Origin of the sequence: Actinomyces sp. 2119, from assembly GCF_003591215.1 — a bacterium.
In the GTDB taxonomy this organism is placed as follows: Bacteria; Actinomycetota; Actinomycetes; order Actinomycetales; family Actinomycetaceae; genus Actinomyces; species Actinomyces lilanjuaniae.
Genome location: NZ_QYRR01000002.1, coordinates 1 through 57,671 on the forward strand (window position 1 = coordinate 1; position 57,671 = coordinate 57,671).

The 57,671-nt window shown below is 68.9% G+C and carries 40 protein-coding genes and 2 pseudogenes (1 of these 42 running past the window's edge); 24 read left to right on the top strand and 18 right to left on the bottom strand.

All coding sequences use genetic code 11. The features are described 5' to 3' along the window. Nucleotides 1-442 precede the first annotated feature (442 nt). The gene (locus D4740_RS01890; RefSeq protein ID WP_259390598.1) at nt 443-2,929 is read left to right on the top strand and encodes a hypothetical protein; all 2,487 of its coding nucleotides are present in this window, start codon (nt 443-445) and stop codon (nt 2,927-2,929) included. A gap of 125 nt (nt 2,930-3,054) precedes the next feature. Here the strand turns inward: D4740_RS01890 and D4740_RS01895 are convergent, their stop codons facing one another. The 4 genes from D4740_RS01895 to D4740_RS01910 form a co-directional block, all read right to left on the bottom strand. Then, the gene (locus D4740_RS01895) at nt 3,055-3,942 is read right to left on the bottom strand and encodes a glycosyltransferase (RefSeq protein ID WP_119835271.1); all 888 of its coding nucleotides are present in this window, start codon (nt 3,940-3,942) and stop codon (nt 3,055-3,057) included. Between the two features lie 421 nt (nt 3,943-4,363). Beyond that, nucleotides 4,364-6,151: a DUF885 domain-containing protein gene (locus D4740_RS01900; RefSeq protein WP_119835272.1), complete on the bottom strand. Its 1,788-nt coding sequence runs from the start codon at nt 6,149-6,151 to the stop codon at nt 4,364-4,366. 249 nt (nt 6,152-6,400) lie between these two features. After that, on the bottom strand, nt 6,401-7,822 hold the full coding sequence (locus D4740_RS01905) for an amidohydrolase family protein (RefSeq protein WP_119835273.1): 1,422 nt from the start codon (nt 7,820-7,822) through the stop codon (nt 6,401-6,403). A 66-nt stretch (nt 7,823-7,888) separates the two neighbouring features. Continuing rightward, nucleotides 7,889-8,680 (bottom strand): sugar O-acetyltransferase, encoded by a 792-nt coding sequence (locus D4740_RS01910; RefSeq protein ID WP_119835274.1) that lies wholly within the window; start codon nt 8,678-8,680, stop codon nt 7,889-7,891. Between the two features lie 419 nt (nt 8,681-9,099). On the opposite strand from D4740_RS01910, the gene dcm reads away from it, so the two are divergent. Further along, the gene (gene dcm, locus D4740_RS01915) at nt 9,100-10,605 is read left to right on the top strand and encodes a DNA (cytosine-5-)-methyltransferase (protein ID WP_147392816.1); all 1,506 of its coding nucleotides are present in this window, start codon (nt 9,100-9,102) and stop codon (nt 10,603-10,605) included. Between the two features lie 124 nt (nt 10,606-10,729). Further along, entirely contained in the window at nt 10,730-11,236 is a 507-nt protein-coding gene (locus tag D4740_RS01920; protein WP_119835276.1) for a very short patch repair endonuclease, read from the top strand. Between the two features lie 68 nt (nt 11,237-11,304). Here the strand turns inward: D4740_RS01920 and D4740_RS01925 are convergent, their stop codons facing one another. Continuing rightward, nucleotides 11,305-12,342, bottom strand: a complete 1,038-nt coding sequence (locus D4740_RS01925) for a LacI family DNA-binding transcriptional regulator (protein ID WP_119835277.1) — start codon at nt 12,340-12,342, stop codon at nt 11,305-11,307. Between the two features lie 228 nt (nt 12,343-12,570). Here D4740_RS01925 and D4740_RS01930 point away from each other — a divergent pair, with 228 nt between their 5' ends. The 4 genes from D4740_RS01930 to D4740_RS01945 all read left to right on the top strand — a co-directional run bounded on the left by D4740_RS01930 (nt 12,571) and on the right by D4740_RS01945 (nt 18,842). Beyond that, nucleotides 12,571-16,008, top strand: coding sequence for a glycoside hydrolase family 2 TIM barrel-domain containing protein (locus D4740_RS01930; protein ID WP_119835278.1), 3,438 nt, complete (start codon nt 12,571-12,573; stop codon nt 16,006-16,008). 102 nt (nt 16,009-16,110) lie between these two features. After that, nucleotides 16,111-17,619 carry an MFS transporter gene (locus tag D4740_RS01935; protein ID WP_119835279.1) on the top strand — a complete coding sequence of 503 codons (1,509 nt, stop codon included), beginning with the start codon at nt 16,111-16,113 and terminating at the stop codon, nt 17,617-17,619. A gap of 63 nt (nt 17,620-17,682) precedes the next feature. After that, nucleotides 17,683-18,252: a TetR/AcrR family transcriptional regulator gene (locus D4740_RS01940; protein WP_119835280.1), complete on the top strand. Its 570-nt coding sequence runs from the start codon at nt 17,683-17,685 to the stop codon at nt 18,250-18,252. Further along, on the top strand, nt 18,249-18,842 hold the full coding sequence (locus D4740_RS01945; RefSeq protein ID WP_119835281.1) for an NAD(P)H-dependent oxidoreductase: 594 nt from the start codon (nt 18,249-18,251) through the stop codon (nt 18,840-18,842). The genes D4740_RS01940 and D4740_RS01945 overlap by 4 nt, the downstream gene beginning before the upstream one ends. A 208-nt stretch (nt 18,843-19,050) precedes the next feature. On the opposite strand, the gene D4740_RS01950 is transcribed toward D4740_RS01945, so the two are convergent. Then, nucleotides 19,051-19,962, bottom strand: a complete 912-nt coding sequence (locus D4740_RS01950) for a DUF5926 family protein (RefSeq protein WP_119835282.1) — start codon at nt 19,960-19,962, stop codon at nt 19,051-19,053. A gap of 233 nt (nt 19,963-20,195) precedes the next feature. Here D4740_RS01950 and D4740_RS01955 point away from each other — a divergent pair. From D4740_RS01955 to D4740_RS01965, 3 genes and pseudogenes are all read left to right on the top strand, one after another. Continuing rightward, nucleotides 20,196-20,991 (top strand): annotated as a pseudogene (locus D4740_RS01955) (DUF4956 domain-containing protein). Further along, the gene (locus tag D4740_RS01960; RefSeq protein WP_310732060.1) at nt 20,988-22,031 is read left to right on the top strand and encodes a polyphosphate polymerase domain-containing protein; all 1,044 of its coding nucleotides are present in this window, start codon (nt 20,988-20,990) and stop codon (nt 22,029-22,031) included. The pseudogene D4740_RS01955 and the gene D4740_RS01960 overlap by 4 nt, the downstream one beginning before the upstream one ends. Before the next feature lie 27 nt (nt 22,032-22,058). Next, nucleotides 22,059-23,972 (top strand): carbohydrate-binding domain-containing protein, encoded by a 1,914-nt coding sequence (locus tag D4740_RS01965; RefSeq protein ID WP_259390599.1) that lies wholly within the window; start codon nt 22,059-22,061, stop codon nt 23,970-23,972. 216 nt (nt 23,973-24,188) lie between these two features. On the opposite strand, the gene D4740_RS01970 is transcribed toward D4740_RS01965, so the two are convergent. From D4740_RS01970 to hisC, 3 genes and pseudogenes are all read right to left on the bottom strand, one after another. Then, nucleotides 24,189-25,982 carry a proteasome accessory factor PafA2 family protein gene (locus tag D4740_RS01970; RefSeq protein WP_119835284.1) on the bottom strand — a complete coding sequence of 598 codons (1,794 nt, stop codon included), beginning with the start codon at nt 25,980-25,982 and terminating at the stop codon, nt 24,189-24,191. 690 nt (nt 25,983-26,672) lie between these two features. After that, nucleotides 26,673-26,858 (bottom strand): annotated as a pseudogene (locus D4740_RS13095) (alpha-amylase family glycosyl hydrolase); the annotation flags it as partial. Next, nucleotides 26,843-27,925, bottom strand: coding sequence for a histidinol-phosphate transaminase (gene hisC / locus D4740_RS01980; protein WP_259390600.1), 1,083 nt, complete (start codon nt 27,923-27,925; stop codon nt 26,843-26,845). The pseudogene D4740_RS13095 and the gene hisC, both read right to left, overlap by 16 nt. A gap of 46 nt (nt 27,926-27,971) precedes the next feature. On the opposite strand from hisC, the gene D4740_RS01985 reads away from it, so the two are divergent. Beyond that, a complete protein-coding gene (locus tag D4740_RS01985) occupies nt 27,972-28,379 on the top strand; it encodes a phage holin family protein (RefSeq protein ID WP_119835286.1) in 408 nt (135 codons plus the stop codon). 48 nt (nt 28,380-28,427) lie between these two features. Here the strand turns inward: D4740_RS01985 and D4740_RS01990 are convergent, their stop codons facing one another. From D4740_RS01990 to D4740_RS02010, 5 genes are all read right to left on the bottom strand, one after another. After that, nucleotides 28,428-30,203: a hypothetical protein gene (locus tag D4740_RS01990; RefSeq protein ID WP_119835287.1), complete on the bottom strand. Its 1,776-nt coding sequence runs from the start codon at nt 30,201-30,203 to the stop codon at nt 28,428-28,430. Nucleotides 30,204-30,289: 86 nt separating this feature from the next. After that, nucleotides 30,290-30,553, bottom strand: coding sequence for a hypothetical protein (locus tag D4740_RS01995; protein WP_119835288.1), 264 nt, complete (start codon nt 30,551-30,553; stop codon nt 30,290-30,292). 607 nt (nt 30,554-31,160) lie between these two features. Beyond that, on the bottom strand, nt 31,161-31,886 hold the full coding sequence (locus D4740_RS02000; protein WP_120203119.1) for a hypothetical protein: 726 nt from the start codon (nt 31,884-31,886) through the stop codon (nt 31,161-31,163). A gap of 9 nt (nt 31,887-31,895) precedes the next feature. Then, entirely contained in the window at nt 31,896-32,354 is a 459-nt protein-coding gene (locus D4740_RS02005) for a GNAT family N-acetyltransferase (protein WP_119835290.1), read from the bottom strand. A gap of 202 nt (nt 32,355-32,556) precedes the next feature. After that, nucleotides 32,557-33,519, bottom strand: a complete 963-nt coding sequence (locus tag D4740_RS02010) for a zinc-binding dehydrogenase (RefSeq protein WP_119835291.1) — start codon at nt 33,517-33,519, stop codon at nt 32,557-32,559. Between the two features lie 358 nt (nt 33,520-33,877). Between D4740_RS02010 and D4740_RS02015 the strand changes: the two genes are divergently transcribed. The 3 genes from D4740_RS02015 (at nt 33,878) to purB (ending at nt 37,883) form a co-directional block, all read left to right on the top strand. Then, nucleotides 33,878-34,312 carry a MerR family transcriptional regulator gene (locus D4740_RS02015; RefSeq protein ID WP_243106841.1) on the top strand — a complete coding sequence of 145 codons (435 nt, stop codon included), beginning with the start codon at nt 33,878-33,880 and terminating at the stop codon, nt 34,310-34,312. Nucleotides 34,313-34,517: 205 nt separating this feature from the next. After that, nucleotides 34,518-36,263: an ATP-binding protein gene (locus D4740_RS02020; RefSeq protein ID WP_119835293.1), complete on the top strand. Its 1,746-nt coding sequence runs from the start codon at nt 34,518-34,520 to the stop codon at nt 36,261-36,263. Between the two features lie 105 nt (nt 36,264-36,368). After that, the gene (gene purB / locus D4740_RS02025) at nt 36,369-37,883 is read left to right on the top strand and encodes an adenylosuccinate lyase (RefSeq protein ID WP_119835294.1); all 1,515 of its coding nucleotides are present in this window, start codon (nt 36,369-36,371) and stop codon (nt 37,881-37,883) included. Between the two features lie 20 nt (nt 37,884-37,903). On the opposite strand, the gene D4740_RS02030 is transcribed toward purB, so the two are convergent. After that, entirely contained in the window at nt 37,904-38,557 is a 654-nt protein-coding gene (locus D4740_RS02030; protein WP_147392817.1) for a cyclodehydratase, read from the bottom strand. Nucleotides 38,558-38,851: 294 nt separating this feature from the next. Here D4740_RS02030 and D4740_RS02035 point away from each other — a divergent pair, with 294 nt between their 5' ends. Beyond that, on the top strand, nt 38,852-39,541 hold the full coding sequence (locus D4740_RS02035; RefSeq protein ID WP_119835296.1) for a response regulator transcription factor: 690 nt from the start codon (nt 38,852-38,854) through the stop codon (nt 39,539-39,541). Nucleotides 39,542-39,554: 13 nt separating this feature from the next. On the opposite strand, the gene D4740_RS02040 is transcribed toward D4740_RS02035, so the two are convergent. Beyond that, nucleotides 39,555-40,088 (bottom strand): hypothetical protein, encoded by a 534-nt coding sequence (locus D4740_RS02040; protein WP_119835297.1) that lies wholly within the window; start codon nt 40,086-40,088, stop codon nt 39,555-39,557. 204 nt (nt 40,089-40,292) lie between these two features. On the opposite strand from D4740_RS02040, the gene D4740_RS02045 reads away from it, so the two are divergent. From D4740_RS02045 to D4740_RS02055, 3 genes are all read left to right on the top strand, one after another. Further along, the gene (locus tag D4740_RS02045) at nt 40,293-40,574 is read left to right on the top strand and encodes a metal-sensitive transcriptional regulator (RefSeq protein WP_119835298.1); all 282 of its coding nucleotides are present in this window, start codon (nt 40,293-40,295) and stop codon (nt 40,572-40,574) included. Between the two features lie 199 nt (nt 40,575-40,773). Beyond that, nucleotides 40,774-41,043: a heavy-metal-associated domain-containing protein gene (locus D4740_RS02050; RefSeq protein ID WP_119835299.1), complete on the top strand. Its 270-nt coding sequence runs from the start codon at nt 40,774-40,776 to the stop codon at nt 41,041-41,043. Beyond that, nucleotides 41,040-43,589: a cation-translocating P-type ATPase gene (locus D4740_RS02055; RefSeq protein WP_119835300.1), complete on the top strand. Its 2,550-nt coding sequence runs from the start codon at nt 41,040-41,042 to the stop codon at nt 43,587-43,589. The genes D4740_RS02050 and D4740_RS02055 overlap by 4 nt, the downstream gene beginning before the upstream one ends. A 48-nt stretch (nt 43,590-43,637) precedes the next feature. Here the strand turns inward: D4740_RS02055 and D4740_RS02060 are convergent, their stop codons facing one another. Then, nucleotides 43,638-43,943: a transcriptional regulator gene (locus D4740_RS02060; RefSeq protein ID WP_119835301.1), complete on the bottom strand. Its 306-nt coding sequence runs from the start codon at nt 43,941-43,943 to the stop codon at nt 43,638-43,640. Next, nucleotides 43,930-44,700: a hypothetical protein gene (locus D4740_RS02065; RefSeq protein WP_243106840.1), complete on the bottom strand. Its 771-nt coding sequence runs from the start codon at nt 44,698-44,700 to the stop codon at nt 43,930-43,932. Before D4740_RS02065 ends, D4740_RS02060 begins: the two co-directional genes overlap by 14 nt. A gap of 346 nt (nt 44,701-45,046) precedes the next feature. Between D4740_RS02065 and D4740_RS02070 the strand changes: the two genes are divergently transcribed. The 6 genes in view from D4740_RS02070 to D4740_RS02095 are tightly spaced (each overlapping or abutting the next) and all read left to right on the top strand, a layout consistent with a single transcriptional unit that may run on beyond the window. Next, nucleotides 45,047-47,815 (top strand): lysylphosphatidylglycerol synthase transmembrane domain-containing protein, encoded by a 2,769-nt coding sequence (locus D4740_RS02070; protein WP_119835302.1) that lies wholly within the window; start codon nt 45,047-45,049, stop codon nt 47,813-47,815. Then, the gene (locus D4740_RS02075) at nt 47,812-48,504 is read left to right on the top strand and encodes a DUF1819 family protein (RefSeq protein WP_182911317.1); all 693 of its coding nucleotides are present in this window, start codon (nt 47,812-47,814) and stop codon (nt 48,502-48,504) included. Before D4740_RS02070 ends, D4740_RS02075 begins: the two co-directional genes overlap by 4 nt. Next, nucleotides 48,501-49,115 carry a DUF1788 domain-containing protein gene (locus tag D4740_RS02080; protein WP_119835303.1) on the top strand — a complete coding sequence of 205 codons (615 nt, stop codon included), beginning with the start codon at nt 48,501-48,503 and terminating at the stop codon, nt 49,113-49,115. The genes D4740_RS02075 and D4740_RS02080 overlap by 4 nt, the downstream gene beginning before the upstream one ends. After that, nucleotides 49,112-52,636: a BREX system P-loop protein BrxC gene (brxC, locus tag D4740_RS02085; RefSeq protein ID WP_259390601.1), complete on the top strand. Its 3,525-nt coding sequence runs from the start codon at nt 49,112-49,114 to the stop codon at nt 52,634-52,636. The genes D4740_RS02080 and brxC overlap by 4 nt, the downstream gene beginning before the upstream one ends. Next, nucleotides 52,633-56,205 carry a BREX-1 system adenine-specific DNA-methyltransferase PglX gene (gene pglX / locus D4740_RS02090; RefSeq protein WP_220475008.1) on the top strand — a complete coding sequence of 1,191 codons (3,573 nt, stop codon included), beginning with the start codon at nt 52,633-52,635 and terminating at the stop codon, nt 56,203-56,205. Before brxC ends, pglX begins: the two co-directional genes overlap by 4 nt. Next, nucleotides 56,202-57,671, top strand: partial view of an AAA family ATPase gene (locus D4740_RS02095; RefSeq protein WP_119835304.1) — the 5' portion only. 945 nt of this gene lie beyond the right edge of the window; the window shows 1,470 of its 2,415 coding nt (coding positions 1-1,470); its start codon is at nt 56,202-56,204; its stop codon lies beyond the right edge, outside the window. Before pglX ends, D4740_RS02095 begins: the two co-directional genes overlap by 4 nt.

A 57,671-nucleotide genomic window follows, 5' to 3' on the forward strand; every position in this document is an offset into this window, starting at 1 on the left:
GCGTTCTGCTGCTTGAGACCACCGCCCTAGATGTACTCCGGACCGTCGGGCGTGATGTGGAGCGCCCCAAACTGCCTCCTCCCGGCACCAGGGGCATCCCGCCCATCCCAGCTCACCTCATGACCCTACGCCTTTCAGCATCGTCCGCCATGGCGTCGATCCGGGCGGCTGCCCCGTGGGCCGCCTCCTGCAGGTCACGTCCCCCGTAGCCTCGGTGCTCAGACATGGCATCTCCCTCCTGTGGTGCCCTACCTCACGTCCTCTCTTGGCAGGCTACCACTGGTTCCGGCTGGCATCCGCTGATCAGACTGCGGGATCGCGAGAACTCAGGACCCGGGGCGCCCGTGGGGTACCCACAGGGCCAGGACGCTGAGGCCGCCCGCCCTACACAGCAGGGAGTCGGACCAGCCGATCCCGTCCGTGCCCCACGTAGGCTGGGACCGTGAGACCACGAAGCCGCCAGCAACGCTGGGTGCGTGTCGTCGTCTACGTTCTCATCCTGCTGGTGGTGGTCGGCATGGTGCTGTCCGCCGTCGGCACCGCCTTCGCGACCGAGCGGGCCGCACCGGGTGCCTCCAGGGCCCCGGTGGTCGTGCTGGGCACCAGCAACCTCACCTGGTCGGACCTGACGACCTTGGCAGGCTCCCAGGACGCCACCACCGCCGAGGCCGCCAGCACCGTCCTGGGCTTCGCGACCTCCAATGAGCCGCTGAACCTGGCCGTGCGCACCCCCGCCGACCGCACCTGCCCCGCCGACGGCTGGCTCACCCTGACCGCAGGAACACGGGTGCGCGCCGTGGAGGGCTCCAGGGCCTGCACCTGGGAGCCCACCGCCTCCGGCAGCGGGACCGCCGCCTCCCGCCAGCTGGCCGACCACCTCAGCACCCAGGGAGTCCGCACCTCAGCCGTCGGCCAGGGCGCGCGCTACGCCCTGGGCACGCAGGCCAGCACCACGCTGGAGGAGGCACTGGCAGGACTCACAGGCGCCGACCCGACCGGGCTGGTCCTGGTAGACACCACCCCGCAGGGCTCGGCGGAGCCCGGCTCACCAGCCTCCCAGCCCGCCACCACGACGCCCGGCAGCACCCACGACACCACAGACGACACCACTGCCACGACCGGAGGCGACGCTCCCGATGACGCCGCCCGCCTGCGCTCCCTGGCCCAGGCCCTGTCCACCACGCTGGCCACCGCGCCTGCGGGCACCCGGGTCGTCATCGCCTCCCTGGCTGACAACGAGGACCCCGGGCCACAAGTCAGCGTCCTCCCGGCAGGTACCACCTCGCCCCGGGGGACCAGCGGCTCCCTGCTGGTGGGAGCCTCCACCCACCAGCCCGGCCTCATCCAGCTCACCGACCTGGCCCCGACCCTGGCCCAGGCGCTCACAGACACCACGGCGCCCGACTTCGACGGCCAGGCCCTGACCCTGCCCGCCACCGCCCACCTCACTGACGTCCAGGAGGAGCCCACCACGGCCAGGGCCGCAGCCGGGAGCGCCGCCGAGGGCACCACCAGGGACACAGACGACCCCCGCCTGTCCGCCCTGGCTGACGACGCCCTCCACGCACGCGCCTCCCAGCGCACCGTCATCCCCACCAGCCTGCTGCTGGTTGGAGTCGCAGCCCTGCTGCTGGCCTGGGCCGCCCTCGCCCTGCGGGCTCCCCGGGACCGCCCCGGGAGCCGGCCGCGACGCCGGGTCGGCAGGCTCTCCCAGGTCGCCGCCGTGGCTGCGGCCGGGCCGCTGGGCGTGCTGCTGGCCAACGCGGTCCCCTGGTGGCGCTGGGGCTCGCAGGGCGGCATCCCCGCCCCGTGGGTGGCGGCCCCCACCCTGGGCCTGGTCCTGGCCACCTCCGCCGTGCTGGCTGGCTGCCTCTCCGGCCTGGTTGCTGTAGCCCACACCTCCCGGGGTCCGGCCCTGCCTCCTCCCGCCGCGTCCGCACCCGGTGCGACCGCCTACCTGCTGGCCACCGCCACGGTGACGGCATGGCTGACTGACGCCGCCCTGGGCGCCCGCCTGGCCTTCAACAGCCCCCTGGGGATGAACGCGGTCGTGGCCGGGCGGTTCTACGGGGTCTCCAACACTGCCTTCGCCCTGACAGCCGGCGCACTAATAGTCGCTCTTGCCGTCACCTGGCAGGTCCTGGGCGGCGGACGTCGCAGAGCCTTCATGGTCGTAGGCCTCCTGGGCGGGGCAGCCCTGGTCGTCGATGCCGCACCCCAGCTGGGTGCCGACGTCGGCGGCGCCCTCGCGCTGCTGCCCGCGCTAGCCGCCCTGGCTGCGGGCCTGTGCCAGCTCCGGCTGGGAGCCCTGCGCTGGGCGGGTGTCGCCGTCGCCTCCGGGTGCCTCGTCGCCGCACTCGCCGCGGCGGACTACCTGCGTCCACAGGAGCAGCGCACCCACCTGGGGCGCTTTGCCGCCCAGGTCCTGGACGGCACCGCCCTGACAGCCCTGGCGCGCAGGCTCGGTGCGCTCGTCACCCCCTTCACCACGAGCACCACCGCCCTGGCAGCCCTGGTCGCAGGCGCTGTCGGTGCTGCCGCGCTGCTGGCCTGGGCGCGTCACGAGCGGCGTCGCTGGCTGGCAGGTCGTAGCCGTTACGCCTGGCTCGCCCAGATCCAGCTGGCACAGCCCCGGACCGCACAGACCCGAGCCGAGCCGACCCAGACCACACAGGCTCCGTCAGCACACGACCAAGGCACACAGCCTCAGGTCGGACAGCCCGGCGTCTCCTGCAACCAGTGGTTGCGCCCCGCACTGACCTCCCTCACCGTCCTGACGGCAGTCGCCGTCGTGGTCAACGACTCGGGTATCACGATAGCGGGCTTTGTCCTGGCTAGCTCCGTCCCCGCTCTCCTGGCTCTTGCTCTGGGGAGCATCAACGTGGCGGAAGCGGCCACCAGCGACGCACCAGAAGCCAACAGCACCTAGCGGCACGGGCTCCCCGCCAAGGATCAGCAGCGTCAACGCCGTCAGCGGCATCGACAGCATCAGCCGCACAGCATGATGTCACCAGCGACCAGGCACCGGCAGCCGCGGCCTACCCGCACCGCCGGTCAGGCTCCTGCGGAGCGCGACGAGCCCGCAGGGGCATCCGTGGAGGCACCGCCTCCCTGGCCCCCGTCCTGCCCGGCACCGGGCTCGGACGTCCTCACGCTGTGTGCCCGGTAGACGTGGAAGGCGTTCTGCTCCTGCGCAGCCTTCTCATAACGCGCCGCAGGCACGCGGTGACGCCGCAGGGTCCGGGCAGCCACAGCCCTGACCACGTCCTTGTACTGTGCGGCGCGGTGAAGGACCCCCGCACGGTCGTTCCCGGTGACCCGGTGGGTGATGTCGCAGGGCACCTCGATCACCGCCATCCCGGCGACGAGGACGTCAATGGTCAGCCCGACCTCGACTCCCCACCCCTCAGCCAGGGGAGCAGCCTTCTCGTAGGCCTTCCGGCTCAGACAGCGCTGCCCCGACAGGGGAGCGACAGGCTCCCACCCGGTGGCTCGGGCAATGGCCCGGCGAGCAGCGTGGACCACCCGTCCCCGCCCGCCGGCCCCGTGCTGCCTGGGCGGCACGGCTACGGACATGTCGCAGACCCCGTCAACGACAGGGGGCACAAGATCGGCACAGGCCGCTGCGGAGTCCCCCAGGTCAGCGTCGATGAACAGCAGGAGGCGGGCAGGGCCGTGCACGTAGTCACGCATACCGACGACACTGGCACCGGTCTCCAGGGCGGAGGCCTTACCCCGGGTCACCGAGTGGCGCACAGTCACGGCTCCTGCAGCCCGAGCGTGGTCCTGGGTACCGTCCACGGAGCCGTCGTCAACGACGACGACCAGGTCAACCCGTGGGATGGAGCGGCAAGCACGAACAGTGGCGGCGATGCGCTGCGCCTCGTCCTTGGCAGGGACGATGACCGCGACGCGCTGGTCAGGACACTTAGTCGAGCTCACGGCCCCAGCCTAGCCAGAGAAAAGAGGCGCGTCCTCCTAGAACCACCGGACAGTGATATAACACGGCTGTGTGACTTTCGCGGTGCCAGGTAGTTCCCAGCATACCAGCCCTGAACCACCCAGCCTTCCTCCAGGCACTCTTGCGCCTAGCCAGGCTGGCATCTCGTCGCGCGTCAGGCTCGACACCAGAGTACCCAGAGACCACCCAGGCGCACCCTCCCCAAAGCAGGTCGCCCGGCCCACGGCCACCCTGTCCACCACCAGGACCTCTGTCCCCGTATAAATAGAGGGACAACAGGTGCCGACAGACCTCGCTACGACTCCAGATACATTGCCTACCCCATTCACAAGAAGACCTTATTATGGCATCCTGACCAGGGGGCCCGTCAACGGCGCCGGGCTCCCCCAGCCATGCCCTGGCTCAGGACAGCTCACGCTCCAGTAGCCCCAGCCCGACCGATCCCAGGCTGATCGCCCTGTTATGGAAGGAACGCATCTGGCCAGGCCCCCATCTGCCTCCCTGGGAGCGCACCCGCGCCTCAGCAGCACGCCGACCCGCACGCCACACCCGCTCCCCCAGCACGTGGGACAGGGACTGGGCGGGCCACCCCAGACGTCTGCTGGTCTCAAAGCGCAGGAACTCCTCGGGGAAGATCGTGTGTGCACGCAGCACGGCCATCACAGTCGCCCTGCTCCACACGGTGTCAGCCCCAGGCAGGGCCAGCACCTCCGGCGGCACCGGCAGCCGGGAATGCACCCCCAAGTCGACCAGGACACGGGCCAGGCGCCACCGGCGCGCGGCCAGCAGCCCAAAGCGGTCCTGCGGCTCCTCCACCAGCCCCAGCTCCTCACCCAGCGACTCGGCATACAGCGCCCAGCCCTCGTTGCACCCGGGCACCCTGCCCAGGTAGCGCTGCCACAGTGTCAGCCTCATGTCAGCGGTGTGCCCCCCGGAGTGCACGTGGTGGCCGGGCACAGACTCGTGCAGCATGGTGGTGCGCTCCACCCAGGGCCACAGCACCTCCTCCCCCTTTGCCAGGGATCGGACCACAGTGCCGGGGTGCACCCCGCCGGTGCCATAGGGCTCCTCATAGTGGCACGGGTCCCCGGCGTGACCCTGCCTGCCGAACCGGTCCAGGACAACCCTGGGACGCCCCAGGCCCTGAGGCAGGTCCAGGACCTTGCCCACCACGACGTCCCACGCCTGGTCCACTACTGACTGCGCCCAGGGCAGGTACTCCTGGGGACTCAGACCGAGTGCCGGGTCCGAGCGCAGGTGGATGTTCATCGCAGCATAGTCCGCCCCTGGTCCCAGCACCTCGGCAGCGAGGCGGTCCTGCTCGGCCGCTACCAGGCGCAGCTCCTCCTGGGCCCAGGCAAAGGTCTGCGCCGGGTCCACCCGCGTACCCAGGTGGCGACGCATCCATAGCTGGTGGCGCTGCGGTCCCACCCCCTCCGCCAGCGGCGCCTGCGGCCCCAGGGTAGAGATCAAGTACTCGGCGAAGTCCAGGCAGGCCTGGCGCGCCACCCGGTCTGCCCGCTCCACCTCACCGGTCAGGGAGGAGGGAAGCCCCCCGGCCGGGGCCAGGGGCGGCCGGTCGGCAAAGTCCCGCGCCTGGCCGGCAACAAACTCGACCTGGCTGGCCGGGGAGACGACCCCTCGCGCCGCAGAGTCTTCCAGGGACGCCCTCAGGCCTGCCAGGGTCTGCGGCAGCATCTCCAGGCGGGCGCTGAGCAGCTGCCAGTCCGACTCCCAGCGGGAGTCCCCCTCCGCCGCGTCAGCCTCATCCCCCGCAGGGCCGAGGTCACGCGCCCCCGCAGGAGAACGGAGCAGTCGCAGGACCCGCTGGAAGGGGGACTCGGGAAAGCCCAGGTACGCTCCGCCCTCGCCGGAGTCGATCAGGTCGGCGTCGGTCTCCATCCGTTCCAGCAGGTGCTCGCGCAGACGACTGTCCACCTCAGCCATCTCGCCGGAGACCTTCTCCACCCGTGCCCTCAGGGAACGAGTAGCACGGACGTGGTCAGCCAAGGCATCCGGGGAGTAGTCGGGCAGGGCGGTCTGGCCGAGCAGGCCGGTACGAGCGGCGATCTCTGGGTCGTGGGCGGCAAGGACCCGGCTGTACTGCTCAGCCAGGTCCCGTAGGTCAGCACCCGCCGTCTGGGGGACAGGCAGGCGTCCAGGTACGAAACGGGGCGGCACGTCACGCATGGGGTCAGCATGCCTGCCCCTGGTACCCCCAGGCAACGACCCTGTCACGTCCGGACATTACTTACGGCGACCTGCCCCCCGGTGACCTCGCCCCTGCGACTCAACCTCCGTAATCATGCGGTTCCTCGTCGTGTCGCCGTGACTGCCCAGGAACCGTGCAACCTCATTCCCTGAGGCAGGAGATCCGTACGGCCCTGACTGCCGCGCCTGCACCCGGGACAGCACTCGCCCCTGGGCCGCCCCTTCCTGCTATACCTGGGGGTGAGCGGCAGCCCGGCGTGCCCTGTCACGGTAGGCGCCCAGGATCTCGTCGGGCCACAAAGGCGCCGCCTGGCTGTCCCTACCTTCCTGCTGCCCCCGACGCTCTGCCCGCCGCGCCAGCCCTGGAACCGGGTCCGCAACGAACTCCCTCCCCTTGGTGGCCACCAGCTTCAGGCAGCGCAGAACGGCCAGGTCCTGCGTCGGGTCGCCCTCGACAGCGATCAGGTCGGCGTCGTAGCCGACGGCGAGGACGCCGGTAACCCCGGCTAGACCGATCGCGGCCGCGGCACGGGAGGTCGCCGCTAGGATGACCTCGGAGCGCGGCAGGCCCATCTGCTCCAGGGCCTCCAGGCCACCGACGTAGGAACGGTGCGGGATAGCGGGGATACCGGCGTCATGCCCGGTCACCACCCGTACACCGTGCTCCCACAGGAGACGGACAGGAGGGGCGAAGGAGTCGTCGTAGGCGACTAGCGCAGGCAGTTCCGCCGTCACGGTGCAGTCCACGTAGATGCCCGCCTCAGCCATGCGGTCCGCCAGGCCCGGGTCGAACTCGCTGCGTCCCGCGGTAGACACGAAGGAGGCGTGGGCGAGGTAGTCCACCCCTGCCACCGTGGCCCGATCAATACCCTGGGTCCCGTGGGCGTGGGCGGCGCAGAGGTGGCCCAGGCGGTGGCTCTCTGACACGATGAGCGCCATCTCCTCGGTGGTGAACTGGGCGTTCCAGGGAGCTGAGCCCCCGGTCGTGAAGCCTCCGGTCGCCATGAACTTGACCGTGTCCACGTCACGCTTGTGGTGGTAGCGCACCGCGTGGCGGATGGAGTCGAGCCCGTCCACCTCCGACCCCGCCTGCCAGGAGTGGCCGCTGGTGGTCGTGATCTGGGGGCCGGCAGCACGCACCTGAGGACCGCGCAGGCTGCCTGCGGCGATCGCGTCCCGCAGCGCGACGTCGACGTAGTGGCGCGCCCCCAGACTCTGCACGGCAGTGACGCCGACACTGAGAAGCTCACGGGCAGAGCGGGCGGCGTTGAGAGTCAGGTGCTGGATCTCCAGGTCACCGTAGTCCGGGTACTCCACGTCCGTCCCGGAGGTCGCCAGGTGCACGTGGGTGTCGATAAGGCCTGGCATGAGGGTGGCACCCTCCAGGTCCAGGTGCCGGGGCGGGGTGCGGCCAGGCAGGCTCGCCGCCGCAGCCTGGAGCGCGGGCAGGGCACCGACCGCTGCGATACGGGACCCGTCCAGCAGCACGCCGACCCGGTGCCCGGGGTCGGTCAGGACCTCCAGGCTGGCCTCGGTGCTCCCACGACGACCCGTGAGCAGGCGGTCCGCAGTGACAATGGCGGCCTCGGTCCCGTCGAGACGCTCTGAGCCGGCAGTGGGTGGGGTGATCCAGGTCGAGGATGTCGTCATAGCACGCAGCCTGTCAGGTCCGCCTGCGCATCGCCAGCCCGGTCTCGGCTCTCGTCGGGACCGCCCTCAGCCCTCCTCCCCCAGGGTAGGGGGCGGCCGGAAGCCGACCTCGCGGTCGGTCTCGGTGATGGAGCGGACGATCCGCGCAGGCACACCGGCCACCACCGTCATGGGCGGCACGTTGGCGGTGACGACGGCCCCTGCAGCCACCACGCTGCCCCGCCCGACCGTCACACCGGGCAGGACGGTGACGTTGGCGCCCAGCCACGCCTCGTCCTCGATCGTGACCACCGCGGAGAACTGCGCCCCGGTACTGCGCAGCCCCGGGTCGACGGGGTGGCCCGCGGTGGTGATCGTGACATAAGGACCAAAGAGCACACGGTCACCGATGCGGATCTCGGCGTCGTCGATGAGGGTGGTCCCGGTGTTGAACCAGCAGCCCGCGCCGATCGAGGTGTGGGAGCCGTAGGCACAGTAGATGGGGGCCTCCAGCCAGGTTCCCTGGCCGAGGGAGGCGAAGAGCTCGGTGGCGATGGCCACCCGGCACTGCGGGTCACGCACCGAGGTGGCGTTGTAGCGCTCGACCAGCTCCTTGCCTCGGTCACGCTCCTCCTCCAGTGCCTCCAGGCCGGGGCCGAAGTCCGTGTAAAGCTCACCGGTGCTGAGCCTGCGCCGGGTCTCGGCCTCGTCAAAGACGTAGGGGTTGTGGGGGCTGCCGGGAGTGGAGGTCGTAGCGGGCGTAGGGTCCGTAGCAGGCGCAAAGGTGGAAGAGCCCGGGGCAGTCCCAGGAGCCTCGGGAGGTGCAGGGCTCCTGCCGGGTGCCCCTGGCGTGCTCGCAGGGTTCGTGGGTGTGCTCATGGGCACATTGTGGCAGCACGGTGAGGACTGTTCTGGTCCGTGTCGCACACGATCCAGAGTCCCTCTCCCGACTTTCCTTCCACACAGAAGACGACGATCGTCCTCGGCTGGCGGGTCCCTCTGCCTCGCGCCCCCGTTGACGTCTTGGCCTGGTCCGTCGCTGTACCACGGCTCTCCTCAGGTCCTCCGAACCCCGCCGCTCATAGAGAACCTCCTCAGAACCTCCTCGCCCCGGGAGCGCAACCGGACACGAGACTCGGCGTGCACGGAGCCGTGGTCGGCGGACAGCTCACCGGCTGTACGCTCGTCCCACAAGGTCCTCCCCCTGCAGCCGGAACGCCGTTGCGGTGACCCAGCTCACCGCGGACCACGCCCTGCCGAACTCGCCCCGAGCTCGAACATGTGTTTAGCTTGTGCCCGTGCCGCAGCCCTTTACCTACGTCGACCTGTTCGCCGGTATCGGCGGCTTCCACGCCGCCCTGTCCGCCATGGGGGGGCGGTGCGCCTACGCCGTGGAGATCGACCCCCAGGCGGCACTCGTCTACCAGCGCAACTGGGGCCTAGATCCCCTGGGGGACATCACCGAGGACACGGGGGACCAGGGGGCCAGCCAGGAAGTCAGCTCCGCAGTCCCGTCCCACGACCTGCTCGCCGCCGGGTTCCCCTGCCAGCCCTTCTCCAAGTCAGGTGCCCAGCGGGGCATGGAGGAGGTGCGCGGCACGCTCTTCTTCAACATCATGCAGGTGGTACGGGCGCACCACCCCGCGGTGCTGCTCCTGGAGAACGTCCGCAACCTTGCCGGCCCGCGCCACCGCCACGAGTGGGAGGTCATTATCCGCATGCTGCGCGAGGAGGGCTACCGGGTCTCAGCCACCCCGGCGGTCCTCTCCCCCCACCAGATCCCGCCCCGCCTGGGCGGGCGCCCCCAGGTGCGCGAGCGCGTGTTCATCACCGCCACCTACGACCCCCACCGCGACCCCACCGCCGACGACCTCATCGAGCCCATCGCCACGCCCAGGACCGTCTTCCCAACGCCCTTCCCAGAACCCTTCCCAGACCCAACCAGCCACCCGGCCCCGCCTGACGTCGCCTCAGGCACCCGCCTGGGCGCCACCACCTCAGCGGCCAGCCAGGAGACCGGGGCAGGCACCTTCTCCCCCTCGCGGTGGCGCATCGAGGACATCCTCCTGGAGGAGGGCGACCCGCGCCTGGCCGGGACCGCACTGAGCGCCGAGGAGGCTCAGTGGATCGACGCCTGGGACGCCTGGGTCCAGGAGTACCGGCACCGCCACCCTGGCACCCGGCTCCCAGGCTTCCCGATCTGGGTGGACGCCTGGGTCACCAGCGAGGAGCTCGAGGCCCGGATCGACGCGGGTGAGCACGACGCCACCCCCCGCTGGAAGATGACCTTCCTGCGCAAGAACGCCGACCTCTACACGGCCAACGAGCAGTGGTGCCGCCAGTGGCTGCGCGACCTCGGCGTGCAGCAGTTCCCGCCCACCCGCCGCAAGCTGGAGTGGCAGGCCCAGGACACAGGCTGCCTGTGGGACTGCCTCGTCCACCTGCGTCCCTCCGGCCTGCGCGCCAAGGCCCCCACCTATGTGCCCGCGCTGGTGGCCATCACCCAGACCAGCATCGTCGGCCCCCGACGGCGACGCCTGGCCCCTCGAGAGACCGCCCGCCTCCAAGGGCTGCCGGACGCCTTCTCCTTCGGGGACCAGCCCCAGGCCGTCACCTACCGCCAGCTGGGCAACGCGGTCAACGTCGGCGCCGCCTGGAACGCCCTGAGGCTGCACTGCCAGCGCGACCGGGAGGTGCTGCTTGGCACGGACGCGGGCCGCCGGGTCCTGGCCGCCGTCGAGGCGGCCCCGCCCAGCCCCGACGACGCCGTCGCCAGCCTTCTGGGGGCACCCGCAGCCGCCTGAGCCCGTGCAGCCGAGCCCGTGCAGCCGAGACCGCGCAGCAGCCTGACAGCCCGGTGAGGTCTCACCGCCCAAGACAGCCACCACACGGGCACCACACGAGGCAGCGGAAGACTAGCCTCGTGCCATGGACCCTGCGGACACAGCGGACGCCCTCCACGCACCCGAGCCGGACCGCACCGCGCTCCACGCACCCGAGCCGGACCGCACCGCGCCGCAGGAGGCGGCGGTCAGTGCCCGCTACGCGGCCCTGCCCCGCTCGGCCACGGCTCCGGAGACAGCCCTGCGCCGGGCGCTGCACGCCACAGGGCTGCGCTTCCGGGTCCAGTACGCCGTGCCCGGCCTGCCCCGGCGTAAGGTGGACATCGCGTTCACCCGCTGGAAGGTGGCGGTCCAGGTAGACGGCTGCTTCTGGCACGGCTGCCCTGCCCACGGGAGCAGTCCGCGCCGCAACAGCGAGTGGTGGAGGTGGAAGATCGCCCGTAACCAGGCCCGCGACGCCGACACCGACACCCGCCTGGCCGAGCTGGGCTGGCAGGTCGTCCACGTCTGGGAGCACGAGGACACTGCCGAGGCGTGCGCACGGGTCGCCGCCGCCCTGCAGGAGCGTCAGGCCACCCAGAGCCACCCCTGACCGGCGCACTGGCCACGAGACTGTGTCCCAGCCTGTCTGCCGGTCGTCTGCCAGTCATCTTCCGTCGGCTACGTCGGCGGCGGAGCGGTGCTGCCGCGCACCACGAGCTCAGTAGGGACAACCACCCGGTGCTCCTCTCGCAGCACCTCCCCCGACACCCCGGAATCCACCTGCTCCAGAACCAGGCGCACCATCTCTGTCCCGTGCCTGCGGAAGTCCTGGCGCACCGTCGTCAGCGGGGGGAAGCTGTACTCTCCCAGCGCGATCCCGTCAAAGCCCACCACGGAGACGTCCTGGGGCACGCGCCTGCCGTGCTCGTGCAGGGCCCGGACCAGCCCCAGGGCGATCTCGTCGTTGCCGCAGAAGACCGCTGTCACCTCAGGGTCGGCTGCCAGACGCTGCCCAGCCGCATAGCCCGAGGCCGCGTCCCAGTCCCCCGGTACCGCCTCCGGGGGCCTCAGACCCGCCTCCTGGAGGCACTTGGACCAGGTCGCCTCCCGGATCACCGTCGAGTGCGAGTCCTGCGGCCCGGTGATGTGGTGGACGGTGCGGTGGCCAAGCCCGAGGAGGTGGTTCACGGCGTCGCGCACCCCCTGGACCTGGTCGGCAGAGGCGGAGGGGTAGTAGCCGACCAGGGCGGAGTCGGACACGGCCAGCGGCAGCCCGGGAGGCAGGGACAGGTGCTGCGGCTGGGCGCGGCCCACCTGGACCAGCACCAGACCGTCTACCGCCTGGTTGGACAGCCGGTAGACGGCGCTCCTCAGCGCCTGGGAGGTGGGGTCCTCGACCTGGGCGAGGGAGACCGTGTAGTCAGCAGCGGTGGCTGCCTCCAGGACACCCGCCGTCGTGAGGGCCTCACCGGTGCGCTGGACGCTCTGGGTCAGCACACCGATAGCCCGGAAAGACCCCCGGCGCAGGGCCTGCGCCACCCGGTTAGGGGAGTATCCCAGCTGGGTCATGGCCTGCTGCACCTTCTCACGCGTCTGGGCGCGCACATTGGGTGCACCGGTAGAGACCCGCGAGACCGTCGGGACCGACACCCCGGCCAGGCGGGCCACGTCGGCCAGTGACGGCGACCCTGTGCGGTCCCTACGTGCCTGGCCCATGCCTCGAAGGCTATCAGGCGTGGCAATGACCCTGACGTCACCATGATGATGACGTTATCATTGACTAAGTCAGCCAGGTGACTTGGGGTCAGTTGACAACTGTGATTTCAGTTCAGACAAAGCCCTCCCACCCGCCCTCCTGACTATGGTAACGTTACCATCAGTGGACTTCGTGCGGCTCCGGCCTCCGCAGTCCTGTGCTCGACCACCTCGACGGAGGCGCCAACGATGCCTGTTCCCAGTCACCACGAGGACCTGTCTGTCCTCCACGAGAACACCCTGCCCCCACGTGCCTACTACGTCCCGGCCTCCGGCCCGCTGCTGGACGCCGCGGAGGAGCGCGAGGCCTCAGACCGCTTCCACCTCCTCAACGGGCACTGGTTCTTCCACTACCTGCCCACTATCCACGACCTCCAGGGCGCGATCGAGGGCTTCGCCTCCAGGGACTTTCCGCTGCACGGACTCACTCAGGTCCCCGTGCCCAGCACGTGGCAGCACCAGGGCTACGACTCCCACCAGTACACCAACGTGCGCTACCCCATCCCGCTGGACCCGCCCTTCGTCCCTCGGGACAACCCGTGCGCGATCTACCTGCGCGACATCGAGCACGTACCAACACCACAGGCCCCCAGGACCTACCTGTGCTTCGAGGGCGTGGACTCCTGCTTCTACGTCTGGCTCAACGGCCGCTACATCGGCTACAGCCAGGTCTCCCACGCCACCAGCGAGTTCGACCTCACCGAGGTTATCGAACCCGGCGCCAACCGGCTGGCGGTCCTGGTCCTCAAGTGGTGCGACGGCACCTACCTGGAGGACCAGGACAAGTTCCGCACCTCCGGCATCTTCCGGGACGTCTACCTGCTCTCGCGCCCGCAGTCGGTCCTCTTTGACTACGCGACCACGACCAGGCTCGGTTCGCAGACCGCCACAGTAGAGGTGCGGGGACGCTTCCACGGTGGCCCCGTACCCACCACACTGGAGCTGCTCGACGCCTCCGGCGCCCTCGTCTCCTCCGCGCCCCTGGCCCGGATCGTGCCCCTGGGTACCGCCCCGGCCCCGACAGACTCCGCAGCCGCCAACACCGCCGATACTGCCAGCACTGCCAACGAGATGGATGGCACGGTCGGCCCCGCGGTGGCAGGCGGCGCAGGGGCTGCCAGCACCGCCAGCGCTACTGACCCCGACCCAGCGGAGGAGCCAGCCCCCTACACCCACCGCGCCGTGCTGGAGGTCGCCTCACCCCATCTGTGGAACCCGGAGGACCCCTATCTCTACACCCTGGTCATCACCACCGACCAGGAGGTCATCACCGACCGGGTCGGCCTGCGCGAGGTCACGGTCCACGACGCCGTCGTCCACCTCAACGGCCAGCCCGTGACCCTGCGGGGAGTCAACCGTCACGACTCGGACCCCACGACGGGGCCAGCCGTGGACCTAGAGCACATGAGGCGCGACCTAGTGCTGATGAAGCAGCACAACATCAACGCCGTGCGCACCTCTCACTACCCCAGTGACCCGCGCTTCTACCAGCTGTGCGACCGCTACGGGTTCTACGTCATGTCCGAGGCCGACCTGGAGAGCCACGGCACCCAGGCCCGGTTCCTGGAGGACCCCGGCTGGGACAACCAGGTGGAGCACTGGAACGAGCTGATCGCTGACAACCCGGAGTGGACCCGGGCCACGGTGGACCGGGTCAGGCTGTGCGTCCACCGGGAGAAGAACCGTCCCTGCGTCATATCCTGGTCGGTGGGCAACGAGTGCGCCTACGGATGCACCCTGGAGACGGCGCTGGCCTGGGTCAAGCGCACCGACCCCACCCGGCTCACCCACTACGAGGGCGCCTACTACCGCGACTCCAAGCGCCGCTACGACTACTCCTGCATCGACCTGTACAGCCGGATGTACCCCTCCCTGGAGGAGATCACCGACTACCTGCACAGCGACGGCTCCAAGCCCTTCCTCCTCGTGGAGTACTGCCACGCCATGGGAAACAGCCCCGGGGACCTGGAGGACTACTGGCGCATGATCCTCGCCGACCCCCGCATGTGCGGTGGATTCGTGTGGGAGTGGTGCGACCACGCCGTGCGCTCCGGCACCAGCGCCGACGGACGCCCCGTCTACCTCTACGGCGGGGACCACGGCGAGGACCTCCACGACGGCAACTTCTGCGTCGACGGCCTTGTCAGCCCCGACCGCAGGCCCCACACCGGGCTCCTTGAGCTCAAGAACGTCCAGCGCCCAGTCCGGGTGGTCCGCTTCCACCAGGACCTGGGCAGGCTTACCCTGCGCAACAACCTGGGCTTCACCGACCTGTCGGACTATGTCGAGGTCTCCTACGAGGTGCGGTGCGACGGCGTCGTCGTCGACCAGGGCGCCCTCCCACTGACCGGACCCGTTGCCCCGGGAGCGACAACAGACCTCACCTGCCGCCCCACCGTGCCAGCCTCGGGGCGCTGCTTCCTGGTGGTGCGGTACCACCTTGCGCAGGACCAGTACGCGCTGGAGCGCGGCCACGAGCTGGGCTTCGACGAGATCCCGCTGGACAACGCCGACCCACGCCACCACATGGTGGCCTCCGTCTACGGGCCTGCCCGGGAGCCGGCACCCGCCGAGCCTCCCGCTGCCGGCCCGGACACGACCCCAGCCAGGACCCTGAACCCAGCCGGGGCCTCCGGGACCTCACGGTCAGCCAGGACCTCGAAGTCGGTCGGCAGCCAGTCTGCCGCTGTGCATGCCGAACGCAGCCGCAACCGGGTGACGGTGAGCGGGGAAGGCTTCTGCTACCAGCTCGACACCCGCACCGGCCTCCTCTGCCAGCTCTGCGTAGGCGGGACCGAGCTGCTGGCGCGACCCGCAGAGCTCAACATATGGCGCGCCCCTACCGACAACGACCGCCACGTGCGCAAGGAGTGGGAACGCGCCCACTATCACCAGGCTGTGAGCCGCGCCTACGGCACAACCGTGCAGGACAGCCGCGACCAGGTCTCGGTAACCTCCACCATCGCCGTGGTGGCCCCCTCTGTCCAGCCGGTCCTGCGCCTGGTCGTCTCCTGGACGATCAGCCCCTCGGGCGCGCTCCGCCTGAGCGTCCAGGGGGTCCGGGACCCGCAGATGCCCCCCCTGCCACGTTTCGGCCTACGCCTGTTCCTGCCGGAGCAGATGCGTCAGGTCACCTACCACGGCCTAGGGCCTGTGGAGAGCTACCCGGACAAGTGCCGCGCCAGCTTCCACGGGGAGTTCACCACCGATATCGCCTCGCTCCACGAGGACTACATCCGCCCCCAGGAGAACGGCAGCCACGCCGACTGCGACTACGTCACCGTCTACGGGGACAGGGGGAGCCTGACCGCCGTGGCTGCCACGCCGCTATCCTTCAACGCCTCCCCCTTCACCCAGGAGGAGCTGACCAGGCGCGGCCACAACACCGACCTGGTGCCCAGCGGGCACACCGTCCTGTGCCTGGACGCCGCGATGGCCGGCATCGGCTCCCACAGCTGCGGACCGGCCCTGTCGCGGAAGTACCGCGTCGACGAGGCGGAGGTGGGGCTGCACCTGACCCTCCTGCCTACCACCACGGCCACCACCACGGCCACCACCACGGACACAGCCCCCGGTTCCGACCTCCCGGCGGTATCACAGCGCGCCCCTCGCGCCTCACTGTCCTGACACAGCCCGGACCGGGCCACCAGCGCACGTCCACGACGTGCGTGTGGACCAGCACGCCCAGAAAACCGACCAGATCAAACCCGCTCACAACGAGGTGACGTGATGACACTGAACACGGAGACACCACAGACACAAGACGCGGCGACGCAGAAGCAGTACCTCACCTGGCCCAACAAGATCGGCTACGGCTCGGGGGACGTCGCTGGAAACGTGGTCTACGCGCTCCTGTCGGCATTCGTCATGATCTACCTGACCGACACCACCGGGCTCAACCCCGGCATTATCGGCACCCTGATGATGGTCTCCCGCCTCTTTGACGGGTTCTCCGACATCATCTTCGGCTCCCTGCTGGACCGGACCCGAACCCGGATGGGTCGGGCGCGCCCCTGGATGCTGTGGGCGTTCTTCGGCTGCGCAGCCCTGATCGTCGCAATCTTCGCGATCCCCCTGTCCCTGGGGGACACCGCCAAGTACGCGTGGTTCTTCATTGCCTACACACTGCTCAACGCCGGGTTCTACACGGCCAACAACATCGCCTACTCCGCCCTGACGGCACTGATCACCAAGAACAGTGACGAGCGGGTCCAGATGGGCTCCATACGCTTCGTGTTCGCCTTCGGCACCAACCTGCTCATCCAGAGCGTGACCGTCGGTGCCGTCGAGGCGCTTGGCGGGGGCGCCCAGGGGTGGCGCGCAATCGCTATCATCTACGCGCTTATCGGGCTGGCGGTCAACACGCTGTCCGTCATGTCCGTCAGAGAGCTGCCGCCTGAGGAGCTCGAGGACCTGGACGCCGCGCCTGAGAAGGCAGAGGACCCAGAGGGGTCAGCGGCGGACGGCGGAGAGGACCACAAGGGGGCCGAGGGTGACGGGGCCGAGAACCGTGAGGAGCCGACGTCGGCACGGGGCGGAGCCAGGCAGAAGACCTCCCTGAGGGAGTCGGTGGGACTGCTCCTGACCAACAGGTACTACCTCATTATCCTGACCGTGTTCCTCCTGGCCCAGATGTTCACCGCGACCCTCAACATGGGAATCTACTTCATGACCTACATCCTGGGGGACGCCAGGCTCCTGGGTCCCTTCGCCTGGGCCATCAACGTCCCCCTCATCGCCGGGCTCCTGCTCACCCCGGTAGCGGTGGCACGGTTCGGGCAGATGTACCGGGTCAACATCGCGGGATACGTCATCGCCGTACTGGGGCGGCTGGCCGTGGCGGCTTCCGCCTACGCAGGCAGCATCCCGCTCATGCTGGTGTTCTCCGGTGTCGCCTCCATCGGCATGAGCCCGCTCCAGGGGACCCTCAACGCGCTCATCGCCGAGGCCTCGGAGCACACCTACCTGCGCACCGGTAAGCGCATCGACGGCCTCATGTTCTCCTGCACCTCCCTGGGGGTCAAGGTCGGCAGCGGTCTGGGCACCGCGCTGGCTGGGTGGCTGCTGGCGGCCAGCGGGTACGTGGGTGACGCCGCCCAGCAGCCGGAGTCAGCGATCCAGATGCTCTACGTCATGTACCTGTGGTTCCCGGTCATCGCCAACTGCCTTATCCTGCTCCTGCTCACTCGGCTCGACGTGGAGAAGGCCAACAAGCAGGCACGGGCGCAGGCCGCCTGAGACCCGCGCAGCCACAGCCTCACTGTGGGTTGACACCTAGGTAAATGCTGTTAACCTCGAGGCGTGACCCCGGCCAGGCAGCAGCACGCCACAGGGACCAGGCAGTGTCTCATCGACGCCGCCCTGTCACTGATCGACGCCCACGGCTGGACCGAGGTCACGCTGACCGACGTGGCGCACGCCTGCGACGTCACCACGCCTGCCTGCTACAAGTACTTCCCGTCCAAGTCCAGCCTCTTCTCCGCTGCCCTCCACCAGCTGTCACGCGACCTGGAGGAACGAGCCACGACGATCGTCGGTGACGATCCCGTCGAGTCCCTGCTCGGGATCGGCACCATCCTGGTCGACCTCGCTACCGGGCACCCCCACCTCTTCGAGTTCAGCCAGCTCAGCCCGATGGCGGTCGAGGTGCACACCGAGCCCGCCTCTCAGCACCCGCTTGTGTCCACCATCCACAACGAGGTCTCCCGCCTGGCCACGCAGGAAGGAGCGGACCCCGAGTACCTGCAGCTGGCCATCTGGTCCTGCCTCCAGGGCTACGCCCGGCTCGTCGCGGCAGGGGCCGCGGCTGCGGACCCCGATTTCATGCGCGCCGTGCTGCGCGCCGTCATAACGATAGGAGACAAGTCATGACCCGCCGCAACCACACCCTCGTCATCTACGCCCACCCCTACAGCGGCTCCTTCAACCACGCGGTCCTGGAGTCCGTCACCTCCGCCCTGGAGCGCAAGAAGCGCAGCTACGACGTCATCGACCTGTACGCCGACGAGTTCGACCCCCGCTACACCGCCGAGGAACTAGCCCTGTTCAGCGAGGGCGGCACCACAGACCCCCTCGTGGAGAAGTACCAGGGACTGCTGGACAAGGCCACCCGGCTCATCATCATCGCACCCATCTGGTGGTCCGAGCTTCCCGGAGTCGTCAAGGGCTTCATGGACAAGGTCATGAAGCAGAACTGGGCTTACGACTCCACCAATATCGGGGTCAGGGGCCGTCTCACCCACATCAAGCAGGTGCTGGTCCTCACCACGTCGACAGCCCCCACCTGGTTCCTCAAGCGCATGGCCGGCAACTCCGTCGGCTCCGTCTTCCTGGGCACGATCGTGCGCCAGCTCGGCATGAAGGGGCGGAAGTGGGTCAACTACGGGCAGGTCGCCAAGGGCGGGCACGCCCGGCGGGCCAAGCACCTGGAGAAGGTGGCCCGGCTGGCAGTGAAGTCCTAGGCTGCCAGGCGGGGCACGGCCCCGGGGGGGGTGCGGACCCGGGGCCGACAGGGCCAGGCTGACACGCCCGCCCCAGCAGCCGCACATCGTCAGCAGGGAGCCCGGTGCCAAGAAGCAGTCGCGTCTGCGGCATCCCGCCCAGTGGTGGGGCACACCCGTACCCCACCACCTGAAGATGTGCGGTTGCCGGGCAGCGGGCCCTGGCCGACTAGAGGTTGACCTGCCGGGAGATGATGCCGGCCTTGGCCCGGCGCGCCGCAGCGTCTAGAGGCCCCTCCTCAGCCAGGGCGGCGTCAAGCCGCTCCCCCATGGCACGCAGGGGCGCGCTCAGCTCCTCGGCCTCGGTGCCGGGGTTGAGCTCCCACACGGGGATTGCCAAGCCGCATGCCCGAAAGGCCCCGATGAACCGGGCGCCCTCCTCCAGGTCGGACTCACGCCGGGCGTGCACCCGGGCGAAGGCGTTGAAGAAGTCGTCCTCGTCCTCACCGCGCACCCAGCGCACAAACTCCTTGCCGTTCATGCGGCACCAGTAGGCGTGCTCGACACCGGGTACGGCCCGCGTCGGGGCGATGTCGGCCTTGGCCTCCTCGATGGCCCTGGCTGCCTGCGGCTCAGCGGCTGCCTCCGCGTCAAGCCAGTAGTCAAAGGACTCCCGCAGGTCCACCTCGGGGACCACCGCCAGGTCCAGCACGTCCTGGAGGCGCGGTCCCGGCCCCGGCAGTCCACGACGCGGCAGGGTAGCCCCGGGCTCCAGGTCGAGAGCCTCCAGCAGGGCGGCTGCCACGTCGCGGGAGGCGTCACCGGAGTGCATGGAAGTCTGTAGAGCCACCAGCACCTCACCGTCTGAGCGCCGCATCCCCTGAGCCAGGTCGGGCAGGATAGTGGCCAGCAGGACGTCCTTGCCACCGTGGTCCTCGCCGAGGCGGACCCTCGCGGTCGCGGCAGGAATGATCTGCATCATTGCCACCAGCTCCTCCTCCCCCGGAATCCCGGCGAAGGGCCTGGCGACGAACTCAACCCTGGCGGGCCTGTCCGGCCTGCCGGGACCGGAGCCGCCGACCCGGGCCTCGGGGCCGGAGCGGGCACCCACCCGGCGGTTCTGACGCTTCTTCCTCGACATACCTGCCAGCCTACCGGCAGGGTGCCGTCTTAGGACGCACCTCCGACGGGGACGCCTACAGCAGCGCCACCACCAACCCTGTGCGCATCCCCACACCAGCCACGTTCCCGTCAAAATTCATGCCTGCCCCATGTGCCCCCCACAGGCTCCGCATAGACTCCCTCCCTTTACTTCTGCTCAGCCGACGGGTCGCCCCTGACCCGCTGCAGCCCCACCGACTGACAGGAGCCTTCATGACCCTCGCCTCTCTGGCCTACATCGCCGCCGACCTGGCCGCCCTGGTGCTGCTGGTTGGCGCGCTCTACGCACCGCGACACAGCCGCAAGGACCTCGCCGCCGCCTACATCGGCGTCAACGTCGGCGTCCTGGCCGTCACCCTCCTACTGTCCACGGCTGATGTCGCCGCGGGCCTGGGCCTGGGGCTCTTCGGCGTCCTGTCGATCATCCGTCTGCGCTCCACCGCGCTGTCCCAGCACGAGGTCGCCTACTTCTTCGCCGCCCTGGCACTGGGTCTGCTCGGCGGCATCCAGACGGCTCCGCTCCTCATGGTGGTCGCTCTCATGGCCCTGGTGGTGGCCTCCCTGTGGGTCGCCGACCACCCTGCCCTCATGCGCCGCAGTCGCCACCAGGTCATTGTGGTCGACCGCGCCTTCACCGACGAGGCCGCCCTTGTGAGCCACCTGGAGCACCTCCTGGGCGCAACCGTGCGCTCCGTCGAGGTCGAGCGCGTGGACCTGGTCAACGACACTACCCAGGTGGACGTGCGCTTCCTGCTTCCCCGCAGGCAGGGCGCTGTCAGCGCAGCCACCCGTCGCCAGCCTGTCTCCCACCCCGCCGACCCCGCACGCGGCCACGTGGCCGGGCGCACCGTGCCCGTCGGCTGACCCGGACCGCCGGGCTAGCGAGGCTGCCTACCGTCCACAGCGCAGAGCACACCCCGAGCAGGACACGGCACCGTCGAGCCAAGAACCACGAAAGAACAGCAAAGAACAAGCAGAGACAGGACGGAAGAAGGACAAGGATCCATGAGTACAGCACCCCTGACCCTGACACCCGCGCCCACGACGTCGTCACGCGTCGCGCGGCGCAGAAGCTCCCTGCGCCTTATGGCTCCTGGTGCAACCACCTCTGTAGCACCCGCCCCTGCCTCCCCGGTGGCAGCACCGCTCGCGCCCCTGGCACCGGCCACCGCACCAGTCGCGCCGTCCCCGGCCTACCCGGAACCACCATCCATCCGTCGGGTTGACGGGCTCAGCACTGACCACCTGCCCGCCATCACCCTGGCCGAGCTCAACGCCGCAGCGGGGCTGCTGACCCGGGTCGACCGCAAGTACCTGGTGCCCCTGGCAGTCGCCCAGGACCTTCTTGGTGCGCTGGCCGGGCAGGCCCACGTCCTTCAGATCGACGGGCTGCGCCGCTTCCGCTATGCCTCCACCTACTTCGACACCCCCAGCCTGGAGTCCTACTACCTGGCAGCCCGCAAGCGGCGCCGTCGCTTCAAGGTCCGCACCCGCACCTACCTGGACTCCGACCTGTGCTTCCTGGAGGTCAAGACGCAGGGCTCGCGCGAGACCACGGTCAAGGAGCGCCTGGACTACCGCTCCCGCGACGCCAGCCGGATCACCAGAGCCGGGCGCGACTACGTGGCCACCTGCCTGCGCGAGGCCGGGATCGGCAACCAGGACGACGCGCGGCGTACCACGGCCCAGCTGTCCCCCGTCCTGGACAGCACCTACGAGCGCACCACCCTGCACCTGCCCGCCGAGGAGGCCCGCCTCACTATCGACACCTCCCTGGCCTGGAGGGCGCGGACCGGCCGCACAGGACACACGGTGCGCGTCAACGGGCTCGCCGTCGTCGAGACCAAGACCTCTGCGGCCTCCTCCCCGGCGGACCGGCTCCTGTGGGCCAGGGGGTACCGCCCCGTGGGCATCTCCAAGTACGCCACAGCCATGGCCGTCCTCCACCCCGAGCTGCCGTCCCACAAGTGGCACCGCACCCTGACCCGCGAGCTCGCCCACGCCACGTCCACCTGCGGTGTCACGGCCGACGTCACGCCCGCCGCCTGAGACCGCCCCTCAACCAGGAGAACACCAGTGAAGACACCCCGCTACCGCACCGGCCGACGAGCCTGCGCCGCCCTCGCCCTCCTCGCCTCTACTGCACTGACCGCCGGGTGCTGGAACCTGGCAGGCTCGGGCTCCGTGTCAAGCAGCCCCGCCTCCTCCGGCGCCAGCGCCTCCTCAGACGGCACGGAGTCCTCCGGAACCGACTCTCAGGACTCCGACTCTCAGGACTCTGACCCCCAGGGTTCTGACTCCCAGGATTCTGAGTCCCAGGACAGCTCCCAGGACTCCAGCGACTCCGCTACCAGCTCCCAGGAGGAGTCCTCGACAACGGCCTGGACCACGATCGGCTCCGCCGTCGCCCAGGCCTCCACGGGCGCCACTACCGCTGACATCCTGGCCGCCAACGCCGAGGTGGCCGACGTGACCACCGAGCAGGACGACGCGGGCACCTATGACGCCTCCTCTGCCACCACTATCAGCCTGGCCGGGACCTCCGCCACGGTCGACGGTGAGGGCGCGAGCGCGGAGGGCTCCACCGTCACCATTACCGCTGGCGGCACCTACGTGGTCTCCGGGGAGGCCACCGACGGCCAGCTCGTGGTCAACGCCCCTGACGCCGAGGTCCGCCTAGTCCTGGACGGAGCGAACGTCACCAGCACCACCGGGGCCGCTGTCAACGTCCAGGACGCTGGCGAGGCGGTCATCGTCCTGGCTCAGGGCTCAACCAACACCCTGGCTGACGCACAGACCTACGCCGACACCTCCGAGGACGCCCCTACCGCGGCCCTTTTCTCCTCCGACACGCTCACCATCACCGGGACCGGCTCCCTGGACGTGACCGGCTCCTACAACGACGGCATCTCCTCCAAGAACGGCCTGGTGGTCACCGGGGACACCACCATCACCGTCACCGCCGCCGACGACGGAGTGCGTGGTAAGGACTACCTGGTGGTGGAGTCCGGGACGCTAACCGTCACCGCAGGCGACGACGGCCTGAAGTCCAGCGAGGACGACGACGAGACCAAGGGGTTTGTCGCGCTGGGGCAGGCAGACGTCACCCTGACCGCCGAGGACGACGGGATCACCGCACACACTGACGTCACCGTCGCGGGGACCACCGTGACCATCACCGCTGGCGGCGGGCAGGCCAACGCCGTCATCGAGGAGGAGGTGCCTGGCCAGGATCAGGCCGACCCCTCTGAGCAGTCCACCGAGGAGTCGGCTGAGGACACTGACGGCTCCTCGTCCTCCCCCAAGGGGATTACCGCAGGGGTGAGCTACACCCAGGACTCCGGGACGGTGACAGTGGACGCGGCCCACGAGGGCGTCGAGGCGGCCTTCATCAACGTAGGTGACGGGAGGCTCCACATCGCCTCCGGTGACGACGGCATCAACGCCTCCAGCGGCGACGTTGTCATTGAGGGCTACGAGGCCGCCGAGACCGACACCGAGGCCGACGACGGATCCGTGCTGACGGTCTCCGGGGGCGAGGTGCAGGTCTCCTACGCCTCCTCCGACGGCATCGACTCCAACGGGTCGGCCTACGTCACCGGCGGGATCGTCCTGGTCTCCGGGCAGGCCGGGGCCATGGACGGTGCCATCGACGTCAACGGCGCCAGCCAGCTGGTAGGCCTGACCGGGTCACCCTCCGTAACCAGCGGGGACACACTGACCGTCACTGAAGCCGCCGCTGACTCCGCCGGGGAGGAAGTCGCCTCCCTGGAAGTGACCTTCACCGCCGAGGCGGTCACGGTCATCGGCCTGACCGAGGGCCAGGAGTACACGGTGGCCTCCACCTCCGGCGGCTCGGCCACAGGGACTGCGGCCGCGCTGTCGTCGGGGATGGGCGGCCCTGGTGGTGGTGACCCTCAGGACGGTCAGGCCCCCCAGGGTGGTGGTGCCGGCGGCGCCCAGCCGGACGGGACGGCGCCCCAGGGCTGAGGAAGGGAGCCTCAGGACGGAGCATCTGCGCAGGGCGGTGCCTCGCAGGGCTGAGTGGTGCGAGCCGCCCTGGGGAGACCGACCCCTCGCCGAGCGACTGAATCCTCGTAGATGACCCGTGTACGCGTCATCTACGAGGATTCAGTCGCCCCGGGTGTGTGCACGCACCCCCTGATGGCAGGCACCCTGTGGCCAGCCCGTGGTGGCGCAGTCCTTCTAGTGGGTCTCGTAGTATCCCTCGTCCCAGCCGTAGATGGCGGGCTCGTCGGGCACCTCAACCCCCAGAGCGCCCAGGACGGTCTCGATACCGGGCCTGGTGCCGTGACCCACGGCAGGGCCGACGTCGCGGCCAGTGCCAGAGCCGGCCCCGGGGCTAACGGTCCGGTGGGGGTCAGGCTGGGTGCCCTGGTCGGTGACGCAGCCCGCCGCGAGCGCCTGCTCCACCTCGGCGGCTGTGGGGTGGGCCGGGTCGGGCAGGCTGACGCGCAGCAGGTTCCTGGCGCCGGTGTCCACCACCAGGGAGGTCCATCCCGCCGCCCACACGCGGTCGGGGAACGCCCGGACAAGCGCGGCCCGTCCGCCGGCACGGGTCTGCGCCGGGGCGGTCTCCACCCCGCGGAGCACGGCGTCCTCCTCCACGACGCGCCGCACCATTCCACCCCGCTCCAGCGCAGCAGCCAGCGAGACGGTGGGGTCGACGGCGCTGAACCGCAGGTCGGCCGCGCGCAGGCGCGGGTCGTCCCAGCCGCACCCGTAGCGGGAGCGCAGACGCTCCAGCACCACCAGCTTGGCGCACCACTCCACCAGGTGGGCCGCGTGCTGGTACCCACGCTCCAGGGCGTCGAGGGCCTCATCCCACAGGTCCAGGATCTCCTGAGTCTCCTCGTCAGCGCCCGTCCCGGCTACGTCACGGATCTCGTCGAGGAAGGCACGCTGGACCTCCAGGGCGGAGATGCTGCCTCCTGCGGCCAGGTCACAACGCACCTGGAGGCTGGGGTCGTGGGAGAAGGCGTGCAGGGCCCCCACCGGGTCGGCCAGGGCCAGGCGCTGGGCCAGGGCCTGGGCCCGCTGCGGGTAGCCCTCCACCAGGGACAGCAGGGCCGCCGTCGAGCCCGTGCGCAGCAGCGTGGTGACGGCCAGGACCGAGGAGTCGGAGGTGATGACGTGCAGGCGCCGCCAGCGCACCGGGTCCGCGTGGGCCTCGTCGCGGGTGTTGATAATAGGGCGCTCCCGGGTGGTGTACAGCGACACCTCCTGCTCCACATAGTCGGCGCGCTGAAAGATCTGGAAGCCCGGGGCCTGGCTCTGCGCCCCGATGCCAAGGCGCCCCGAGCCGCCGATCACCTGCCTGGTGGCCAGGAAGGGCAGCAGGACGGCAGTCAGCAGGTCCCAGTCCACCTCCCGGTCCACGGCGTAGCTCTCGTGGGCGCCCCAGGCGGCGCCGCGTCCGTCGGTGTTGTTCTTGAGGACCTGGACCCGCGTGCCGCGCTGGCGGCCCAGCGCAACCTCGGCACGGTGCATGATGAGGTCACCGACCATGTCGTAGCGGGCCGCCTGGCGGGGGCCGAGAACCTCCGGCGAGGCGTACTCCGGGTGGGTATGGTCCACGTAGAGCCGGGCCCCGTTGACCGCGTGGGTGGCTGAGCCCCGGTAGTAGTGGGACTCGAAGGCGTTGACCCTCCTGATCCAGCGGGTGGCGGACCCGGTGAGAACGGCGCCCGTCTCCTCGTGGGTGCGGGCCTCGGCAGGCAGCTCGTGGTCGGTCCCGTCCCTGGCGTCGCGGGCGGGAAGCTCCCCGGAGTAGTCGAAGCGGCAGCCCGCACCATCCAGCAGGGTCCGCCCGGTACCCGCGGGCACGTGCGGGGAGGAGGGCTGCCCCCGGGTCGCGGCGTCGCGCGCGTAGGCGAACAGGAGGTGACGAGCAAGGTCGTCGGGGTCGGCGGTGGGGTCGTCGCGGTCGACCAGGGCGTACTCGGTCTCCACACCCATGATCCTGCGTACCGTGATCATCGTTCGTCCTTTCCGGGGGCTGGTCGCCTCAGGCAGTGGTGGTCGGGGCCTGGGGCCGACCAGCCACGGGGCCAGCCCCAGGGACCAGCCGACGAAGGCGTCAGGGCTGGCAGCTGCGGCCACCAGGCCAGCCGGAGCCGGGAGCCCGTGACGGCCCGGCTGCACGCCGTCGTGCTGGATCCAGCCCCGTCAGCCGCCCGTCTGGGTCTGGTCACCGTGAGAGAGCCCGAAGCCCTCGTTGGTACACCTGTACCACACCGAGGGCTGCGCGTCCAGCCCCCTCCGGCGCGGGCCCAGGCTGCGGCCCACCCCGCTCATGCAACAGAAACTTCATAGGACAACACGGAGCCATGTTGTCCTATGAAGTTTCTGTTGCCGGGGCACTCCTGCTGGCAGCACCGGCTCGCTGGACAGGAGCACCTCCCCGGCAGGCAGCTTCGCTGGCGCGCCCAAAGCCGTCCAGCACCGCACCCCGCCCCGCTCAAAGGCCAGCACGTGCGCTGGAGCCTCCAGCCAGACAGTCCGCCAGCACCACCAGCAGTGTGGTACTCCACCCGCTGCCAGGCGGATCCGCCGAACATAGAGCGCCAGTCACTGGGTGGCTGGGAGCCGTCCGGCCCGGTGCCGGGACGAAACTGGTAGCGCTCGCGCTGCGGCGAGCCGGGGCCTGCATCCGGGGCGGAGGGATAGCAAGGGGGACAGCCACACGGCGTCCACGCCCAGAGCGGCCAGGTAGGGCACGCGTGAGGCGACACCGCGCAGGTCACCCACGCCGTCCCCGTCGGTGTCGGCAAAGGAGCGGGGGTAGACCTCGTAGACGACGGCGCCGTGCCACCAAGGGTGCACGGCCCACCCAGGCCTCAGCGGGCTGACCACGCTGCCGCCGCCTCCAGGACCCGATCGTTCTCCTCCGGGGTGCCGATGCTGACCCGCACGCCCTCCCCGGCAAAGGGGCGCACCAGCACACCTGCCTGGGCGAAGTGCCCGGCCAGCGCCGCAGCCTGGTCCCCCACCCCCAGCCAGAAGAAGTTGCCCTGGGTGGTGGGAACCTCCCAGCCCTGCCCACGCAGGGCAGCCACTACCCGCTCCCGCTCAGCGACGACGAGTCTGGCACGTCGGGCGGTCTCCGCCCGGACCTCCTCACCGAGGGCCGCCACAGCGGCAGCCTGGGCGGGCAGGCTCACCCCGAAGGGCGTGGCCACGCTGCGCACCGCGCTGGCCAGCCCCGGCTCAGCTATCAGGTAGCCCACCCGCAGCCCGGCCAGGGCGTGGGCCTTGGAGAAGGTGCGCGAGACCACCAGGTTGGGGTGGTGGGGCAGCAGGTCCAGAGCGTCGCCCACGGAGGGGTCGGTGACGAAGTCCAGGTAGGCCTCGTCCACGAGCACGACGACATCGCGGGGCACCCCCTCCACCAGCGTGGTCAGCTCCTCGGCGCTCAGGGCGGCCCCGGTGGGGTTGTTGGGGGTGCAGGCCATGACCACGCGGGTGCGGGGGGTGAGGGCAGCCAACATGGCGGGGACGTCGTGCCTCCCCTGGGACGTCAGCGGCACCGTGACGGCGTGGGCCCCGGCCACGGCCACGCAGATCGGGTAGGCCTCGAAGGAGCGCCACGGCATGACGACCTCGTCGCCCTGGTCGCACACCGTGTCCAGGAGGTGCTGGATGAGAGCCACCGAGCCGTTGCCCACCACCACCTGGCTGGCCTCTACCCCCCACCGGTGCGCGAGCGCGGACACCAGCCCCTCACCGGTCATCTCCGGGTAGCGGTTGGCCTCGGCGGCCACCCGGGTCATGGCGGCCACCACGGCCTCCTGGGGCGGGAAGGGCAGCTCGTTGGAGGACAGCTTGGCGACGTCGCCGTGCCCGGGGCGCGCACCGGGCACGTAGGAGGGCAGGCTGGTCACCGCCTGGCGGATGCGCACGCTCGTCCTTACCTCGGTCATACCCCCTATCCTGGCACCCCACAGGGGACTCTGGGAGGATGTGCCCATGGAGATGATCGTGCGGACCCTCGGCAACGCGGTCGGCCTGTGGCTGGCTGCGGCGCTGCTGCCTGGACTTGACGTGCCCCGGTCGGGTGGGGCGGCGCAGATGTGGCTGAACCTGGTGGTTGTCGGCCTCGTCCTGGCACTGGTGAACTCCGTGATCAAGCCGGTGGCAAGGGTGCTGGCCTTCCCGCTCTACATCGTGACCTTCGGCCTGTTCGCCCTCGTGGTCAACGGGGCGATGCTCAGCCTGGCGGGGTGGCTCACCGACCACCTGGGTACCCTGGGGGCCGCGGGCTCGGTGCCGCTGGGCCTTGAGGTCGCCTCCTTCGGATGGGCCGTGGCCGGGTCGGTAGTCGTCTCAGTGATCTCAGCGGCGGTCGTGGCGATGTTCGTCCGCTCAGAGGACTAGCACCAAGGACTAGCACCAGGCAGCCAAGGCCGGGACACCGTCCGCCCCCTACCCGTTGGGGTCCACCGGGGCGGCCTGTGGCCGAGGGGTCGGCTCCAGGCCGTCGAAACCGCCCGTTGTCAGGCGCTCGACGGCGAAGGTGTACTCCACGACCCGCACCCCCTCCTCCCCGGCACCTGTGACCCGGGCAAGCTCCTCGTTCCACTCCCGCAGGGCAGGCTCGTTGTCCTCGATCCCCTCGACTGCCTGGGCGTAGCTGCCTGCACGGTGAGGGTACCTTCCGTCGTCCTGCTCACGCGAGTCAATGACAACCGTCTGACGGTGCTGCGTCACAGGGTTGGGGGTGGCATCCAGACCGGGAACGGCGTCCCCGACGTTCTCCAGGTGCAGGACGCGCACGCACTCCGGAACATCCGCGCCGGCGGCGGGACTGCCTGCCGTCAAGACTGCGGTGACGCGGAAGCGCTCCTGGACAGCGGGGTCGGCAGCGACGTTGGACACCGTAATACCACCCTGGGAGTGCCCGTAGAGAGCGACCTCCTCGTCGTCGCGGATCCCCGCCTGCCGCATCGCGGTGACAACCGCGGAGTCCATGGCGGTCGGCGCCCCGCCGACCGCCTCCAGGTTGGTCAGCAGGTCCTGGGGACCGCCGTTGCCGCTGGTCCAGCCTGTCGTGCCAGGAACATAGACCATCCAGGAGCGGGAGCCGTCAGCACGTTCCACCCGCTGGATCGAGATGACACCCGCCTCCTCGTGCTCCTGCCCCAGTTCGTGCCGTCTGCCCTGGACCTCTTGCCCGTGGCGGATGACCTCGGCGATACTGCCCGGCGCGGTGCAGCGCTCACCCTGGCCCACCAGGCCCTCCCCCACCTGGCTACCCAGGCCGTAGGGGTCCTCCTGCGGCGGGGACACCCTGGTGGAGCCCCGGCCGCCGACAGGGGTCACGCTGATCCCCGTCTGAGAGCCGAACAGCCACGACCCGCTTGCCGCGGCCACAGCCCCGAGATGAAGGGCGGCGCGCCGCAGGGGCGTCAGGGACGAGGTGTCCACCACCTGCGTCCCCTGCCGCACCCGGTCCGGCAGCTGCTCGCTCACCCACGGGTCCAGGCGCTGGGCTACCTCCTCCAGGTAGACCTGGATGGTGATTGCCTCGCGCCCGGTCCGCGCCTGTGACAACCACCTGGTCAGCAGGGCGAGCCTGACGACGTCGTCCTTGACCCACCGTGCGGTGGCAGGGTCGCTGAGCAGCACCCCCAGCCCCTGGACCACCGCCTGAAGGTCCTCGTCGTCCTGGGCCAGCTTGTAGAGGGGGCTGCCGACTGCGGTCAGCAGGCGGGCCAGGAGGCTCGCCCTCCAGGACACCGGGCCCAGCACCGTGCGAACGAGCGCGCAGTCAAAGGCGGCCAGGTCCACCGGCCCCATCGAGCTGAGCGCCGGAACAGCCCCGGTCTCCGCCAGCCGGTAGGTCTCAGAGCAGGCAGAGACGTCTGCAGCCAGGCCTCTCAGGGTCGCAACGGTCTCCGACAAGGACCCGGGGCCGCTGGCCAGCCGCTCCAGGCAGGAGACGCACTCCGTCCGACTGGCCTGGTAGGCCTGGTCGGAGGGGTCACCCTGACTGGCGAGCAGAGACCTGGCGACACCGATGCCGGAGAACCAGTCGCCAAGGTACATCCGGGCCAGGGCCACACCGATGTGCTCCAGGGCCTGCTCCAGGGACTCCGCCGCAGCACGCAGGGCAGCGGCGAAAGCGTCCAGGTCAGCAGTATCTACCGAGATCGTGCCGCCCACGACCATGATGACCGCGCCGCTGCCCGGGGTAGTCATATGCCACTGGTGGCCTGAGTCTAGGTCACCTGGCTCCTGCCCGGGAAGGACGCCGACCAGTGGGCGCCCGGCATCCTCCTGGAGAGTCACAAGCCATCGCCTGCCTGACTGGCACCGGGCTCCACGTCGGCCAGCTCGGCGCGGGCATCCATGGTCGCTGCGGCCTCCTGGGCCGCAGACAGCAGCGCCCGCAGTCCCTCGACCAGGGTGGCAGCCTCCTCCAGGCTCAGTCGACAGGCCTGCGCGACGCTGCCGACCCAGGACCCCGGGACGTCAGAGGGAATGAGCGCGAGTCCGGCGTCGTAGTCGTCCTCGGCAAGAGACAGGAGTGAGGAGGGGAAGGAAGTCATGGCACGATGTTATGACTATGTCACCTTTTGTACACCCCGTAAGCCATCGAATTCTGTGGATGTAGGACTCGACAACCAACTTGTGGTGACCTGGGTGCTGTCACCGTTTCGGTCCACATGTGCCGGACTTGCCGCACCAACAGCGCCCAGAGTTATCCCATATGGGTAAGAAAGGAAGTCAGGCAGCAAAAGAACAGGGAAGGTAGCAGGTCTGGGAACGTGCCCACGGACACCGGCCCCAGTATGTCAGGAGGACCCGGCCTGCGGTCCGGGGCGGTTTTGCCCCGGACCGCAGGCCCAAGCCTCACGAGGCCCTCCTGCCACCCGGCTTCCCATAAGGCCGAGGAGGGGCAGGCCTCCTTCGCCAGAGCGCCCGGAACGGGGTCCCTAAACCCGCACCGAACTCAGTCCCGGCCCCTCATCGGGTTCCCCTCCCCTCAGGGCCGATCCTGTCCAGCGGTGCCCACTATGTAACGCGCTGCTCCTGGACAAACACCCCCATAGCAGCCATGAACCACCTGTGAAAGCCTGAGAAAATCCTGATCCGGTGTCGAGGCACCGCACCGAGCAGCCGCCGCCCACTACCTGGCAGCCTTACCTGGAAGTCCTACTTAGCAGTCTGGCGCTGAGCCCACGCCCCTAAGCGCACTACCAGGGCGGCGCCCGCCTCGGTCACGACCGCCACCGCCCCGACCAGCCACCACCTCAGGTACTCCCCCACCAGCCAGGAGACAGCAGCAGCCAGGAGCACGACGCCGACGCCCGCCCCCACACGCAGGACCAGACGCTCGGCAGACCCGCCCGTCCCCGCCCGCGGTGCCGGGTGAGCGCGCCGTCGGGCACCCACGGCGGAGGCCAGGCTGGTCAGGGCGAGCACCAGCGTCCCCACCATGGCCCCCGACACCGCGCAGCCTGCAGCGGCCAGCAGCGGGTGCGGGGCGCTCCCGAGCCTGAGCCCTACCAGGAGCGCCACCGTCCAGGGCGCCATCACCAGGTCCAGCACCAGCAGGACAATCCCCGTCCACGCCCCGGCACGCAGGCAGGAGCCTCGGGGAGGCCGAGCATGCCGCAGGGCGAGCCCACCCGATCCCACCGCGCAGGCCCAGGCCAGCCACGGCAGGGCCGGGACCCCGAACCAGGCCGCCACCACCAGGGCGGCACCACCCACGGCCGCCACAGGCACCTCAGCCCGCAGAAGACCACGGGCGTGCTCAGCCAGGACCACGAGCTCCCCCACCCAGGCGGGAACGTCCTCCCCGAGGTCATCCTTGGGAACGCCTCCGCCCTGCCTCCTATCAGTGCCGGACAGGCCTGGCTTCTCCCCTGCTGCCACGGGTCGAGCCTAGAGGGCACAGGAGGCCGCCGCGGTGTCGAGCACGCAGCGGTAGCGGGTGGCGCCCGGCCAGCGCGGGTCCTCGGGGGCCGTCGTGACACGGAAGCCGAGCCTGCGGTAGAAGCCGACGGCGTCGTCGTCAGTCTCTGCTATCACACAGAAGCCCAGGCGCGCCACTGCGGTCAGGAGGAGGCGGCCGAGACCATTCCCACGCAGCCCACGCAGCCCACGCAGGCCGTCGGCCACGGCGAGGTACTCCAGGCCCACGTGGTCGGGGTGCACGGCGCAGGCGGCGAGGGAGGTGGGGCGACCCTGTGGGCCGGCGCCCAGGACGACCATCGTGGGCAGCTCCTCGGTGATGATGCACCGGACCTGGGTCTCCGGCTGGCCTACGGCCTCACGCACCAGGGAGAGCATCATCTCACTGGTCATGTCAGCCCGAGTCAGCTCCCGCACCGTCTGGCACATGCCTTCAGGATAGACGCATCACCCAACTTACAAACTCTCTCTTCCATCCCTTGCCACACATCTTCAACATCCTGGACTGCGGCGCGACCCAGCCTCCAGAAGAACCGAAACCGCATGGTTCTACGGAACTGTGTACAACAGGCATCTGGTTGCCACAGCGGGGGCTGCCAAGCCGCAAGCCGAAGATGTGCAGCCCATCGGGCTACCCTCGCAGAACAGCCACAACCTTGCCCCGGGTACGCCCGTCAAGGACGTCCTGCAGCGCATTGCCGGCCTGTGCCAGAGGCACCTGCCGGGTCACCTCCACCCGCACCGTTTCGTTCGCCACAAGCTCAAGAGCCCGCCGCAGGTGGCTGCCAGTCTGCGCCGGGTAGCCAAGCGCCCACCCACCCAGGTTGAAGCCAACGACCGCCACACCCCTGAGCCACAGGTCCAGGGAGTCAATCTGGACCGGCTCCTCCCTGGAGGCGTTACCGACCCGCAGCAGCGTGCCAAACGCAGCCACCTGCTCCAGGCCAGCTCGGGTAGCCCCGCCGCCGACAGGATCGACCACCAGGTCCCAGGCCCCGGTGGGGACCTGGGCCATGTCCTCACGGAGGTAGACGGCGTCGTAGCCCAGCGCGGTCGCAGCCTGGGCCTTGCTCGGTGACCCGACGACGGCACCCACATGCTCCGCCCCCAGGACCCGGGCCACCTGCCCAAACTGGGAACCCACCCCACCCACGCCAGCGTGGACCAGGACGCGCGCCCCACCTAGGCTCCCTATCCGCTCCAGCGCGGCCAGGGCGGTGATCGTGTTGGTGCAGGTCGCCGCAGCCGTCACCGGGTCCAGGTCAGCAGGCACTGGCACCACCAGGTCAGCCGGGGCCACGACGACGTCGCCGCACCCTCTTCCGCCAGGCATCAGTAGTGCTGCCACCTGGTGGCCGGGCTCAGGCCCGTCCACTCCCTCCCCGAGAGCCCGCACCGTTCCCACCACCTCAAGCCCGGGCACGTACGGCAGCGGCATCCGCATGAAGCCGGAGGCGAACATGCCGTCAACAAACCCTAGGCCAGCATGAGTGACGTCAATAGCGACCTGGCCCGATCCAGGTCGCGGGACGTCGTGCTCGGTCACCGTCATGGCGGCAGGTCCGTCGTAACTGGTTGCTGTCAGTGCTCGCATGGATGCCTCCTTCAGGCACGAGTGCGTGGTCTACCTTCGTGGTCTACCTTTTTGCGCTCATGGCTCATGCTCATGAGGCTCGTGGTTGTGTCGACGCCGCCCGGACCGGGTCAGACTGCGCCAGCACCAACCCACACGAGAAGCACGCTAGAAGCTGGAGCACCCTCCAGCGCAAGCAGACGCAGGACACCCGGGCACCGGCGACCACCGATGCGGTGAGCCCGGCACCGGGTGCCAGGCACTGAGCCCCGAACAGCCTGTACCGAGGCGGGCCGTAGGGACCCTGCCCGGCAAGCCACCCACCTGTGCCGCAGCCTGACCCCACGCACGGCACAGTCCGACCTCTAGACTGCCCAGCGTGGATCGCACCTGGATCAGCATTACCGAGATGTCCCGGCGGTGCGGGCTGAGCCCGGACACCCTGCGCTGGTATGAGAAGGAGGGACTGGTCTCCCCGGTTCCCCGCGGCCCCGACGGCCGACGTCGTTACCACGCCACTGACCAGTCAACGGTCTGGGTCCTCACGGCGCTGCGCGAGGCTGGGATGCCCACCTCACAGATGCGGCGCTTCGCCGAGCTGATGGCTGAGGGCGCGACGACCCACGGCAGGCGTATCACGATCCTCCAGGAGCAACTGGGGCGCCTGCGCGAGCACCGTGACCGCCTGGACCGCGCCGAGCAGGCCCTGCACGCCAAGATCACCCACTACGAGGAGCTCATCGCTCAGGGGCTGGACTGCACCGGCAGCCCTGTCCCGCAGACACTGCGCGCCCTCCAGGCCAGCCGGAACTGACACCCTACGGCTGTCTCGACCGGCTGCGGCCCGCCGGTGTCTTCAATCAGGTGCTGCCCGTCGGGCGTCTGAGGCTGCAAACGGAGCCGCGCTACCGCACACCTCATGTACACACCCGCCCGCCTCATGCACACCTCATGTACACACCCGCCCGCCTCATGCACACCTCATGTACACACCCGCCCGCCTCATATACACTTCTGTCGTGGTTGCCGATGAGGAGGATCTCACCGAGGCACTTGCCCGACTCGAGCTTGAGGGAGGCGACTGCCTGGAGATCGAGGCAAAGACCTTCGCAGAGTACTCCCGGTCGGCTCTCGGCCCGACTCTGTCGGCCTTCGCCAACCTTCCCGGCGGGGGGACGATCCTTCTGGGCGTCAGTGAGGACCCGGTCAAGGTGGTCGGGGTCCCCAATCCCCACCAGCAGATGCAGGCAGTGGTGTCTCAAGCGCGCCAGGGCTTCTCCAGCAGGATTACTGTTGACACCCACAGCATCGAGCTTGATGGCAGGACCGTCGTCGTCGCAAACGTGCAGGAGGCGCCAGTCAATGCCAAGCCCGTCCGCTGGGCAGGCAACGATGCCGCCTACCTGCGCCAGTACGACGGCGACTACCAGATGTCCCTCCAGGAGGAGCAGCAGCTGCTGATGCGCCACCAGCGTCCCCGCGAGGACACAGCCCCCGTACCGGGCACCTCGATCAGCAGCCTCGATGACAACCTGGTGAGGGTCTTCCTGCGCAACGTACGCGCTGGCTCGACATCTTTGAGGGAGCAACCTGACAAGGAGATCCTGCTCAATCTCAACGTCCTGACGGACGACGGCGAGGTCACACTGGCTGGCCTGTACGCCCTGGGACAGTATCCGCAAAGGCATGTCCCCACCCTCGCCATCACGGCTGCAGTCCTTGGGGGGCAGACCGGACCACGCGCCTCCGAGCGCCTCAGGATCGACGGTGCAGTTCCCCGCATGCTCACCGCCGCCGTCGACTGGGTGTCCCAGCACACACGGACCGACATCACGTTCGACCAGGATGGGCACGGCCGGAACACGCACGAGTACCCCCTGGTCGCCGTCCGCGAGCTCATCGCCAACGCCCTCGTCCACCGCGACCTGTCGGAACCGGCCCTGTCCAAGGGGATCGAGATCCGCCTGAAGCAGGACCGCCTTGTCATCTCCAGCCCGGGCGGCCTGTGGGGAGTAAGCGTGGACCAGCTGGGAACCCAGCATGGGAAGTCAGCGGTCAACGAGCGCCTGTACGACATCTGCACCTTCGCTGCTGACACTGAGGAACGGCGCGTGATCGAGGGCCTCGGCACCGGAATCCGCGCGGTGCGCGACGCTTTGCGCGAGGCAGACATGGAGCCCGTCCGCTTTCATGACACCGGCGTACGGTTTACCGCCCTGCTGCCCAGATCTGCCCTGTTGTCCCCAGCCGACCTCAACTGGCTCTCCGCCCTTGACTCAACGGGTCTCACCGTCGAGCAGCGTCACGCCCTGGTGGACATGAGGCACGGCCGGTCCTGGAGGAACTCAACCTACCGACGCCGCTTCGGCCTGGACTCGGAGCAGGCCCGACGACAGCTGCAGGACCTCAGTAACCGTGGTCTAGCCATGATCTCGGGAACAAAAGGCTCGACGTCATACGCGCTCGCACCCGCCGCGTCCCTGGTCGAGGAGTCGGCGGGTCCGGGCCAGACGGCTCCTGGCACGAGGACACCAGAAGAGCCGCAGACTCCGACGACGCCTGGTGACCCGGTCGGGCTGTCTGGCAACACCCTCGCGGTCTGGGCAAGTCTGGAGACCGGGGCCAGATCGCGCGCACAGATCGCCGAGGCAACTGGGCTGACCAGGCGTCAGGTCGGGTACGCGCTGGACCTGCTCAGGAGGTCGGGACTCGTCTCCGTCCAGGGTGGCCAGGGGAGCAGGACCACCACCTACCAGCGCACCTGACGCCAGCCAGCGCTGCGGGCATTGCCGCAGGCACGCCGCACCAGGCCCGCTCCCACCTAGGCTGCCCGCCCGCTCCCACCCACCAGCGCCTGGCAGAATCGCCCCATGACCGCCCCTGCGACCGACCCCGCACCCACCTCTGCAAGCGATCCCACGCCCGCCCCCGGGGTGGACCTGTCCGCCCTGGCCCCACCCGTCGCGCTCGGCCCCCTGGACGGGCGCTACCGGGCCGTAACCGCCCCCCTGACCAACCACCTCTCCGAGGCGGCACTCAACCGGGCGCGCCTGCGGGTGGAGGTCGAGTGGCTCATCCACCTCACCGACCACCGGGTGCTGCCCGGCGCCCCGGTCCTGTCGCAGAGCGAAAAGGCCTACCTGCGCGGCGTCGTCGGCTCCTTCGCGGCGGCGCAGGTCGCCGAGCTGGCCCAGATCGAGGCCCAGACCCGCCACGACGTCAAGGCCGTGGAGTACCTGCTCAAGCGCAGGCTGGAGGCCGCCGCGGACGCCCCAGACCTGGCCAGCGCCGACGGCGGGCACACCGTGCTGCCGGGGCTGGGCGAGATCGTCCACATCTTGTGCACCAGCGAGGACGTCAACAACCTCTCCTACGCCCTGACCGTGCACGACGCCGTGACCCAGGTGTGGCTGCCCGCCGCCCGGGGGCTGGTGGAGGACCTGGCCACGCTGGCTCGCAGCCACGCCGAGACCCCCATGCTGGCCCGCACCCACGGCCAGCCCGCCACGCCCACCACCCTGGGCAAGGAGGTGGCCGTGCTGGCCCGGCGCCTGTCGCGCCAGGTCCGCCGGGTGGAGGCCACGCAGTACCTGGGCAAGCTCAACGGGGCCACCGGCACCTACGGCGCCCATGTCGTGGCCGTGCCCGGGGCGGACTGGCAGGCGGTGTCGCGCTCCTTCGTGGAGTCCCTGGGCCTGACCTGGAACCCCTTGACCACCCAGATCGAGTCCCACGACTGGCAGGCCGAGCTCTACAGCGACGTCGCCCGCTTCAACCGTATCGCCCACAACCTGGCCACGGACATGTGGACCTACATCTCCCTGGGCTACTTCACCCAGCGCCTGAGCGCCCAGGGCTCCACCGGCTCCTCGACCATGCCGCACAAGGTCAACCCGATCCGCTTCGAGAACGCCGAGGCGAACCTGGAGCTCTCCTGCTCCCTGCTGGACACCCTGGCCGCCACCCTGGTCACCTCCCGCCTCCAGCGCGACCTCACCGACTCCACCACCCAGCGCAACATCGGGGTGGCCCTGGGCCACTCGCTGCTGGCTGTTGACAACCTCCGCCGGGGCCTGGCCGGGCTGGACGTGGACGCCTCCCGCCTGGCCGAGGACCTCGACGCCGCCTGGGAGGTACTGGGTGAACCCGTCCAGCAGGCCATGCGCGCGGCGTCGGTGGCCGGGGCCACCGGCATGGCCGACCCCTACGAGCGTCTCAAGGAGCTGACCCGTGGCAGGAAGGTCACGCCCGAGGGCATGCGTGACCTTATCCGCAGCCTGGGCCTGCCCGACGACGTCGAGGCACGCCTGCTGGCCCTGAGCCCCGCCACCTACACGGGCCTGGCCGTACAGCTGGTAGACCACCTGGACGGGTCAACCCCCTAAGGTGTTGACCCCGAGGTCTGTCAGGGCGTGACGGACCGACTGCGCCAAGTAGCCCGCGGCTGTGCTGACGGAGGCATTCGTCCTCTGGAACAGGTAGCACACCGCTGCACGCCGACGATCCTGGAGCAGGAGGTCGTCCCGGCGACAAGGTCCGCGCTCCACACCTGCCCGGTTGGCTCGCCAGGCAGGTCAGCGAAGGGGCCACGGCTGTCCACACCGTCCAGGGCCAGCGCTATCAGCCCGATGGCGAGGACGACGTGCTGGCCCCGCCCGCGTGGCAGCAGGGCCGACTCCCCAGTCCCGACGCGATGAGGACGCAGGTGACGGCGCCTACCGCAGCGGTAGCACCGGTAGCAGGCAGTGCTACCGGGAACTACCAGGGGGCCGCAGCGCAGCTCAGCACGGTGCCGCTCCAGCGCCACCGAGGGGACGCCGCGAGCGAAGGACAGGCGGTCCAAGCCCTCCCGCAGCTCCTCCTGGCCGGAGTCGGCTACCAGGACCAGGCGGTCAGCCTCGGGGACCTGGGAGGCGTCCAGACCGCCGTCAGCAGACAGGACCACGTCACGGCTGTCGGCAAGGCGCCGTACCACGCCACGGCCGAACTCCCCCTGGAACAGGTAGGCCGTCACCGGTCGTGACACGGCGCCGGATGCTGGGGTGTGTCGCGTGCTCATGGGGCGGTCCCTCCTACTGACGTTACCGAGGCAGCCCGCTGGCCGGGGTAGCGCACCGGTGCTGGCAGCACACAGCATGCTGCGCCCTAGGAGGTCGGCACATCAGCCGTCGGTCTATCGCCGGTCCCCCGTTTGTCCGACCCCGCTCATTACTTTGTTGTAACGTTCTTTTGCACGGCCTGAGCGGCCAGCCAGCACGTGCGCGTCCCTGCGACGCGCCCCCGGCTAAACCCGGGGCTTGATACGTGGATCGGCAGCTGGCGGCGAGAGCCCGCGTACCCGACAAGGAGACACATGAGTTCCCAGTCCTCCTCCTCGGCCATCAGGGTCGCCGTCGTGGACGACGACGCTATGGCACTGACCTACCTGCGATCCTGCCTGTCGGCTGACGTCGGCATCCAGGTCCTGGCCACGACGCGCTCGGCGGACCAGGCACTGGCGTTCCTGCGGGCGCACACCGTTGACGTCCTCATCACCTCCCTCCACGGCGATGCCAAGCACCCCGTGGAGGGGACCGCGATGATCCGGGAGGTGCTGCGAGCCTCCCCCCGGACCCGCGTCGTCGTCCTGGCTACCCAGGACACCGACGCCACCCTGCTACAGAGCCTGGAGGCGGGCGCCAGCAGCGTCCTGCTCAAGACCTCGTCGACAGAGGAGATCGTCTCCGCGGTCCGCGTCGCGCACTCCGGGGGGAAGGTCGTCACCCCGGCGCTCATGCCACGTCTCATTGACTATGCGCTGGCCTCCGTCCCCGACGTGGACACAGCCGCCGTCTTGTCCCACCGGGAGCGCGACGTGCTGCGGCTGCTGTGCGAGGGCGCCTCGAACCGGCAGATCGCCTCGCGTCTGGCGATCGCCGAGGCCACAGTCAAGACGCACGTCTCCGCTCTGCTCGGCAAGACAGGGGCGAGGTCGCGCCTGGAGATCGTGGCCTGGGCCTTCCGGCACGGCTACGCCCGCACGGGTACAAGGGCCTCCTTCTAGCTGTACTTCCCTGCTACCTGTACTTCCCTGGGACGCCGTGGGCGGGGCGGTCGAGTGACGGCGCTCCTCCTGGGACACCCTCCGGACCAGCCTGCTGCTCCTCGTCGTACACGCTGTCATCCATGCTGACGTCAGCCAGCGGGGAGCCGGTCAGCGGGTCCCCCAGCACGGAGCCGAAGGGCTCAGGCCCCAGGCCCACGTCGGAGGGTTCCCACCCGTGGGGCGCCCACGACGCCTCCTGCGGTGCGCCCAGGGTGTCCGGTACGTCGCTGTCGGGCTGGTGCGCCCCATGTGAGGCCTCCAGTGACAGCCCACCCGCGTGGCCAGGACCGCCAGACTGCGCGCTACCAGCCTGCGCACGGCTGATCCAGGAGCGCAGCTCCGGCGGGCAGGCGGGGTTGCGTCCGATCAGCTCTCGCAGCCGGGGGTGGTTGCCCGCCAGGACCGCGAGGGTGCCCGCAGGAGTAGCAGGGTCGGCTGCGGCGGCTCGCTGGGCGTCCGTGGGAGCAGGCGGGGCGGTCGGGGGAGGGGGAGTCGGGCTAGTCATGGCACGAGCATGGCATGACTACCCTGCTGGTGGCTCCCCGTCCGGGCTCCAGCGGAAGAAGTCCGATGCTCCAGCGGGGTAGGACGAGACCCGGGGCCGCCCCCCCCTTACCCCCTGGGGGTATATGAGGTAGACTTGGACCACCTGCGGCGCGGCGCGAGCCGGGCGAGCAGAGGAAGTCAGCGAGGCAGCCGGGGAGGCAGCATGGCCGGGTACACCGAGACCAAGGAGGACCACCTCAGGCGGCTGCGCCGGATCGAGGGCCAGGTCCGCGGGATATCGCGCATGGTCGAGGAGGACATCTACTGCGTCGACGTCCTGACCCAGGTCTCCGCAGCCACCAGGGCGCTCCAGGCCGTCAGCCTCGCCCTCCTGGAGGAGCACATGGGCCACTGCGTCCTGGCCGCGGCCCAGACCAGCGAGGAGGAGGGACGGGAGAAGATCCGCGAGGCCTGCGAGGCCGTCACCCGCCTGGTCCGCTCCTGACCCTCTCCCCGCAGCTGCGTATCAGACCCGCAGGCGACCAGCAGCCCGCTGAGTAGCCCACCCGCCCGGTACCACGGCACCCGCACGCGGCAGCCCGCCAGGGCACCCCCTCAGGGGCACCGCGCAGCAGGCCGCACGGGACCTGCGAGAGACCAAGAGACGCCAAGAGACCGGAACACACAGACCCAAGGAGAACCTCATGACAGAGTTCACGCCCGACGGCACCGACCGCACCACCACCCTCAGGGTGTCGGGACTGACCTGCGACCACTGCGTCGCCCACGTCACCGAGGAGCTGGAAGCCATCAACGGCGTCAAGAACGTCTCGGTCATCCTCAACAAGGGCGGCCAGTCCGTGGCCACGGTCGTCTCAGACACCCGGCTCGACGACGACGCCCTGGCAGCCGCAATCGACGAGGCCGGGGACTACACCCTGGACGCCGTCGAGCGCGACACCTGGCAGGCATGAGCACGACAGACAGCCCGCCGCTGCCTCCCGGGGCTGCGCAACGCACTGTGGACCTGGCGGTAGGCGGCATGACCTGCGCCGCCTGCGTGGCACGGGTAGAGAAGAAGCTCTCCCGGCTGGACGGCGTCACCGCGACGGTCAACCTGGCCACCGAGTCCGCCCACGTGGTCCTGACCGAGCCTGTCAGCGACGAGAAGCTCCTGGCCACCGTCGCCGCAGCGGGTTACACCGCTGAGGTTACTGGTACCACCAACGCACCTGTCACCGCCGACCTGCCCACGCAGACGGGCCAGGAGGCCGCCAAGGAGCCTCAGAAGCAGCCTCAGGAGCAGGCAGGCTCGTCGGCGTCGTCATACCAGTCGCGCCCCGAGGCAGCCGCCCCAGCCACACAGACGCCCACCACCAGCACAAGCGGTACAGGCGCAGGCACGGCACGCATCGGGGAGTCCCAGCGGGCTCGGGCGGAGCACCTGCGCAGTCGGCTACAGGTCTGCCTGCTCCTGTCGGTTCCCGTCATGGCGGTCTCGATGCTCCCGGCGCTCCAGGTGACCGGGTGGCAGTGGGGCGTCGCCACCCTGGCCCTGCCGGTGGCGACCTGGGGGGCCTGGCCCTTCCACCGCTCCGCCCTCAGCGCCGCGCGCCACGGCACCTTCACCATGGACACCCTGGTGTCCACAGGTGTGCTGGCCGCGACCGTCTGGAGCCTGTGGGCGCTCCTGCTGGGCGGGGCGGGGGAGCTGGGCATGCGCATGCCCATGGAGCTCCTGCCACGGCAGCAGACCGACCACCCGCACCTGTACTTCGAGTCCGCCGCCTGGGTCACGACCTTCCTCCTGGCAGGCCGCTACGCGGAAGCCCGCGCCAGGTACCGTTCCGGGGACGCCCTGCGCGCGCTTCTGGAGCTGGGCGCCAAGGAGGTCACCCGGGTGATACTTACCTCCCCGGAGGGCTCTACCAGCAGCATCGACGTCCTTGACGAGGACGGCGCCCCGCTTCCTCAGGCCCGGCGCAGCGAGGAGAGGGTCCCCGTGGAGGCACTGGCTGTCGGGGACCTGTTCACCGTGCGCCCCGGGGAGAAGGTCGCCACCGACGGCGTGGTAGTCGAGGGGCGCTCAGCCGTAGACGCCTCCATGCTGACCGGGGAGTCCGTCCCGGTGGAGGTTGACCGGGGCGACGTTGTCATCGGCGCCACCGTCAGCACCTCTGGAACCCTGCTGGTGCGTGCCACAGCGGTGGGGACGGGAACCACCCTGGCACAGATCGGGGCTATGGTCACTGCGGCGCAGGCAGGGAAGGCGCCGGTACAGCGTCTGGCCGACCGGGTCTCGGCTGTTTTCGTACCGGTGGTCCTGGCCCTGGCCGCCCTCACCCTGGTGGGGTGGCTGGTCACCGGGCACACGGCGCAGGCCGGCCTGACCTCCGCCGTCGCGGTCCTGGTCATCGCCTGCCCCTGCGCGCTGGGTCTGGCCACACCGACGGCCCTGCTGGTGGGCACCGGCAGAGCCGCCCGGCTCGGTGTGGTCATCAAGGGGCCGGAGGTCCTGGAGTCCACGCGCACCCTGGACACAGTGGTCCTGGACAAGACCGGGACCGTTACGCAGGGGCGTATGACACTGGACCTGGAGGCCTCCTGGCAGCTCCGCCCCCCGCAGCCGCGTCAGCCCCTGTCTCCTGAGACGCTGGTCCTGGTCGGTGCCCTGGAGTCGGCCTCCGAGCACCCGGTGGCGGCAGCCGTCACCTCGGCGGCCCGGGGCTGCACGGACGCCCTGCCTGCGGTGGAAGACTTCCGCAGCCACGAGGGCCAGGGAGTGACCGGGCGGGTCGCAGAGCGTTACGCCGCCGCAGGCCGCCCCGGCTGGCTGGCCGAGCTGGGCGCGCCCCTGCCCGAGGCCCTGAGGCAGGCGGTGGTCGCGGCCGAGGAGACCGGCGCCACGGTGGTGGCCCTGGCCGTCGAGCACCCCCACGGGACGGGACTGGAGGCGGTGGCGGTCCTGGCGGTCCGCGACACGCTCCGGCCCTCCTCCCCCGGCGCCGTCGCCAGCCTGCGTGACCTGGGTCTCCGTCCGGTCCTGCTGACCGGCGACAACGCTCGTGCTGCCACCCACGTCGCGGCCCAGGTCGGGATTGCCCAGGACGACGTGGTCAGCGAGGTCCTGCCCGCCGACAAGCGCGACGTTGTTGCCGACCTCCAGGCACGGGGGGCGGTCGTGGGCATGGTGGGCGACGGCGTCAACGATGCGGCGGCCCTGGCCCAGGCCGGTACGCGCGGCCTGGGGATGGCGATGGGCTCGGGCACGGACGTGGCCATCGAGGCGGCCGACATCATCCTGGTACGCCCGGACCTGGACGCGGTGGTCGCTGCGGTGCGGGTCTCCCGGGCGACACTGCGGGTCATCCGGCAGAACCTGTTCTGGGCCTTCGCCTACAACGTGGCGGCGATCCCGCTGGCTGTCGCGGGGCTGCTCAACCCGATGGTGGCCGGCGCAGCCATGGCCGCCTCCAGCGTCATGGTGGTGACCAACTCCCTACGCCTACGCCGGGCCTAGAGCCTCGGGCCGACCGGGCCGAACACGTGCCCCACCAACCGGTCGGCCTCAGTCCTGGCCCAGCAGCCTGCGCAGGTCACGCACGTAGCGCTCAAAGGCTGCCCTGCCAGCCGGGGTGAGGCTGATGTAGGTGACTGGGGTGCGCCCGGAGAAGGACTTGGACTGGCGGACGTAGCCTGCCTCCTCCAGCCTGGACAGGTGGACGGACAGGTTACCCGCCGTCATCCCCAGCAGCTCACGCAGGCGGGGGAAGTGGAGCTCGTCGCCCTCCTGCAGCTCCGCCAGGGTCGCCACGATGCGCAGACGGGCCTGAGCGTGGATGACAGGGTCGAGGTGGACCTCAGCAGCGGTCACGGTCCAGGCTCCCGATCCTGCGGCTGGCCAGGGAGTCCCGGGCCGCGGCCAGCAGCATCCCCCCGCCTCCGCCGACGGCCATGACCCACCAAGCCCAGGGGAGCCCAGCCACGGTCGCCACGGCCGCAGCTGCCAGGATCCAGCCTCCCAGCGCCCCCATGACGTTGTCCCCCCACAGGGCGGCGCCGACAAGGAAGATGACCCCGACCACGAGGCAGGGGACGGCGCTGCTCACCAGCGCCCCCACAGCACCGGCCTCGGGGGTGCCCACCGTGGCCAGGAAGCTGTTGAGCCTGCCTAGGATGACCCCGGTCAGGGCCATACCACCTATCCAGGCCCCGCTGTAGAGGACTCCCTGGCGGCCACTCGTGCCACGCACCCCACGGCTGCGCAGCGCAATGTAGACCGCAGTGAAGATCCCGGCCGCCACCAGGCAGGCGACAAAGACCGTGTAGGCGGCCCTGGCGTCAACAGCCGCGCTGGTGCCCTCGCGGATGCCGCCCCCGTCGCCAGCCAGGGCCAGTGTGGTGTAGCCCAGCAGCCACGCCAGGCCCCAGGCGAGGAGCAGCGGCGCTGACCGGATGGTGTTGCGCCGGGCGTAGTCCCTGCGCTGGGCGACGATGAGGGCCTCCGCCTCCATGGGTGTGGGCGGGCGGACCTCGGCCTGGTCGGCAGGTCCGATCGATCCGGCCTGCCCTGCCTGTGCTTCTGCCTGTGCTGCCGCTCCTTCGGTGAGCGCGGCGCCGTCATGACTCATAGCAGATCCTCTCTTGTCTTCCAAGTAGTTTGCTGTACAAACTTTGCGAGACAACCATGTCACACTCTAGTTTGCTTTGCAAACTTCTTTGCATAGTGGAGGTCCGTGCCGCCTGCCCCCGCTGGTGTGCCACCCTCACCTGCGCGCCGCCCCGTCCTGGCCCCTGAGCGCCGGGCGCCCCGCTCTCTGCTCCCCCGTCTCCCACCCTCACCCGAACGTTCCGCCGGAGCCCGGCGGCAGCCTCCTCCCGCTCGCCGTCTCCCGCCTCCCGCCCGGGCAGGCCCGCTGCGGGCGCGTCGTCCCCGAGAAAGAGGAACTTCCCCACCCGCCGCCTAGACTCGCCCGCATGAACGACGTGGACGCCGTCCCGCCCGGTTCGGACGAGCACAGCACCTCCGCCGTTGCCAGCACCCCGGCGACCTCACCGGTGGGCATCCCTACGATCGGCGTCGCTCCCGCCCTGGAGGCCCCCACGGCTCCCAGGCCGACGTCCCCACGCTCCACCACCATCCTGGTGGACTCGCCCCCGCACCGCCTCAGACGTACCGAGGACCTGCTGGACCTGGCCGCCACCATCCTCAGCGTCGGCGCCGTCCTCATCCTGGCGATCTACGCCCACCAGACCACGACAGGCGTCACCCAGGACGTCCAGAACGCCCTGGCCGTGGTGCTGCGCCAGATCCTCATCCTCCCCCTCCAGGCCGTCGAGGGGCTGGTGACCTTCGCCATCCCCCTGGCCGTCCTGCTGGACCACCTGCTGCGCGGCTCCTGGCGCGGCGCCGGGGAGGCGGCCCTGGCCGGGGCCGCGGGGAACCTCGTCGCGCTGGCCTTCCTGGCGACCCTTGGTACCTGGGGGCCTGACTCCCTGGTCTCCGGGCTGACCGTGACCGCCTCCGGCACCGCCCAGCTCGGCATCTCCACCGTCTTTGCCACCCTGGCGGGCCTGCTCACCGGAGCCGGCGACCGCCGAGGCTCCCCGGTGGTGCGCACCGGCTGGGCCGCCCTGTGGACCATCACCGGCCTGGCAGTGCTGCGCAGTGCCCTGACCCTGCCCGGGGCGGTCCTGTCCGTCCTCCTGGGACGGGTCGTCGGCCTGGTCATGCGCTACGCCGTCGGGGTCAACGACCGCAGGGCGCAGGGGGTCACCCTGGTGCGCGCCCTGCGCCGGGCCGGGGTGGACGCCACCCACCTGGTGCGCACTGACTACAGCCCTACCAGCACCCACCTGCCCGCCCGGGCCTGGAAGGTCACCACCGACGCGCCCCTGGGCTACACCGAGCAGGTGCGCGAGAACCCCCTGCCGTCCCCCGACGCCCCACCGGATCCTGCCGCAGCCCGCCAGGCCGAGGGGACCGCAGGACCTGCCAGCACGATCACCGCCGTCGACGACGCCGAGCTGGGCACCGCCCTGGACGCCTTCCTGCTGGAGGCCTCCGGCTCAGCCCTGTCGCCAGGGCGCACCTCCGCCCACCGCACCTACGCGACGTGGGACACCTCAGGTCAGCGCCGCGACGTTACCGTGCTGGACGCCGACCGCCAGGTGGTCGGCCTCCTGAGCACCATATGGGACCGGATCCGCGTCAAGGGCCTGTCTCCCAGCCGGGACCTGTCGGTGCGCCCGGCCGCTGAGCACGCCGCCCTCATGACCCTGGAGGCGCGGCGGGCCCTGGTCCGCACCCCCGGCCTCCTGGGGATCGCCGAGGCCGACGAGTCTGTGCTGCTGGTGACCGAGCACGTCGCAGGAGCCCGCTCCATCCGCGACCTGGGCGAGGACGTTCCCGACCGCGTCCTGCTCCAGCTGTGGGAGCAGCTGCGCCACGCCCACGCCGCGGGCCTGGCCCACCTGGCCATTGACGCGACCAGCGTCGTCGTGGACGCCAAGTCGCGGGTGTGGCTGCTCGACTGGGGCTCAGGCGAGACCATCTCCTCCGAGCTGTCCCGCCGGGTGGACCTGGCCCAGGCGCTGGCGCTGACCGCGCTGACCACGGGGGTGGACCGGGCTATCGCCGCCGCGTCCCGGTCGCTGAGCACCCAGCAGCTGGCCTCGATCGCCCCGATGCTCCAGCGAGTCGTCCTACCGCGTGACACCCGCGAGGCCATGGGGCGGCGGGGAGAGAGCCGCCAGGTGCTCCAGGAGCTGCGCGACGCCCTGGTGGCCCTGACACCCACGGCCCAGGCCGAGCCCGCCCGGCTGAGCCGGTTCTCAGCACGCACCGTCATCATGGCAGTCATCGGGATGGTGGCACTGTGGACCCTGCTGGCGCGGATGAACTTCGAGCAGGTCTCCCAGGCCGTGGCCGCCGCCAACGTCTGGTGGATCCTGGGGGCGCTGGTGTTCTCCCTGGCCACCTACGTGGGAGCCGGCCTGACCCTGGTGGCCTTCAGCCCCCAGAGGCTGTCCCTGTGGCGATCCACCGAGGTCCACCTGGCCAGCTCGGTGGTGGCGCTCGTCGCCCCGGCGGGCGTGGGCGGGGCCGCTATCAACCTGCGCTTCCTCCACCGCAAGGGCGTACCCACCGCTATCGGTGTCGCCACGGTGGCACTGGTGCAGGTGGTGCAGTTCGTGGTCACGGTGGTGCTGCTGGTGATCCTGGCGGCCCTGACCGGGCAGTCCACGGGGCTGACCCTGCCGTCTGGGTGGGTGCTGGTCGCCGCCGGCCTCCTTGTGGTCGTGGTGGCCTGCGCGCTGCTCGTCCCCCAGGTGCGTACCTGGCTGTGGGCCAAGATCGAGCCCACCTACCGCCAGGTACGGCCACGCCTGGTGTGGGTCATGTCCAACCCCGTGCGCCTGTCACTGGGGATCGGCGGGGCGGTGCTACTCAGCCTCAGCTACATCCTGGCCTTCGCGGCCAGCCTGTGGGCCTTCGGCTACACCCTGTCCTTCTCGGTCCTGGCCATCACCTACCTGGCCTCCAACACGGTGGGCTCAGTAGTGCCCTCCCCCGGCGGGATCGGGCCGGTAGAGCTGGCTCTGACCGCAGGCCTGGTCGCCGCCGGCATCCCCTCCGGGGTCGCCCTGTCCACCGCGATCGTCTACCGGCTGGTCACCTTCTGGGTCCCCATCCCCGTGGGCTGGCTCAGCCTCCAGCGGCTCCAGAGAGCGGGGGAGCTGTGAGGGGTGGGAGGCTCCTGGGGCGCCCAGCCGGTCGCGAGGTGCGCAGCGACCTGCCGACCGGACCGGATACCAGCTGCCTCAGCACCAGCGTGACCACCCCGGAGGCATACCGGCTGTCCTTCGTGGTGGGCGGGCTCCTGGCGACGGAGGCCACGATTGCCGCTCCGCTGTACCTGGAGTTGCGTGACTGGGCGGCGGTCAGGCAGGCGTTGAACGCCGGCAATCTGCTGCATGCACGCACCCGGTCGACGGCGGTCAGGCTCACCCGCGAGCTCATCCAGCGGCTGTCGGTGCTCACCGATGCCGAGATCGCCTACCTGGACACCGCTCCCGGGCCGGATCGTCTGCATCTGATGTGGGTGGCGTTGTGCCGGCATTACCTGCTCGTGGCGGAGTTCGCCCAGGAGGTAGTGCACGATCACTACCTGCTGGGGGTCTCCCGGCTGGTGCCCGCAGACTTTGAGCGCTTCTGGGACTCCAAGGCCATGTGGCATGCGGAGCTGGAGGAGACCAGGCCCGCGACACGCACCAAGCTGCGCACCAACCTGTTCCTGGCGCTGCGTCAAAGCGGGATGCTCGCCGACGACGCTACGATCGTCTCCCCGCTGTTGTCACCGGAGGTGCTGGATTTCCTGGATGCGCGTACACCTAGCGACCGTCGCTTCTTCCCGGTAGGAGGCAGTCTGTGACCGAGTACGACATCGCCTCCGTTGAGCGGCATGTGCTTGCCGTACTTTCGTCCGACCGGTTCCTGCGCATGGAGGGGCTGGGCAATGAGGAGCCGTTCTTTATCTGGCCCTACCCACCGGAGCAGGAACTCCAAGCGCGGGAGGCGACCGGCCGCATCATTGACCGGCTGCGGACCGCGCGCGGGTTGAGCATCGTTGTGGTGGACCTCTTCGAACTAGCCGTCGAGCTGCTTGAGGCACGCGGGGGCAACATGCTCGAACGCTTGGAACGGATTGAGCCCACTCGCAGCCGCTCGGACTTCCGCCGCGACCTGCAGCGCATGCTTGATCCGGAGCAGCACATCGTCCCCGCGATCAAGCGTCGGGTCGACGCCGAGGCGGACGTGGACCTGCTCGTGCTGACCGGAATCGGGCGGGTTTTCCCCTTCATCCGCTCGCACAACGTCTTGAACAACCTGCAAGTCGCCGTCTCCGGCTTCCCGGTACTCATGCTATTCCCCGGCGAGTACCGGCAAACGGCTGCTTCGGGTTCATCGCTGGAGCTGTTCAACCGTCTGACGGATGACCAGTACTACCGCGCCAAGAACATCATGGAACAGGAGCCCGCATGAGCCAGATGACGATTGGCAGCCTCTTCGCCAAGGACGTCTCCCGCCCCATTGAGGGAGTCATCAAGGCCGACGACGCCGAGCACCTCGCCACCGAGATCGACGAGTACGTGCTGACCGGCGAGACCGCATCGGCCCTGTCCGAGCTTTTGGAGACGTACACGGATCCGGTCTACAACGGCGGCAACGGCGTGTGGATCTCCGGCTTCTTCGGATCCGGTAAATCGCACCTGCTCAAGATGCTCGCTTACCTGTTGGGTGATGTGCCCGGGCGGCCCAGTGCCAGGCGGCACGCCGTTAAGTCCTTCAAGGAGAAGGCGGAGGCCCAGCAGGACGCCTTCCTGCGCGGCAAACTCGCTCAGGCGGAGCGGATCCCGGCGACCTCCCTGCTGTTCAACATCGATCAGAAGGCGCCCCTGATCGACAAGAACCAGACCGACGCCCTGCTTCAGGTGTTCGTGAAGGTCTTCAACGAGGCACGGGGCTACTACGCGGGAGAGCCGTCGGTGGCCCGTTTTGAGCGGGACTTGGACCGGCGCGGTCTGCTTGAGGACTTCAAGCAGGCTTTCACCCGGATCGCCGGCGTCCCCTGGGAGCAGGGACGGGAAGAGGGCATTCTCCAGGAGCACAACGTCACGCAGGCGTTCTCGCAGGTGACCGGTGAGCCCGCATCCGAGAGCATCCTGTCCCGCTATGAGGAGCAGTACTCCCTGTCCATTGAGGACTTCGCCGATGAGGTCGCCCAGTGGTTGGAGGCTCAGCCCGCAGATCACCGCCTGCTGTTCATGGTGGACGAGGTCGGCCAGTTCATTGGCTCCAGCACCAAGCTCATGCTGAACCTGCAGACGATCGTGGAGACGCTGAGTACGCGCTGCAACGGGCGCGCATGGGTGTGTGTCACCAGTCAGGAGGACATGGACGGCGTCATCGGGGACCGGACCAAGACGCAGGGCAATGACTTCTCCAAGATCCAGGCCCGCTTCGCCACCCGCATGAAGCTGACGAGCCACGATGTGGAGGAGGTGGTCAAGAAGCGTCTGCTCAGCAAGACCGCCGCCGGCGAGGCCGCCCTCGACCCGCTTTACGACGAGTTCCACACGAGCTTCCGCACTCTGTTCGACTTCGTTGACGGCGCCAAGACGTACCGCAACTATGACACCCGGGACAGGTTCGCGCAGGTCTACCCCTTCGTTCCCTACCAGTTCCCCTTCTTCCAGGCGGCCCTGGTGGGGCTGTCCGACCACAACGTGTTCGAGGGCCGGCACGCCTCGGTGGGTGAGCGCTCCATGCTGGGGGTGGTGCAGGAAGTCGCCACGCACCTGAAGGAGCTCCCGGTTGGTGCGGTAGTTCCCTTCGACGCCATGTTCACCGGTATCCGGCAGGCGGTGAAGTCGGCCGCGACTCGCAATATTGCGACGGCGCAGGCGCAGCTTCCGGAGGGTCCGGTGCGCGATGTGGCAATCCGGCTGCTCAAGGCCTTGTTCCTGGTCAAGTATGTGGGCGACTTCTCCGCCACCCCTCGCAACCTGACCGTGCTCCTCTATGACCGCTTCGGCCAGGACCTGACCGAGCTGAATCGGCAGGTGTCCCAGGCGCTCGACCTCCTGGAGCAGCAGACCTATGTCCAGCGCAATGGATCGGCCTACGAGTACCTGACCAATGAGGAACAGGACATCGAGAACGAGATCAAGAACACCGACGTCGACTCCGATGAAGTCTCCAAGCTCTTGGCCGAGGTCATCAGCCAGGACGTGGTTCGGGGCGCTTCAGTACGTCATTCGGCCACGGGCCGGGACTTCAAGTATCAGTTGCTGCTGGATGAGGTCTCTTACAGCCGGACGCAGCCGCTGGCGGTGCACTACATCTCTTCCGCCCTGGGGCTGCCGCGTGAGGTCGTAGTGGCCCAGTCCATGGGGCGTGACGAGCTCAGGGTGGTGCTGGCGGACGATGCGCGCATGTATCAGGACCTGCGTTTGCTCGTCCAGACGAACAAGTACGTCCGACTGCGCGCAGGCTCCTCCCTGACCGAGTCCCAGAGCCACATTCTTGACTCCAAGAAGCGCCAGAACACCCGACGACGCAAGGAGCTGATCTCCCGCGTCAAGCAGGCCATCAGCGACGCGGCGCTGATCATTGGTGGCGCGTCGATTGCCGTGTCCGCCTCGGATCCGGTGCAGCGCGTGCAGGAGGGCATGGAGCAGCTGATCACGCGCACCTACACGAATCTGTCAATGCTCGGCTCTGTGGCTTATTCGGAGTCGGACATTGCCCGGTTGGCGAGCAAGGAAGTGGCTCTCCTGGACCGGAGCACGGACACCCTTCAGCCCCTGGCCGAGGAGGTCCACGACTGGATCTCCGCCCAGCGCAAGCTGGGCGTGAGGACCACCGTCAAGCAGGTCGTCTCCCACTTCGAGGACAAGCCCTATGGCTGGACCCTGGCGAGCATACTGTGCGCGATCACCCGCCTGGTTGCCACTTCGCGCGTGTCTCTGACACTCGATGGGAGCACAGTTAAGCGCACGGAGCTTCCCGCCGTGCTGCCCAATGGGAAGAAGCACGACGCGATTGCGGTAACCCCGCAACGCAACTTCGACGCCGCCGCCGTGAGCGACCTGCGCAACTTTGCCCAGGAGTTCTTCGCCACTGGGCAGCTTCCAAACGATCCCATGGAGCTGGCCGCTGACGTCGCCAAGCGGCTGGAGGATGAGTATCGGACGCGGAAGACCCAACTGGATGACGATGGCAAGGACTATCCCTTCCTGACTGTGCTGAACGAGCCCCTGGAGTTGCTGCGGGAGGTGATCGGGCACGACGCCGAGTGGTATCTGGACAAGTTCTCCGGCCGCACTGAAGGCCTCCTGGAGGCCAAGCAGGATGTGATCGATCCCGTTAGCCAGTTCCTGGCAGGCAGCCAGAAGACGATCTACGACGACGCCGTGCACCTGCTGGACGAGCGCAAGGACACGCTCCGGTACCTGAAGCCCGACGAGGCGCCCGACGTCAAGGCGCTGCTAGACGACGAGAATGTTTTCCGGGGGCAGCGGATGAAGCGTCTGAAGGACGCTACCGCCGAGCTGCGTGCGGCCACGGACCGGATCCTGGCAGACGAGCGCGCTACGGCGACCGACCTGATCCACGAACGGGCGAACGATCTGCGTGGCAGTGCCGCCTGGGAGCACGCCACCGACGCCGCTCGCACCAAGGTTGACCGCGCGACCGATGCGACCACGCAGCAGGTCGCCGAGTCCGTCTCGGTGCCGGTGATTCGCCAGCTCGCCCGCGAGTTCGACGAGGAGGGCTACGACGCACTACTGGGCGCGCTTGAGGCTGACCGGCATCAGGTGGAGAGCCGCGCCGAATCCGGCGCCGAGACTCCCCCGGCTCCGGTGGTGGTTCCTCTCCGGCAGTTGCCCCGGCCACGCAGGCGAGTGCTGCACACCTCCGCTGACGTCGACGCCTACGTCAATGAACTGCGGGATATCCTCCATAATGCAGTGATCTCTGGAAAGCAGGTGTCCCTGTGACTGATACGCGGGCTCTGGAGGCCTTCGCGACCTCGGCACGCTCCCAGCTCATGGCGGAGGTCGAGGCGCGGCTCACAGCGGTGCTCTCGGCCACGTCGACGGCGCGGGAGGAGTTTCCGAGCGCCGTAAGGGCCCTGGAGGAGCGCATTCGCCATCACGGCGGTGACGCGGCCGGGCGACGGCGGGTGGTCGATGAGCAGGCCTACGTCTGGTTCAACCGGATCATTGCGCTGCGGTTCATGGATGCCAACGGCTACGCCTCCCCCGCGTTGGTTTCCCCGGCGGGCGGCGCCACAGTGGGTCAGCCGGCGGTGCTTGCCGCCGCCAAGCGCGGCGAGTTCGATTCGCAGGTCTTCACCCGACCGGGATCGCCCGAGCGCATTGCCGGTCTGCTGAGCGGGACGATTACGAGTCCCGCCCCGCAGGAGGAGGCCTATGGGCTGATTCTGGGCGCCTACTGCGCGTACTGGAACCGGACCATGCCGTTCATGTTCGCTCCCGACGGCGATTACACCGCCTTGCTCATGCCCGCGGACATGCTGGCGGACAGTTCCGTGCGCGCGCAGGCGGTCGAGGCGTTGACCGAGGAGGTGTGCCGGGATGTGGAGGTGATCGGCTGGCTGTACCAGTTCTACATCGCCGAGCGCAAGGCGGAGGTGTTCGCCGGTTTCCGGAAGAACCAGAAGGCGGGAGCAGCGGAGATTCCGGCGGCGACGCAGTTGTTTACCCCGGATTGGATTGTGCGCTACCTGGTGCAGAACTCGGTGGGTCGGCTGTGGATGCTCAACCATCCGGACTCCCACCTGATCGACCAGATGGATTACTACATTGAGCCGGCGGATGACAAGGTTGACTTCCTGCGTATCACCGAGCCGGAGCAGTTGACGGTCATGGATCCGTGCTGCGGTTCGGGGCACATGCTCACCTACGCCTTTGATCTGCTCTACGCGATCTACGAGGAGGAAGGCTATGCACCCTCGGAGATCCCGTCGCTGATCCTCGAGCACAACCTGTACGGCTTGGAGATTGATCCGCGTGCCGCGGCACTGGCCGCCTTCGCCCTGATGATGAAGGCCCGCTCCCGGCAGCGTCGCTTCTTGCGAGACCCTGTTCAGCCGCATATTCGCGTGATTGAGCCGGTGGAGTTCAGCAAGGAGGAGTTGGATCAGCTTGCCGGCGTGGACGGCGGCGACCAGGCGGGCCGGTACTTCTGGCAGAGCTTCATCCATGCCGATGTACTGGGCTCTCTCATCGTCCCCGACGCTGCGTCGCTGCCTGGCGCCAGGGAGCGACTGGCGGTGCTCGAGGCGGACACGTTAGACGCCGCGGATCTGCGCGCGCGCGCCGAACGGGTGGTGATCCAGGCGGAGTATCTGACTCGCTCCTACGCCGTGGTAGCGACGAACCCACCGTACATGGGCAGCAGCAACATGGGTTCTGTGCTGTCCACCTGGGTGAAGAAGCACCACCCGCAGGCAAAGTCCGACCTGTTCGCTGCCTTCATCGAGCGGTGTCTGCGGCTTGCAGACGCCGAGCACGGCCTGGTGGCCATGATCACCATGCAGGCCTGGATGTTCCTCGGCTCCTTCGAGAAGCTGCGCCTCCGCATCCTGCACGACGCCCCGCCGGTGACCATGTTGCACCTGGGCGAGCGGGCATTCGACCTGATCGGTGGGGAGGTCGTCTCAACCACCGCCTTCGTCCTGGAGCCGGGCCGAAACACCGATGACCCTTGCCAATACTTCCGGGTCGTTCCCGGCGGCTCGGAGGCCGAAAAAGAGCACCTGTTTAGGCAGACCTTGGCCGGGTCAACCGACCTGCGTTTCTCCGCCCGCCCCCAAACGCTGCTTACCCTCCCCGGAGGACGGATCGCCTACTGGCTGTCGCCCGCTATGACGCGCGCCTTCACCATCGGCAAGCCGCTCGGCGAGGTCGCCGCCCCGAAGCAGGGCCTGGCGACCGCCGACAATGCCCGTTTCCTGCGCCAGTGGTTCGAGGTCTCCCGGTCCCGCACCTGCTTCGATGCCGACTCCCGCGAGGCAGCCGCCGCATCCGGCGCAAAGTGGTTCCCGCATCTCAAGGGCGGCGAGTTCCACAAGTGGTGGGGCAACCAGGACTACGTCATCAACTGGGAACGCGATGGCGCCGAGCTCTGGGACTTCCGCCCACGCTCCGTCATCCGCAACCCCGACTCCTACTTCAAGCCCGCCATCTCCTGGTCCCGTATTTCGAGTGGCGAACCTGCCTTTCGTATCGCTTACGAGGGTTTTATCCCTAACGACGTAGCACCGGTCATCCCAGTACCGGAGCCGGAAGCTCATCGCGTTCTATCATTCCTAAACTCAAGCTGCGCACGCAGGATACTTGAATCCTTGGCACCAACTGTGCACTTCGAGGTCGGGCAACTCGGCGAACTCCCCCTCATCGAGGCCAACACCTCCGCACCGGACCCGACCGTTGCGCTCCGTTTGATCAGCCTGCTCAAAAACGATTGGAACGCCTACGAGACCTCATGGGACTTCAAGCTCAACCCACTCGTCAGGCGTGCTCGCTCGGGAGGCTCCCTAGCGGATGCTCTGGAGCGTTGGTGGCAGGACTCGCTCAGCGTCGCTCACGAGGCTCGGGAGCTTGAGACCGAGAACAACCGCTACTGGGCCGAGGCCTACGGCCTCCAGGATGAGGTTCCTATTGAAGTCCCGCTGAGCCGGGTCTCGCTTACCTCCAACCCCTACTTCCGCTACGCACCCAACAAGGGCGCGACGCGCACGGACGAGGAGTACCGCCGCCTCTTCACGGCGGATGCGGTACGCGACCTTATCTCCTACGGCGTCGGATGCCTCTTTGGACGCTACAGTCTCGACACCCCCGGCCTCGTGCTCGCCGACCAGGGCGGCACCTTCCAGGACTTCCTCGATGTGGTTCCACAGCCGAGCTTCACTCCCGACGAGGACAGGGTCATCCCTGTTACGTCTGGAGAGTGGTTCGCGGACGATATCGTCACCCGCTTCCGTTCCTTCCTCGTGGCCGCCTTCGGGAGGGAACACCTTGAGGCGAATGTCCGCCTGATTGAGGGCTCGCTGGGCAAATCGCTGCGGCAGTACTTCGTGAAAGACTTCTACAAGGACCACTGCCGCCGCTACTCCAACCGGCCGATCTACTGGATGGTCTCCTCCCGCACTGACAACAAGGCGGCCTTCCAAGCGCTGATCTACCTACACCGCTACACCCCGGACACGCTGAACACGGTGCTGGGCGACTACCTGCGCGAGTTCCAGGCAAAGCTGCGCTCCGAGATCGGCCACCTGGAACGCTCGAAGACAGCCGCGGATCAGAAGCGCGCCGACGCTCACCGCAAGGCGCTGACCGAGTGCGAGGACTACGAGCGGGACGTGCTGTTCCCCCTAGCCTCCCGCCGCCCGACTATCGACCTCGATGACGGAGTCCTGGTCAACTACCTCCGCTTCGGCGCGGCACTCCAGAAGATCCCCGCCATCGAGAACAAGCGAGCCGAGGTCCAAACCTGGACCTGGCCCACCCACCCGCTCAGCCCTGAGGACAACGTCAAATGACCAAGGCCCTGATCCGTAAAATCAAGAAGATCGATAACTACCGGATCTTTCAGAACTGGAAGCCTAGCGGCAACGTCGAGTTCGCCCGAGTCAACCTCATCTACGGCCAGAACGGCAGCGGCAAGAGCACACTTGCGAGCCTCATGCAGGGTTGCGCCAAATACGCAAATGAACAGTTTACTGACGGCGAGAACGAACGTGCCGAAATTGTCGGTGCGGGCTTACAACTCCAGGCATGCGATCCCTCAAGTTCTCCCGCTTCTGAGATCTCCACTATCAGTCTGGATGATCGGGACTTCTGGGGCCGTGTGAGGGTTTTCAACAAGGACTTCGTCCGCAGGAACCTCCGATTTGATGAACCAGACGGACCGCAGCCACAAGCTTTACTTACCGTCGGCGAGAGAGTCGCTGAAGCCGAGAAGAGGATTGAGGTGCTGGACTCTGAACGTAAAACTGCACAACATGACCTCGAAATAGCCGAATCGGCATACAAAAACGCTAAGAAGAACGTTAGCGACCTGGGTACAAAAGTCGCGAAGGAGATAGGCGACCGCCTTTCGGGTGCCCCTGGATTCAATCAGCGTAGTTATAACCGAACAAAGGTGGAGGCTCTCCTGAAACGGTTTGAGGGAATTCCGACAATCCTGGACGACGCTTCAGCGGCCCCCTCTACTGACAGCGTTTTTGCAAAGAGCCGCGCGTTGCAGCCAATCCAAATCCAACCCCGGAACACCTTGCTGGAACAGAACGGCCTCGACGGGGCGCGCCAGTTACTAGCGGCAAGCATCGTGAGTAACCGACATGTCGGCGAGTTGGTGGGGCACCCAGACCGATCTAGGTGGGTGCAGGAAGGCATCGGTCTTCACGAACGACTCGAAGAGTGCCTGTTCTGCGGCGGAGGCCTAACCTCTGACCGGCGTGACGCTCTCAACGCGCACTTCGATGAGTCCTTCAAGAACCTCCAGGCCCGCATTGATGATCTCATAGAACGTCTGGAAGTATCTGTCAAGGCATCGAAAACCTACCTAGATGCCTTACCTGACGATTCGAAAGTCTACGAGGACCTGCGAGAAGACCTGCGAAAAGCTCGTCAAACCTATGCCACCGAGCACGGGGACTACCTCAAGGCCGCCGAGACGATATCGGTGGCATTGAAGGAAAAGAAAGACAACCCTTTCAGCTCTCCTGCGCTCCCGTCAGATCTTGCTCTCGTAGCACCAAGTTCCGCGGCACTGGAGAAGGTGATCAAGGACCATCAGAGTAAGATCGAAGACCACGAAAATGAAGCCAAGAAGGCCGCCACGCGAGTCGAGCACTACTACGTGAAAAACGCTGCAGACGAGTATGTGCGCCTCAAGAATGAGGCAGAGAGCAAGCATGCAGCTCGCAACGAGCTCGAGGCTCAGGTGAACAAGCTCAACGAGCAGATTGCGGCGCTTCAGAACGTTGAAGGTGATCCCATCCCC

Coding starts and splice junctions, on each gene's coding strand:
- D4740_RS01900 (WP_119835272.1), bottom strand. CDS start 6,151: ATGCGTGACGTGCCGCCCCGTTTCGTACCTGGACGCCTGCCTGTCCCC.
- D4740_RS01905 (WP_119835273.1), bottom strand. CDS start 7,822: ATGACGACATCCTCGACCTGGATCACCCCACCCACTGCCGGCTCAGAG.
- D4740_RS01910 (WP_119835274.1), bottom strand. CDS start 8,680: ATGAGCACACCCACGAACCCTGCGAGCACGCCAGGGGCACCCGGCAGG.
- D4740_RS01920 (WP_119835276.1), top strand. CDS start 10,730: ATGGACCCTGCGGACACAGCGGACGCCCTCCACGCACCCGAGCCGGAC.
- D4740_RS01925 (WP_119835277.1), bottom strand. CDS start 12,342: ATGGGCCAGGCACGTAGGGACCGCACAGGGTCGCCGTCACTGGCCGAC.
- D4740_RS01930 (WP_119835278.1), top strand. CDS start 12,571: ATGCCTGTTCCCAGTCACCACGAGGACCTGTCTGTCCTCCACGAGAAC.
- D4740_RS01935 (WP_119835279.1), top strand. CDS start 16,111: ATGACACTGAACACGGAGACACCACAGACACAAGACGCGGCGACGCAG.
- D4740_RS01945 (WP_119835281.1), top strand. CDS start 18,249: ATGACCCGCCGCAACCACACCCTCGTCATCTACGCCCACCCCTACAGC.
- D4740_RS01950 (WP_119835282.1), bottom strand. CDS start 19,962: ATGTCGAGGAAGAAGCGTCAGAACCGCCGGGTGGGTGCCCGCTCCGGC.
- D4740_RS01960 (WP_310732060.1), top strand. CDS start 20,988: ATGAGTACAGCACCCCTGACCCTGACACCCGCGCCCACGACGTCGTCA.
- D4740_RS01970 (WP_119835284.1), bottom strand. CDS start 25,982: ATGATCACGGTACGCAGGATCATGGGTGTGGAGACCGAGTACGCCCTG.
- hisC (WP_259390600.1), bottom strand. CDS start 27,925: ATGACCGAGGTAAGGACGAGCGTGCGCATCCGCCAGGCGGTGACCAGC.
- D4740_RS01985 (WP_119835286.1), top strand. CDS start 27,972: ATGGAGATGATCGTGCGGACCCTCGGCAACGCGGTCGGCCTGTGGCTG.
- D4740_RS01990 (WP_119835287.1), bottom strand. CDS start 30,203: ATGACTACCCCGGGCAGCGGCGCGGTCATCATGGTCGTGGGCGGCACG.
- D4740_RS01995 (WP_119835288.1), bottom strand. CDS start 30,553: ATGACTTCCTTCCCCTCCTCACTCCTGTCTCTTGCCGAGGACGACTAC.
- D4740_RS02005 (WP_119835290.1), bottom strand. CDS start 32,354: ATGTGCCAGACGGTGCGGGAGCTGACTCGGGCTGACATGACCAGTGAG.
- D4740_RS02010 (WP_119835291.1), bottom strand. CDS start 33,519: ATGCGAGCACTGACAGCAACCAGTTACGACGGACCTGCCGCCATGACG.
- purB (WP_119835294.1), top strand. CDS start 36,369: ATGACCGCCCCTGCGACCGACCCCGCACCCACCTCTGCAAGCGATCCC.
- D4740_RS02030 (WP_147392817.1), bottom strand. CDS start 38,557: ATGAGCACGCGACACACCCCAGCATCCGGCGCCGTGTCACGACCGGTG.
- D4740_RS02035 (WP_119835296.1), top strand. CDS start 38,852: ATGAGTTCCCAGTCCTCCTCCTCGGCCATCAGGGTCGCCGTCGTGGAC.
- D4740_RS02040 (WP_119835297.1), bottom strand. CDS start 40,088: ATGACTAGCCCGACTCCCCCTCCCCCGACCGCCCCGCCTGCTCCCACG.
- D4740_RS02045 (WP_119835298.1), top strand. CDS start 40,293: ATGGCCGGGTACACCGAGACCAAGGAGGACCACCTCAGGCGGCTGCGC.
- D4740_RS02050 (WP_119835299.1), top strand. CDS start 40,774: ATGACAGAGTTCACGCCCGACGGCACCGACCGCACCACCACCCTCAGG.
- D4740_RS02055 (WP_119835300.1), top strand. CDS start 41,040: ATGAGCACGACAGACAGCCCGCCGCTGCCTCCCGGGGCTGCGCAACGC.
- D4740_RS02065 (WP_243106840.1), bottom strand. CDS start 44,700: ATGAGTCATGACGGCGCCGCGCTCACCGAAGGAGCGGCAGCACAGGCA.
- D4740_RS02070 (WP_119835302.1), top strand. CDS start 45,047: ATGAACGACGTGGACGCCGTCCCGCCCGGTTCGGACGAGCACAGCACC.
- brxC (WP_259390601.1), top strand. CDS start 49,112: ATGAGCCAGATGACGATTGGCAGCCTCTTCGCCAAGGACGTCTCCCGC.